This is a genomic window from Phaeacidiphilus oryzae TH49, assembly GCF_000744815.1.
Taxonomy (GTDB): Bacteria; Actinomycetota; Actinomycetes; order Streptomycetales; family Streptomycetaceae; genus Phaeacidiphilus; species Phaeacidiphilus oryzae.
Window position 1 is genome coordinate 899,875 of record NZ_JQMQ01000005.1, and the last position, 57,671, is coordinate 957,545.

Here is a 57,671-nt window from a genome sequence, read left to right on the forward strand (position 1 = left end):
CGCCGTCGATCCGATGCACCGCCGAGAAGGCGGACGCGGGTCGGCCGCTCAGCCGTTCAGCCGCGTGCCACGGCCTTCTTCAGCTCCTCCACCCGGTCGGTGCGCTCCCAGGTGAAGTCCGGCAGCTCACGGCCGAAGTGGCCGTACGCGGCGGTCTGCGAGTAGATCGGCCGCAGCAGGTCCAGGTCGCGGATGATGGCGGCCGGCCGGAGGTCGAAGACGTCGGTGACCGCCTTCTGGATGTCGGCGATCGGGGCGGTCTCGGTGCCGAAGCACTCCACGAACAGACCCACCGGCTCGGCCTTGCCGATCGCGTACGCGACCTGCACCTCGGCCCGCCGGGCCAGGCCCGCCGCCACGATGTTCTTGGCCACCCAGCGCATCGCGTACGCGGCCGAACGGTCCACCTTGGACGGGTCCTTGCCGGAGAAGGCGCCGCCGCCGTGCCGGGCCATGCCGCCGTAGGTGTCGATGATGATCTTCCGGCCGGTGAGGCCGGCGTCGCCCATCGGGCCACCGATCTCGAACCGCCCGGTCGGGTTGACCAGCAGCCGGTAGTCGTCGGTGCTGAGCGTGATGCCGTCCTCGGCCAGCGACTTCAGCTCCGGCTCCACGACGAACTCGCGGATGTCCGGGGCGAGGAGCGAGTCCAGGTCGATGTCGCTGGCGTGCTGCGAGGAGACCACGACGGTGTCCAGGCGGACCGCGTCGTCACCGTCGTACTCGATGGTGACCTGGGTCTTGCCGTCCGGGCGGAGGTACGGGATGGTCCCGTTCTTGCGCACCTCGGAGAGCCGCTTGGAGAGCCGGTGCGCCAGGTAGATCGGCAGCGGCATCAGCTCGCGGGTGTCGTCGCAGGCGTAGCCGAACATCAGGCCCTGGTCGCCCGCGCCCTGCTTGTCGAGCTCGTCCTCGTCACCCTCGACGCGGTTCTCGTAGGCCGCGTCCACACCCTGCGCGATGTCCGGCGACTGCGCGCCGATGGAGACCGAGACCCCGCAGGACGCGCCGTCGAAGCCCTTCTTCGACGAGTCGTAGCCGATCTCCAGGATCTTCTCCCGGACCAGCTGGGCGATCGGCGCGTAGGCCTTGGTGGTGACCTCACCGGCGACGTGCACCAGGCCGGTGGTGATCAGCGTCTCCACGGCCACCCGCGAGGTGGGGTCGTCCTTGAGGAGAGCGTCGAGAATGGTGTCGCTGATCTGGTCAGCGATCTTGTCGGGGTGGCCCTCGGTCACGGACTCCGAGGTGAACAGGCGGCGAGACACAGCGCTCCCATGGGTTGCAGCGGCTGCTGACTGAGCGCACCGACGGGGTTGCCGGCGCGCCCGGGTGATCATTCGATCGTCCGCGGCGAGCGGGCCCACCGGCCTGTGACCGGCTGCCCCCACCGCGCACTGCACGATATACCCACCGGAGTCTAGCCCCCTGACCAGCCCCGGGGACATCGCGTCTCAGGAATCGGGCGGCGCCCTCCGGTCGGCTCAGAACCGGGCCGCGACCAGGTCCCAGACGGTCTCGGCCAGCGCCGTCTTGGGACCGCGCGGGATCGGCGTCTCGCTGCCGTCGGCGCCGAGCACCACGGCCTCGTTCTCTTCACTGCCGAAGGTGAGGTCCACCCCCACCTGGTTGACGACAAGCAGGTCGCATCCCTTGCGGGCGAGCTTGGCCCGGCCGTTGGCCAGCACGTCGTCGGTCTCCGCGGCGAAGCCGACCACCAGCTGCCCGGGCCGCGGCCGGTCGGCGCTCAACTCGGCCAGGATGTCCGGGTTGCGGACCAGCGCCACCGGCGCCGGCTCCTCCCCCTCGACCTTCTTGATCTTCCCCTCGGCGTAGGCGGCGGGACGGAAGTCGGCCACCGCCGCGGCCATCACCACCGCGTCCGCGTCCGCCGCGCGGCCCCGCACCGCCTCCCGCAGTTCGAGGGCGGTGCCGACCCGGGCCAGGTCCACCCCGGCCGGGTCGGGCAGCGAGGTGTTGGCGGCCAGCAGCGTCACCTCGGCCCCGCGGGCGGCCGCCACCGAGGCGAGGGCGTAGCCCTGCCGGCCGGAGGAGCGGTTGCCGAGGAAGCGCACCGGGTCCAGCGGCTCCCGGGTGCCGCCGGCGGTGACCACCACATGACGACCGGTCAGGTCGGCCGAGGCGGCGGGGCCGCGGTCCAGCACCCGGCGGCAGTAGGCGAAGACCGCCTCGGGGTCGGGGAACCGGCCCTTGCCGGTGTCCTTGCCGGTGAGCCGGCCGACCGCGGGCTCGATGACCAGCGAGCCGCGCCGGCGGAGGGTGGCGACGTTCTCCCGGGTGGCCGGGTGCTCCCACATCTCGGTGTGCATGGCCGGGGCGAAGACCACCGGGCAGCGGGCGGTCAGCAGGGTGTTGGTGAGGAGGTCGTCGGCGAGCCCGTGGGCGGCCTTGGCGAGGATGTCGGCGGTCGCCGGGGCGACCACGACGAGGTCCGCGCCCTGCCCGATCCGGACGTGCGGCACCTCGTGGACGGACTCCCAGACCTCGGTGCTCACCGGGTTCCCGGAGAGGGCCGACCAGGTCGCCGCCCCGACGAAGTTCAGCGCGGAGGCGGTCGGCACGACCCGCACGCGATGCCCGGACTCGGTGAACCGGCGCAGCAGCTCGGCCGCCTTGTAGGCGGCGATCCCGCCGGACACCCCCAGGACGACGTCCATGTCACCCAACCTTCCACGCCAAGATCACGACTGCCCGCAGCCTACCGCCGGCCCGGCACAAGCGAGCGCGCCCCTCGGACGGCACCGCAGGTGGGCGCGAGGGGCGCGGGATCCGACGTCTGCAGCTCCGCCGGGTGGCCGGGCCCGGCCGTCAACGAAGCCGCACCCGGCAGCGGCGACCGGGTTGCCCCCGATCGCCGCTGCCGGGTGCGGCTTCGCCCCGGAAGGGCTCACTGCCCGGCGGGGCCCTCGATCGCCTCGGCGGTCAGCATCCCCGCGTTGATCTCACGAAGCGCGATCGACAGCGGCTTCTCGTGGACGTGGGTGTCCACGAGCGGGCCGACGTACTCCAGCAGGCCCTCGCCCAGCTGCGAGTAGTAGGCGTTGATCTGACGCGCGCGCTTGGCCGCGTAGATGACCAGGCTGTACTTCGAGTCGGTGGCCTCGAGCAGCTCGTCGATCGGCGGGTTGATGATGCCCTCGGGCGCGGTCATGGAAGAGGACACGCTAAAACCTTCCGAAAGGTGAAGAAAAGTCAGGCTACGTTCAGCAAGGCTAGCAGTTCGGCGGAGACGTCCTCGACAGAGGTGTTCACCAGCGTCGTGTCGAACTCCGGCTCGGCGGCCAGTTCGACCCTGGCCTGGCGCAGCCGGGCGTCGATGACGTCCTCCGGCTCGGTGCCGCGCCCGGTCAGCCGGCGGACCAGCTCCTCCCAGGAGGGCGGGGCGAGGAAGACCAGCTGGGCGTCCGGCATCGACTCGCGGACCTGCCGCGCGCCCTGGAGCTCGATCTCCAGCAGCACCGGCTGCCCCTGCTCCAGCCGCTCGACGACCGGCCGGCGGGGCGTCCCGTAGCGGTTGCCGGCGAACCGGGCCCACTCCAGGAAGTCGCCGTTCGCGACCATCTTGTCGAAGGTCTCGTCGTCGACGAAGAAGTACTGCACACCGTCCCGCTCCCCCGGCCGCGGCTTGCGGGTGGTCGCGGAGACCGAGTACCAGACCTCGGGGTGTGCCTTGCGCATATGGGCGAGAACCGTGCTCTTGCCGACCCCGGAGGGGCCGGAGAGCACGGTGAGCCGCGGACGTTCAGTCATGGACCGATTATCCCGAATCGGGAGGGGCGGTCGGACCGCCCCTCCCCTCGAGACGCACGGATCACTTGGCCGCGGTGCCGAACTCCCGCTCCAGCGAAGCGATCTGGTTGGTTCCCAGACCGCGGACGCGACGGGACTCGCTGATGCCGAGGCGCTCCATGATCTGCTTGGCGCGGACCTTGCCCACGCCCGGCAGGCTCTCCAGGAGAGCGCTGACCTTCATCTTGCCGATCACCTCGTTCTCCTGACCGGCCTTGATGACCTCGTGCAGTGACGCACCGCTGTGCTTAAGGCGGTTCTTCACCTCGGCGCGCTCCCGGCGAGCCTCAGCGGCCTTGGCGAGCGCAGCAGCGCGCTGTTCAGGGGTAAGGGGCGGAAGTGCCACGCCGTTCACCTCAGTGTTCGAACGAATGGAAACAAGCTTGTACGGATCTTTCATGGACCGACGAGGAACCTAGCCGCTCTGACCTGCAGGAGCAACGAGAAACGCGCCCCTCGTCCGACCTACCGCCGGAGACTACCCCCCTGAAAGCCCCGCGTCAGGGAAAGAGGCCGAAAAGTCCTGGTCAGACTTGGCCGACCGGGACTTTTCCGGACAAAGAACCGTCGGTCCCCACGCTCTGTGACCGCGCGACTCCCCTTCAGGCGCCCGCGAGGGCCGCCCGGACCTCCGCGGCCTGCTGCTCCGCGGCCTCCCGCAGCGCCGCCACGGCAGGCCCGCGGCTGAGCACCCCGCGGCTGACGCTCGGCACCACGAGCCGGGCCGCGGAACCGAACACCTTGGGGATGTCCCGCGCCGTCGCGCCCTGGGCGCCGATGCCGGGGGCGAGGAGCGGCCCGTTGATCGCGAGGTCGACCCCCGCGTCGCCGAGCGTCGCCCCGACCACCGCGCCGAACGAGCCCATCGGCTCGGCCCCGGCGTTCTCCGCGGCCAGCTCCCGGAGGATCTGCCCGGCCACCGTGGTCCGCCCGTCGGCGCCCACCGCCCGCTGCACCGAGGCGCCCTCCGGGTTGGAGGTGAGGGCCAGCACGAAGAGCCCCGAGCCGGCCGCCCGGGCCGCGTCCACGGCCGGCCTCAGCGAGCCGAAGCCGAGGTACGGGCTGACCGTGAGGGCGTCCGAGAAGAGCGGGGACGCCGGGTCCAGGAAGGCCTCGGCGTAGGCGGCCATGGTGGAGCCGATGTCGCCGCGCTTGGCGTCGGTGACCACCAGCGCCCCCGCCTCCCGGGCGGCCGCGATGGTCCGCTCCAGGACGGCCACCCCGCGGCTGCCGAACCGCTCGAAGAAGGCCGCCTGCGGCTTCAGCACCGCCACCCGGTCGGCCAGCGCCTCGACGCAGGTACGGGCGAAGGACTCCAGTCCGGAGACGTCGTCCGGCAGGCCCCAGGCGTCCAGCAGCGAGGCGTGCGGGTCGATCCCCACGCACAGCGGTCCGCGCTCCGCCATGGCCCGGCTGAGCCGCGCCCCGAACGGGTCCCGAGCGGTCATGCGGTCTTCTCCTTGTCAGCGGCGGCGCCCACCGCTTCGGCGAGGTTGCGGTACCCGGAGGCGCGCAGCAGGGCGAGCAGCTCGCGGTGGACCCGGCGGGCCCAGAACGGCCCCTCGTAGATGAACCCGGTGTAGCCCTGGACCAGGGTGGCCCCGGCCAGGATCCGCTGCCAGGCGTCCGCACCGGTCTCGATGCCGCCGACCGCGACCAGCACCAGGCGGTCCCCGGTCCGGGCCCGCAGCCGGCGCAGGACCTCCAGCGAGCGCTCCTTGACCGGCGCGCCGGAGAGGCCCCCGGCGCCGGCCGCCTCGACCGTCCGCCGCGGGGTGCGCAGCCCCTCGCGGCCGATGGTGGTGTTGGTCGCGATGATGCCGTCCAGGCCCAGTTCCAGGGCCAGGTCGGCGACCGCGTCCACGTCCTCGTCGGCCAGGTCGGGGGCGATCTTGACCAGCAGCGGGACGTGCTCGGCCGCGACCCTGTCGAGGGTCCCCCGGACCGCGCTGAGCAGCGGCCGCAGCTGGTCCACCGCCTGCAGGTCGCGGAGGCCCGGGGTGTTCGGCGAGGAGACGTTGACCACGAAGTAGTCGGCCTGCCGGGCCAGCCGCTCGGTCGAGGCGACGTAGTCGGCGACCGCCTCGGCCTCCGGGACCACCTTGGTCTTGCCGATGTTGACGCCGACCACGGTGTCGTCGTGCCGGCCGCGCTTGACGGCCAGCCGGCGGGCCAGCCGGTCCGCGACGGCGGCCGAGCCCTGGTTGTTGAAGCCCATCCGGTTGACCAGCGCGCGGTCCTCGACCAGCCGGAACATCCGCGGGGCCGGGTTGCCGGGCTGCGGTTCGGCGGTGACGGTGCCGATCTCGACGTAGTCGAAGCCCAGCATGGCCAGGCCGTCGATGCCGAAGGCGTTCTTGTCGAAGCCGGCGGCGAGGCCGAACGGGCCCGGCAGGTCCAGCCCCAGCGCGGTCATCCGCAGCTCGGGGAACTGCGGGGCGAGCACCCGGCGGATCGCGCCGCGCAGCCCGGGGATCCGGGCCGCGACCCGGATCCAGGTGAACGCCAGCTCATGCGCCCGCTCGGGGTCCATCCGACGGAAGAAGAGCCTGAAGAAGAGGTGGTACAAGGGAGTTGCCCTTCAGAGGGAAGCGATCAACGAGGGGCCGGACGGCCCCCTGGCGGCCCGCAGGGCCGTTCGGGGGCGCGGGGAACTGCGCGCCCAGCCGACCACGGACCCGCAACGTCCGCACGCACAGTTCCCCCCGCCTACCCGAACGGCGTCACCCCTCGCGGCTCGCAGCCAGCTTCGCCGCGTGCTCCTGCAGCGACCCCACCCCGACCTCGCCCCGGACCAGCGCGTCGATGCCCTGCACCGCCGCCCCCAGCGCCTGGGCGGTGGTCAGGCACGGCACTCCGCGGGAGACCGCCACGGTCCGGATCTCGTAGCCGTCCAGCCGCCCGCCGGTCCCGAACGGGGTGTTGATGATCAGGTCGACCTCCCCGTTGTCGATCAGCTGGACGATGGTCGGCTCGCCGTTCGGTCCCTCGCCCTCGCTGTGCTTCCGCACGACCTTCGCCTGGATCCCGTTCCGCCGCAGCACCTCGGCGGTGCCGTTGGTGGCCAGCAGTTCGAAGCCGTGCTCGACCAGCGCCCGGGCCGGGAAGACCAGGTTCCGCTTGTCCCGGTTGGCCAGCGAGATGAAGACCCGCCCCTTGGTCGGCAGCGCGCCGTAGGCGGCCGCCTGCGACTTGGCGTACGCCGTGCCGAAGACCTGGTCCAGGCCCATGACCTCGCCGGTGGAGCGCATCTCCGGGCCGAGGATGGTGTCCACCCCGCGCCCGTGGACGTCCCGGAAGCGGGACCACGGGAGGACCGCCTCCTTGACCGCGATCGGCGCGTCCAGCGGCAGCGTCCCGCCGTCGCCGCTGCCGGGCAGCAGGCCCTCGGCGCGCAGCTCGGCGATGGTGGCCCCGAGCGAGATCCGCGCCGCGGCCTTGGCCAGCGGGACCGCCGTCGCCTTGGAGGTGAACGGCACGGTGCGGGACGCCCGCGGGTTGGCCTCCAGGACGTAGAGGATGTCCCCGGAGAGGGCGAACTGGATGTTGATCAGGCCACGCACCCCGACACCGGCTGCGATCGCCTCGGTGGAGGCCCGCAGCCGCTTGATGTCGTAGCCTCCGAGGGTCATCGGGGGCAGCGCGCAGGCGCTGTCGCCGGAGTGGATCCCGGCCTCCTCGATGTGCTCCATCACGCCGCCGAGGTAGAGCTCCTCGCCGTCGTAGAGGGCGTCCACGTCGATCTCGATCGCGTCGTCCAGGAAGCGGTCGATCAGCACCGGATGCTCGGAGATCAGTCCGGCGTGCCGCTCCAGGTAGGCGGCCAGCGAGGGCTCGTCGTAGACGATCTCCATGCCGCGCCCGCCGAGGACGTAGGACGGCCGGACCATCACCGGGTAGCCGATCTCCGCGGCGATCTCCTTGGCCTCCTCGAAGGAGAAGGCGGTGCCGTACTTGGGCGCGGGCAGCCCGGCCTCGGTGAGGATGCGGCCGAAGGCGCCGCGCTCCTCGGCCAGGTCGATCGCCTCGGGCGAGGTGCCGACGATCGACACCCCGTTGTCCTTGAGCGCCTGCGCCAGGCCCAGCGGGGTCTGCCCGCCGAGCTGCACCAGGACGCCGGCCACCGGCCCGGCCTGCTGCTCGGCGTGGACGATCTCCAGCACGTCCTCCAGCGTCAGCGGCTCGAAGTAGAGCCGGTCGGAGGTGTCGTAGTCGGTGGAGACGGTCTCCGGGTTGCAGTTGACCATCACGGTCTCGTACCCGGCGTCCGCCAGCGCGAAGGAGGCGTGGACGCAGGAGTAGTCGAACTCGATGCCCTGCCCGATGCGGTTCGGCCCGGAGCCCAGGATGATCACCGCCGGCTTCTCGCGCGGGGCGACCTCGCTCTCCTCGTCGTAGGAGGAGTAGAAGTACGGGGTCTTGGCGGCGAACTCGGCGGCGCAGGTGTCCACGGTCTTGTAGACCGGGCGGATGCCCAGCGCGTGCCGCACCTCGCGGACCACGTCCGCGCCGAGCCCCCGGATCGCGCTGATCTGGGCGTCGGAGAAGCCGTGCCGCTTGGCGTGCCGCAGCAGCTCCGGCGAGAGCTCGGCCGCCCCGGCGAGCTCCTCGGCGATCTCGTGGATCAGGAAGAGCTGGTCGACGAACCAGGGGTCGATCTTCGTGGCCTCGAAGACCTCCTCCGGGGTCGCCCCGGCCCGGATCGCGTCCATCACGGTGTTGATCCGGCCGTCGGTCGGCACACCGGCCTTGACCAGCAGCTGGTCCTTGGCGCCCAGCTCCTCCACCGGGGTGGCGAAGTCGAACTGCGAGCCCTTCTTCTCCAGCGAGCGCAGCGCCTTCTGCAGCGCCTCGGGGAAGTTGCGCCCCAGCGCCATCGCCTCGCCCACCGACTTCATGGTGGTGGTCAGGGTGGCGTCGGCGGCCGGGAACTTCTCGAAGGCGAACCGCGGGACCTTGACCACCACGTAGTCGAGGGTCGGCTCGAAGGAGGCCGGGGTCTCGGCGGTGATGTCGTTGGGAATCTCGTCCAGGGTGTAGCCCACGGCCAGCTTGGCGGCGATCTTGGCGATCGGGAAGCCGGTGGCCTTGGACGCCAGCGCCGAGGAGCGGGAGACCCGCGGGTTCATCTCGATGACGACCACCCGGCCGTCCTCGGGGTTCACCGCGAACTGGATGTTGCAGCCCCCGGTGTCCACGCCGACCTCGCGGATCACGGCGATGCCGATGTCCCGCAGGATCTGGTACTCGCGGTCGGTGAGGGTCATCGAGGGCGCGACGGTGATCGAGTCGCCGGTGTGGACGCCCATCGGGTCGAGGTTCTCGATCGAGCAGACGACCACGACGTTGTCGTGCTTGTCGCGCATCAGCTCGAGCTCGTACTCCTTCCAGCCGAGGATGGACTCCTCCAGGAGCACCTCGGTGGTCGGGGAGAGGGTCAGGCCCTGGCCGGCGATCCGGCGCAGGTCCTCCTCGTCGTGGGCGAAGCCGGAGCCCGCGCCGCCCATGGTGAAGGAGGGGCGGACCACCACCGGGTAGCCGCCCAGCTCCTCGACGCCGGCGAGGACGTCCTCCATCGAGTGGCAGATCACCGAGCGGGCGGACTCGCCGTGCCCGATCTTCTGCTTGACCACGTCGACGACGCCCTTGAACCGCTCCCGGTCCTCGCCCTTCTCGATGGCCTCGACATTGGCGCCGATGAGCTCGACACCGTACTTGTCCAGCACCCCGGACTTGGCCAGCGAGATGGCGGTGTTGAGCGCGGTCTGCCCGCCCAGGGTGGGCAGCAGGGCGTCCGGGCGCTCCTTGGCGATGATCTTCTCGACGAACTCGGGGGTGATCGGCTCGACGTAGGTGGCGTCGGCCATCTCCGGGTCGGTCATGATCGTCGCCGGGTTGGAGTTCACCAGGATGACCCGCAGGCCCTCGGCCTTGAGGACCCGGCAGGCCTGGGTGCCGGAGTAGTCGAACTCGGCGGCCTGGCCGATCACGATCGGGCCCGAGCCGATGACCAGGACGGACTGGATATCGGTGCGCTTAGGCACGCGGGGCCTCCACGTTGTTGTGCATGAGCTGGGTGAAGCGGTCGAACAGGTACGCGGCGTCGTGCGGTCCGGCCGCCGCCTCCGGGTGGTACTGGACGCTGAACGCCGGGGTGTCCAGCGCCTGCAGGCCCTCCACCACGTCGTCGTTCAGGCAGACGTGGGAGACCTCGACGCGGCCGAACTCGGTCTCGGAGACCTCGTCCAGCGGGGCGTCCACGGCGAAGCCGTGGTTGTGCGCGGTGACCTCCACCTTGCCGGTGGTGCGGTCCTGCACCGGCTGGTTGATCCCGCGGTGGCCGTACTTGAGCTTGAAGGTGCCGAAGCCGAGGGCCCGGCCGAACAGCTGGTTGCCGAAGCAGATGCCGAAGAACGGGGTCTTCCGGCGCAGCACCTCGCGCAGCACCTCGACCTGGGCGTCGGCGGTGGCCGGGTCGCCGGGGCCGTTGGAGAAGAAGACGCCGTCCGGTTCGACCGCGTAGATGTCCTCGGCGGTCGCGGTCGCCGGCAGCACGTGCACCTCGATGCCGCGCTCGGCCATCCGGTGCGGGGTCATCCCCTTGATGCCGAGGTCGACGGCGGCGACGGTGAACTTCTTCTCGCCGATCGCCGGGACCGTGTAGGCCTCGCCGGTGGCCACCTCTCCGGCCAGGTCCGCGCCGGCCATCTCCGGCGAGTTGCGGACCAGCTCGACCATGTCGCCCTCGAAGGGCAGCGCGTCGCCGGAGAAGATCCCGGCGCGCATCGCGCCGCTCTCCCGCAGGTGCCTGGTCAGCGCGCGGGTGTCGATCCCGCTGATGCCGACGATGCCCTGGCGCGCCAGCTCCTCGTCCAGCGAGCGCCGGGAGCGCCAGTTGGAGGGCACCCGGGCGGGGTCGCGGACCACGTACCCGGCCACCCAGATCTGCTTCGACCGGGACTCGCTGTCTTCGTCGTTCCAGCCGGTGTTGCCGATCTGCGGGGCGGTCATCACCACGATCTGGCGGCGGTACGACGGGTCGGTCAGCGTCTCCTGGTAGCCGGTCATGCCGGTGTTGAAGACGGCCTCGCCGAAGGTCTCGCCCACGGCGCCGTACGCCTGGCCCCGGAAGACGCGGCCGTCCTCCAGGACCAGGACAGCGGGGATCTTCGTTCGGGGGGTCATTCTGCGCCTTCCTTCTCCACTGCGTGCGGTTCTTCCTTCTCGACCAGCCGGTTGATCGCCTCGACCCAGGCCGGGTGGACCGCCGACTCGCGCGACCGGAAGCCCGAGTCGATCAGCTTCCCGCCGTGCTCCCAGGTGACCACCAGGAGGCCGCCCTCGGGCAGCACCTTCCCGGCGATCCCCTGGTCGGTACGGGCCCCGCGGAGGGCCGCCCGGGGGATGAAGAAGCCGGTCGCGGACGGGCGGACGACCCGCAGCCCGTCCTCGGTCAGGGTGAGCTCCGCGAGGGAGCGGGTGCCGAGGTCGCGGGCGACGATCCGGTCCAGCCACTCCCCCGCGCTGGTCGAGCCGTGGTAGCGGCCGAGCAGCTCCTCCAGGATGGGCTGCCCCTCCTCCTTCGGCAGCTCGACCAGCGGCGGCAGACCGGACTGCATGGTGGCCCGCCACTTCCAGCCCTGCCGCATCAGCCAGTACAGGAGCGCGATGAAGAGCACCAGGCCGACCACCCAGCCGGTGAGGTCGCCCTTGTTCTCCATCGGCGCCGATCCGGCCAGCAGCACCAGCGGCCCGGTCACCTCTCCACCAGCTCTCCGTCGAGGACGGTCGGCTCGCCGCGCAGGAAGGTGGCGACCACCCGCCCGGGCAGCTCCCGTCCGCGGTACGGGGTGTTGCGGCTGCGGGTGGCGAACCGCTCCGGCGCCACCTCGGCGTTCCACGCCGGGTCCAGCAGCACCAGGTGGGCCGGCTCGCCGACCTCGATCGGGCGCCCCTGGTCGGTCACCCGGCCGATCCGGGCCGGCCGGGCCGACATCCGGTCCGCGACCTGGGTCCAGTCCATCAGGCCGGTGTCCACCATGGCGTGCTGGACGACGGAGAGCGCGGTCTCCAGGCCGACCATCCCCATGGCGGCGGCGGCCCACTCGCAGTCCTTGTCCTCCGCCGGGTGCGGGGCGTGGTCGGTGGCGACGGCGTCGATGGTGCCGTCGGCCAGCGCCTCGCGCAGCGCGGTGACGTCGGCCGCGGTCCGCAGCGGCGGGTTGACCTTGTAGACCGGGTCGTAGGAGCGGACGAGCTCGTCGGTGAGCAGCAGGTGGTGCGGGGTGACCTCGGCGGTGACGTCCCAGCCCTTGGCCTTGGCCCAGCGGATGATCTCCACCGAGCCGGCCGTCGAGACGTGGCAGACGTGCAGCCGGGAGCCGACGTGGGCGGCCAGCAGCACGTCCCGGGCGATGATCGCCTCCTCGGCGACGGCCGGCCAGCCGCGCAGCCCGAGCTCCCCGGAGACCTGGCCCTCGTTCATCTGGGCGCCCTCGGTCAGCCGCGGCTCCTGGGCGTGCTGGGCGACGACCCCGTCGAAGGCCTTCACGTACTCCAGCGCCCGGCGCATGATCACCGCGTCGTCGACGCACTTGCCGTCGTCCGAGAAGACCCGGACCCCGGCCGCCGAGTCGGCCATCGCGCCCAGCTCGGCGAGCTGCTTGCCCTCCAGGCCGACGGTGACCGCGCCCACCGGGTGGACGTCGCAGTAGCCGGACTCCCGGCCCAGCCGCCAGACCTGCTCGACCACGCCGGCGGTGTCGGCCACCGGGAAGGTGTTGGCCATCGCGTGGACGGCGGTGAAGCCGCCCTTGGCGGCGGCCCGGGTGCCGGTGAGGACGGTCTCGGCGTCCTCCCGGCCGGGCTCCCGCAGATGGGTGTGGAGGTCGACCAGGCCGGGGAGGGCGATCAGGCCGGCGGCGTCGATCTCCCGCTCGCCGTTCGCGGTCAGCCCGGCGCCGATCTCGGTGATCACGCCCTCGGCGATCCGCAGGTCGGCGGCCTCCCCGCCGAGGACCTTCGCGTTCTTGATCAGGTAGCCGCTCACTGGGCGTTCTCCTTGGTGGTGCTGGTGGCGGGGCTGGTGGCGGGTTCCGCTCCGCCGAGCAAGAGGTAGAGGACCGCCATCCGGACGCTGACCCCGTTGGCGACCTGCTCGACCGCGGTGCACCGGGGGGAGTCGGCCACCTCGGCGGTGATCTCCATCCCGCGGACCATCGGGCCCGGGTGGAGGACCACGGCGTGCTCGGGCAGCGCCGCCATCCGCAGGCCGTCCAGGCCGTAGCGGCGGGAGTACTCGCGCTCGGTCGGGAAGAAGGCCGCGTTCATCCGCTCCCGCTGGACCCGGAGCATCATCACCGCGTCGGACTTGGGCAGCACCGCGTCCAGGTCGTAGGAGACCGAGCAGGGCCAGTTCTCCACGCCGATCGGCAGCAGGGTCGGCGGGGAGACCAGGGTGACCTCGGCGCCGAGGGTGTGCAGCAGGTGGACGTTGGAGCGGGCCACCCGGCTGTGGAGGATGTCGCCGACCACGGCCACCCGGCGACCTGCCAGGTCGTTCCCGGCCCCGGCGTTGAGGTGGCGGCGCAGGGTGAAGGCGTCCAGCAGGGCCTGGGTGGGGTGCTCGTGGGTGCCGTCGCCGGCGTTGATCACGCTGCCGTGCAGCCAGTCGGACTCGGCCAGCCGCTGCGGGGCGCCGGAGGCGCTGTGCCGGATGACCACCGCGTCCGCGCCCATCGCCTGCAGGGTCAGCGCGGTGTCCTTGAGCGACTCGCCCTTGGAGACCGAGGAGCCCTTGGCGGAGAAGTTGATCACGTCCGCGGAGAGCCGCTTCTCGGCGACCTCGAAGGAGGTCCTGGTGCGGGTGGAGTCCTCGAAGAAGAGGTTGACCACGGTGCGGCCGCGCAGCGTCGGCAGCTTCTTGATCGGCCGGTCCGAGAGCGCCGCCATCTCCTCGGCGGTGTCCAGGATCAGCAGGGCGTCGTCGCGGCTGAGCTCCGCGGCCGAGACGAGGTTGCGGTTCACTGCGGGCCTCCCAGGATGACGGCGTCCCGGCCGTCGGTCTCGGCCAGCTGCACCCGGACGGTCTCGCGCAGCGAGGTGGGCAGGTTCTTGCCCACGTAGTCGGCGCGGATGGGGAGTTCGCGGTGGCCGCGGTCGACGAGGACGGCGAGCTGCACCGCGCGCGGGCGGCCGATGTCGTTCAGGGCGTCCAGGGCGGCGCGGACGGTGCGCCCGGAGAAGAGGACGTCGTCGACGAGGACGACGAGCCTCCCGTCGATGCCGCCGGGCGGCATCTCGGTGTGCTCCAGGGCGCGGGCGGGCTTCATCCGCAGGTCGTCCCGGTACATGGTGATGTCGAGGGTGCCGAGCGGGATCTCGCGTCCGGTGATCTCGACGAGCTTGGCCCGCAGCCGGCGGGCGAGGTGCACCCCGCGGGTGTGGATGCCGAGCAGCACGACGTCCTCCGCGCCCTTGGCGCGCTCGACGATCTCGTGCGCGATACGGGTGAGGACCCGGGCGATGTCGCCCTCGTCCAGTACCCGCGTCTTCTCTGATGGTGAAGAAGTCATGCCGAAGCGGACCTCCTTCCCCGCCTCACGGGACGGGCCTTAAAGGATGTCTGGGACAGCGCCCGATCGGTCCGTCCGGCGATATCCGGACCGGCGGCCAGGCACTTTCGGCCAGCCTACCAGGGCGTTCCGCGGCCTTCCGAGCGCACCCCCGGGGCCTGGATCAGGGCTGCTCGCACGGCTGACCCATTCGGCTTGACGGAAGCTTATTACGCTGCGTAACCTCACAGTCAGTTACGGCCGGGTTCTGCCAAGCGGCCGTTCGGTAGCGGTGGGTCGGCCGCGGTCAACAGCCCGGCGCGCAGCGCCTGTTGAGAAGACATCTCGTCCGGGGAGACAAATGTCCAGCGACTACGCGAAACAGCTCGGAGCCAAGCTGCGTGCCATCCGCACCCAGCAGGGGCTCTCCCTGCACGGCGTGGAGGAGAAGTCCCAAGGCCGCTGGAAGGCCGTGGTGGTCGGCTCTTACGAGCGCGGCGACCGTGCGGTGACCGTCCAGCGCCTCGCCGAGCTGGCGGAGTTCTACGGAGTGCCGGTGCAGGAGCTGCTTCCGGGCAGCACCCCCGGCGGCGCCGCGGAGCCCCCGCCCCGCCTGGTGCTGGACCTGGAGCGGCTCTCCCAGGTGCCGTCCGAGAAGGCGGGGCCGCTGCAGCGCTACGCGGCCACCATCCAGAGCCAGCGCGGCGACTACAACGGCAAGGTGCTCTCCATCCGCCAGGATGATCTGCGCACCCTGGCGGTCATCTACGACCAGTCGCCCTCCATCCTCACCGAGCAGCTGATCAGCTGGGGTGTCCTCAACCCGGACGCGCGGCGCGCGGTCCGCGAGGACGAGGCCGGCGGCGTCTGACCGCGCCCCTGGAGAAACGTCACGGCCGGACGCCCCGCGGGGGTGTCCGGCCGACGCGCATCCGGCGCCCGCCGCGCTACTCCACCAGCTTGGCGAGCTTTCCCAGGGACTCCTCCAGCGCCTTGCCGGTGGCCTCCTTGATCCTGGCGGCCATCATGTTCACCGCGGCGCCCTTGAACTCGCTGTCCACCGTCACCCTGGTGCCGCCGTCCTCGGCGGCGAAGCGGTAGTGCTGGGTGAGCGAGACCCCCATCGGGCCCTTGCCGGCCAGCAGCAGGGAGCTGCCCGGCTGGTTCTCCTTGACGGTCCAGCTCACGTCGGCGGGCATGCCCATCATCGTCAGCTTCTCCGCGAAGCCGGAGCCGACGTCGAGCGAGGCCGGGGCGCCCTGCGGGAAGGCGGTGTGGATGGTGTTCCACTCCTCGTACCGGCCGAAGTCGGTGACGGTGGACCAGACCTTGTCCACCGGAGCGGGTATCAGGGCGTTGACGGATACCTCAGGCATGTCGGCTGCTCCTCTCGGAATCTGACCAACCATCAATAACTGACGCGGCGTCAGATTTCCAGGGGTGCGGCGAGCTCTCCCAGCAGCCGGCCGGAGAGGCCGTAGAGGAGATCGGGCGCCGAACGCCGGTGGAGCTCGCTGCCGTCGAAGAACCAGCCGCGGACCGCGGCGAGGCCGTCCCCCGCCAGCAGCAGCCGCGCGCTGAGGCGAAGGGCGTGCGCGGTGCACATGGCCGCGGTCAGCGCGTCCAGATCCGCGTCGTCCATCCGCGGCCGCCCGCCCGGCCCGGTCTCCAGCTCCACGCAGAGCTCCACCGGCTCCGAGCCGTCGTCCGGGTGGAGCGCGCAGGCCAGCCGGTGCGGCCCGGGCGAGGCGCTGAGCAGCACCGTGTGCACGGCCCGGGAGGCCGCCCCGTACGCGGGGCGCAGCAGCTCGGCCGGGAAGGCGCCGGTGGGCGCGGCCTCGGCGGTCTCGACGAGCATCCGGTCCAGCCGCGCGTGCACCATGGCCCGGCGGCCGGCCCGCAGATGGGCGCGGTCCAGGGCGGCCAGGAAGACCGGCAGCGGCTGCCCGGTCCAGCGCACCCAGGCGGGCTCCCCCTCCGGGCTCTCCGTATACGCACCGTGACTGCCGGGGGCGTCCCGGTCGAGACCGTGCTGGGCGCAGAAGCGGTCCAGGTCCGCGAGATGGAAGCGGCGCCCGTAGACCGCCGGGTGGATCCGGCGGAGCCGGTCCAGCGCCTGGCCGAGTTCGGCCAGGTAGCTGCGGTAGTCCGGGTGCCGGACGGGGATCCGGCGGGCCAGGGCGGCGAAGTCGGCCGCAGTGGTCAGCACACCGAGGAGGACCGGGTCGCAACGGCGAGGCGCGGTCTCGCGCGGCGGCGTGTGCGCGGGGGCGTGGGCCGGGCCGTGCGAGCCGGCGGCGGAGCAGGTGCGGGCGTGACGGGCCATCGGGGCCTCCCGGTGATCAGGCGGTCTGCGGTGCGTTCGCTGATCAGGTCATCCCCGGCCCCGGTCGCCCCATGCGCACCTTCTGTCACAGAACGGCAACTAAGAGTGACCGGTCTCTCTTGCGCCGACCCCGGACATGCGAAGGCCCCGGCGGTGAGGGCCGGGGCCGTTCGCACGGGTTCGCCGCACTGCCGCGCTGCCGCGCCGCCGCGGGCGGTCAGTCGCGGGAGGCGCGCAGGGAGGGCTTGAGCTCCTGAAGGCGGGCGAGAAGGCCGTTGACGAAGCCGGGGGCCTCGTCCCCGGAGAACTCCTTGGCCAGCTGCACGACCTCGTCCAGCACCACGGCGTCCGGGACGGCGTCCTCCCAGATCAGCTCGAAGGCGCCGAGCCGGAGGAGGGTGCGGTCCACCATCGGCATCCGGTCCAGCGTCCAGCCGACCGCGTAGCTGGCGATCAGCTCGTCGATCCGGGCGGCGTGCTGCACGTAGCCCTCGACCAGCTCCATGGTGTACTCGCCGACCTGCGGCGTGCCCTCGTCCCGGGGCACCTGCTGGGCGCGGCGCACCCAGTTGGCGAGGACCTCCTGCGGGGAGACCCCGCGGTGGTCCGCCTCGAAGAGGATCTGGAAGGCGCGCGTGCGGGCCTTGTTGCGAGCTCCGGCCACGTTACGAGTTCACCCGGCCGAGGTAGTTGCCGTCGCGGGTGTCGACCTTGATCTTCTCGCCGGTGGTGATGAAGAGCGGGACGCCGATCTCGGCGCCGGTCTCCAGGGTCGCCGGCTTGGTGCCACCGGTGGAGCGGTCGCCCTGGACGCCCGGCTCGGTGTACTGGACGACCAGCTCGACCGAGGTCGGCAGCTCGACGTAGAGCGGGTCGCCGTCGTGGGTGGCGACGGTGGCGTTGTTGCCCTCAAGGAGGTAGTTGGCCGCGTCGCCGACGGTCTTCGCGTCGATGTACAGCTGCTCGAAGGTGTCGTTGTCCATGAAGACGAACGACTCGCCGTCCTTGTAGGAGTACTGCATCTCGCGCCGGTCGACGTTCGCGGTCTCCACCTTCACGCCGGCGTTGAAGGTCTTGTCGACGACCTTGCCGGAGAGCACATGCTTCAGCTTGGTGCGCACGAAGGCCGGGCCCTTGCCGGGCTTGACGTGCTGGAACTCGACGACGGACCACAGGCCGTTGTCGAGGTTGAGCACCATGCCGTTCTTCAGGTCGTTGGTGGATGCCACGGTCTCGGAATCTCCTGCGTGTGCTTGGCTTGGGGACCAGGGGCGTGCGCCCGCCGGCTGCATGGCATGCAGCTACAGGGCGAGCAGCTCCTTGGTCGTGATGGTGAGCAGCTCGGGCCCGCCCTCCTCGTCGGGGCGCACCACGAGTGTGTCCTCGATCCGGACGCCGCCCCGGCCCGGGAGATGGACCCCCTGACCGACGGTGACCGGCACACAGGCGACCAGTCTACTCATGTCGCCGGGACCCAGACGCGGGTCCTCCGCGATCTCCAGCCCGACCCCGTACCCGGCGGGCCGCAGCACGCCCCCGTCCCGGCCGGCGTCCCGCAGCACCTGACGGCCCGCCAGGTCGACGTCCTGGCACGGACGGCCCGGGACCAGGCTCTCCCTGGCCGCCCGCTGGGCCGAGAAGACCAGGGCGTGCAGCTCCTTCTGCCAGTCCTCGGGCGGGCCGCCGATGACGAAGGTGCGGGTGGCGGCGGTGCGGTAGCCCCGGTAGCAGGCGCCCAGCGAGACGGTGAGGAAGTCGCCCTCCTCCACCCGGCGGTCCCCCGGCAGGTGGCCGGCCACACCCGAGTGGTCGCCGGTGCCGACCCGGACCGGGAAGGCCGGGGTGTCCGCCCCGTGGTCGACCATCCGGCGCTCCAGCTCCATCGCCAGATGCCGCTCGGTGCGGCCGACCAGGATGGATTCCAGCAGCTCGCCGAGCGCCTGGTCGGCGATCTCGGCGGCGATCCGCTGGCAGGCCAGCTCCTCGTCGTCCTTCACCACCCGCAGCCGCTCCACCGCCCGGTCCAGGTCCGCGAGCCGGCCCGGGGAGAGGAAGCGGCCGGCCTCCCGGTGGCGGCTGACGGTGAGGGCGTGCTCCTCCACGCCCAGCACGCCGACCCCGGACGCGGCCGCCCGCTCGGCGGCCACCACCGCCGGGTCCGCGCCGAGCGGGACCTCGACCTCGCGCAGCCCGTCCGGATCGGCCGGGGCCTCGGCGGAGCCCTGAGCCCCGCCGCTGCCCGGCCAGTTCGGGGCCTCCCGCGCGGTCGGGGTGGCGGCCAGCAGCGCGAGCTCCCTGGTGAGCAGCAGGGCCGCTCCCTCCGCGGTGTCCGGAGAGCGTCCGGTCAGCCAGCGGATGTTGGCCGGCCGGGTGACCACGGCCGCGTCCAGGCCCGCGGCGCTGCAGCGCTCACGCAGGCGTTCACGGCGGGCCGCATGCAGTTCGGACATGCCGCGAGCCTAAGTCGGGGTGGGAGCTGACGGCCCGTCGGATTCACCAGCCCGGGGGACTCGCCACCACCTGGGCGATCGCCCGGTCGAGTGCCTGGGCGGTGCCGGGCACGTCCAGCTGGGAGTTGTCGATGATCGGCAGCCCGGAGCCGAACCAGCCGGCCATCCGGCCGTGGATGGCCGCGACCTGCTCGTCCGGCAGCCTGCGGTGGCCGTTGCGGACGGCGTTCCGCTGGAGCACCGTCTGCAGGCCGGGCAGCAGCACGACCGGCAGCAGGGCGGGGCCGACGTGCCGCTTCCAGCCGCCGAGGCCGACCGCGGGCCAGTCCGGGAAGACGGCGTCGTCGATGATGCAGGAGATGCCGTTGGCCAGGAAGTTGCGGGCGGCGAAGCCGCAGGTGCGGCGGGCCAGCCGGTACTGGCCCTCGGCCTGCTCGGTCCAGCCGGCCTGCGGGCTGGAGAAGCCGGAGCGCACCCATTCGCGCACATCGTCCAGGGAGATGTGGGCGGTGGGGGTCGCGCGGTTCTCCGCCCAGTGCCGGGCGACGGTGGTCTTGCCGGCCCCGGCCGGGCCGATCAGCAGCACCGCCACCGGGCCGGTGGCGGGCCCGGAGGCTCCGGCGGGCGCCTCGGGGAGCTGCCGGAGCTGCGCGGGGGGCGTGGCCATGGGGAAGTGACCGGTCGTCACCACTTGCTCCTCGCTCACGCCCTGAATACTGCCCCAGCCCGGCCCCTTCCCGAAACCGGCGCCCCGGCTAGCCCCGGCTGACCTCGGCGTACGCCGCGACCAGGAGGGAGGGGTCCGGCGCCTCGAGGATGCCCGGCTTGCCGAGGCCGTCCAGGACGACGAAGCGGAGCCGGTTGCCGCGGGACTTCTTGTCGACCTTCATGGCCTCCAGCAGTCGGGGCCAGGCGGCCGCGTCGTACTGCAGCGGAAGGCCGACCGAGGCCAGCACGGAGCGGTGGCGCTCCGCCGTCTCGTCGTCCAGCCGGCCCGCGAGCCGGCCGAGCTCCGCGGCGAAGGCCATTCCGACCGAGACCGCCGCGCCGTGCCGCCACTTGTAGCGCTCGTTGCGCTCGATGGCGTGGCCCAGCGTGTGGCCGTAGTTGAGGAACTCCCGGCGCCCGGTCTCCTTGAGGTCCTCCGAGACGACCTCGGCCTTGACCCGGATCGAGCGCTCGATCAGCTCGGCGGTGTGCGGCCCGTCCGGCCGCGTCGCGGCCTCCGGGTCCTCCTCGACCAGGTCCAGGATCCGCGGGTCGGCGATGAAGCCGGTCTTGATCACCTCGGCCATCCCGGAGACGTAGTCGTGCTTCGGCAGCGAGTCCAGGGCGGCCAGGTCGGCGAGGACGCCGGCCGGCGGGTGGAAGGCGCCGACCAGGTTCTTGCCCTCGGCGGTGTTGATCCCCGTCTTGCCGCCGACCGCGGCGTCCACCATGCCCAGCACGGTGGTCGGCACCGAGATCCAGCGCACCCCGCGCAGCCAGCTCGCGGCGACGAAGCCGGCCAGGTCGGTGGTGGCCCCGCCGCCGACCCCGACGACGACGTCGGAGCGGGTGAAGCCGGTCTGGCCGAGGACCGACCAGCAGTACGCGGCCACGTCCGCGGACTTGGCCTCCTCCGCGTTGGGCACCTGGAGGGCGATCGCCTCGTAGCCCTGCCCGGCCAGGTCCTCGCGGATCGCCTCGCCGGTGGCGGAGAGCGCCTCGGGGTGGACGACGGCCACCCGCTGCGCGTCCCGGCCGATCAGCCCGGGCAGCTCGCCCAGCAGATTGCGGCCGACCAGGACGGTGTACGGGGCGGTGCCGGCGCTCCCGGCGACCTCGATCCGGGTGGGGGCGTCTTCTTGACGATCCGTCATGAGTCCTTCAGCTCCAGGGCCTGCAGCACGTCCTCGACCACCTCGTAGGGCTGCCGGGCGTCGGTGTCGATCACCACGCGGGCGATCGAGGTGTAGATCGGCCGACGGGCCTCCATCAGCTCGCGCCACTTGCGGCGCGGGTTGCCCATCAGCAGCGGGCGGGACCGGTCCAGGTGGAGCCGGTGGACGGCCTCGTCCACGCCCATGGAGAGGAAGACCACCGGCTGGCCGGCCAGCCGCTGCCGGGTCTCCTCGCGGAGCACGGCGCCGCCGCCCAGGGCCAGCACCCCGTCGTGCTCGACCAGGGCGGCGGCCACCGCCCTGGCCTCCACCTCGCGGAAGTGGTCCTCGCCCTCGTCGATGAAGATCTCCGAGATCGGGCGGCCCTCGGCGGCCTCCACGTCGGCGTCGGTGTCCCGGTAGGCCACCCCGAGGCGCTCGGCGAGCAGCGTGCCGATGGTGGACTTCCCCACCCCCATCGGCCCGCAGAGGATCACCAGCGGGCCCGCCATCAGCGGACCGCCAGGTTCTCGAGGTAGGCCTGCGCGTTGCGCCTGGTCTCCGGGACGCTGTCGCCGCCGAACTTCTCCACCACGGCGTCGGCCAGCACCAGGGCGACCATCGCCTCGGCGACGATGCCCGCCGCCGGCACCGCGCAGACGTCGCTGCGCTGGTGGTGGGCCTGGGCGGCCTCGCCGGTGCGGACGTCGACGGTGGCCAGGGCGCGCGGGACGGTGGCGATCGGCTTCATGGCGGCCCGCACCCGGAGGGTCTCACCGGTGGAGAGGCCCCCTCGGTGCCGCCGGAGCGGCCGGACCTGCGGCGGATGCCGGCCGCGGTGGGCTCGATCTCGTCGTGCGCCTGCGAGCCGGGCACCCGGGCCAGGTCGAAGCCGTCGCCCAGCTCGACGCCCTTGATCGCCTGGATGCCCATCAGGGCGGAGGCCAGGCGGGCGTCCAGGCGGCGGTCCCAGTGGACGTGCGAGCCCAGGCCGACGGGGACGCCGTAGGCCAGCACCTCGACCACGCCGCCGAGGGTGTCGCCGTCCTTGTGCGCCTGGTCGATCTCCTCGACCATCGCCTTGGCGGCGTCCTCGTCCAGGCAGCGCACGGGGTCCGCGTCCAGGCGGGCCTCGTCCGCGGGGACCGGGACCACCCCGTAGGGCGCCTTGGCGGTGCCGAGCTCGACGACGTGCGAGACCAGCTCGACGCCGACGGTCTCCTTGAGGAAGGAGCGGGCGGCCGTGCCGAGGGCGACGCGGGCCGCGGTCTCCCGGGCGGAGGCGCGCTCCAGGATCGGCCGGGCCTCGTCGAAGCCGTACTTCTGCATGCCGGCCAGGTCGGCGTGGCCGGGGCGGGGGCGGGTCAGCGGGGCGTTGCGGGCCAGGCCGGCCAGGATCTCCGGGTCCACCGGGTCGGCCGCCATCACCTGCTCCCACTTGGGCCACTCGGTGTTGCCGACCATGATCGCCACAGGCGAGCCGAGGGTACGGCCGTGGCGGACGCCGCCGAGGAAGGTGACCTCGTCACGCTCGAACTTCATCCGGGCGCCGCGGCCATAGCCCAGCCGGCGGCGGGCGAGGGCGTCGGCCACCATGTCGGTGGTCAACGGGACGCCCGCGGGCAGCCCCTCCAGCGTCGCGACCAGTGCCGGGCCATGCGACTCACCTGCGGTGAGCCAGCGCAAGCGTCCCAACGGACTTACCTCCCATTAGCTGTGCGTCGGGCTCGATCCTCCCACGAGGGCGGGCCGCGCCCCGCACAAGGTCCACGGTTCGGGACGCGTCGCACCCTCTCGCCCCGGCACCGCGGAGGCGCGCGTCGAAACCGGGGGCGCGCGGCTTCGTCGCCGCGCTGGGGGCAGCCGAACTAGGAGGCCAGCTCGCGTTCGCCCGCCGCGCGCATCGCGGCGAGAGGCGCCGGCGTGACCCCGGTGAACTGTTCGACCTGCAGGACGGCCTGGTGGACCAGGAGGTCGAGGCCGTTGACGACCGCGCCGCCGCGCGCGGACCACGCCGCGGCGAGCCGCGTGGGCCACGGGTCGTAGAGGACGTCGAAGAGGACGCCCGGCGAGGCGGGGACGGAGTCCGCGAGGTCGTCCGTCGACCCCGCCGGCGTCGTCGCGATCGTCAGCTCCGCGTCGAAGGCGCGCGCCCGCTCCCGCCACGGCGCGGCGGTCACCGCCACCCCCAGCGAAGCCCCCAGCTCCCGCACCTCGCGGGCCCGCTGCTCGCCGCGGACGTACGCGACGACCTCGCCGCCAGGACACACCTCGGCCAGCGCCGCCAGCGCGGAGGAGGCCGTCGCCCCCGCGCCCAGCACGGACGCCCGGGAGACCTTCTCCACCCCGCGCTCCCGGAGCGCCGCGACCAGCCCCGGGATGTCGGTGTTGTCCCCGTACCTCGCGCCGTCCGCCTGGAACACCAGCGTGTTGACCGCCTCCACCGAGCGCGCGGTCGGGCTGATCTCGTCCAGCAGCGGAATCACCGCGCGCTTCAGCGGCATCGTCAGCGAGAGTCCGGCCCAGCCGTCGCCGGCCACGTCCAGCCCCTCGATGAAGCCCCGCAGCCCCGCCTCGTCCACCTGGTGGCGCTCGTACCGCCAGCCGCTCAGCCCCAGTTCACGGTAGGCCGCGAGGTGGAGCGCCGGCGAGAGGGAGTGGGCGATGGGCGAGCCGAGTACGGCCGCCCGGCGCGGGCCGCTGGTCGGGGTCATCAGTTGCCGTGCTCCTTCTGGTACGCGTTGAACGCCGCCACGTTCTGGAGGTGCTGGGCGTAGCTCGCGGTGAAGCGGGTGTCGCCGGGCTTCACGGTGACAAAGTACAGCCAGTCCCCCGTCGCCGGATGGAGCACCGCCTGGATGGCGTCCGCCCCCGGGTTGCCGATCGGCCCGGGCGGGAGCCCCTGGTGGAGGTAGGTGTTGTAGGGCGAGGGGGTCCGCTGGTCGGTCGAGGTGGTGGTCAGCGTGGAGCGGTTGAGCGCGTAGTTGATGGTGGAGTCCATCTCCAGCTTGCCGTTGGTGGCGGTGCTGTGGAGGCGGTTGTAGAGGACCCGGGAGATCTTGGCGAAGTCCGCCGAGTCCTGGCCCTCCGCCTGCACGATGCTGGCCTCGACGATCACGTCGTAGGCGTTGTGGAGCCCGGAGGCGGGCGCGCCGTTCTCGATGCCGAGGGCGCTGTACTGCTGCTCGGCCTCGGAGACCATCTGCTTGAGGAGGTCCAGCGGCTTGGTGCCGGCGCCGACGTTGTAGCGGGAGGGGAAGAGGAAGCCCTCGGGGTTGTCGTGGGCGTAGGCGGGGAGCCCGAGCCGGCCCGCGTCCTGCTTGGCGACCTTCGCCGTGGTGCCCTTGGCCAGGTGCAGCTTGTCGTCGATGCGGGTGTAGACCTGGGTGGCGCGCATCCCCTCGGAGACGATCACCGCCGGGCTGTTGGCGATGTTGGCCAGCAGGGCCACGGCGGAGTCGGCCGACATGTGGTGCTTGAGGGTGTAGAAGCCCGGTTGTATGTTCGCGCCCTTGGCGGTGGCGGACTTGACGAAGGCCCGCTCGCTCTTCACCACGTCGTCGGTGACCAGGGTGTCGCCCATCTGGGAGAGGCTGTCGCCCTGCTTGATCTCCACCTGGACGGAGCCGGTGCCGACGCTGTTCCAGTCCGGCGGCGGGCCGAACCGGGACTCCCAGTACTTGTAGCCGTACCAGCCGGCCCCGCCGACGCCGCCGAGCAGCACCGCCGCGACCACCAGGCAGGCGCAGCCGTTCCGCTTGCGTGACTTCTTGCCCTGCTTGTCGCGGCGGCGCTCGGCCTCCTCGCCGGTGTCCGCGTCGCCGAGGAAGCCGAGGCCGGTGTCCTCGCCCGCGTCCGGGTCGGCGACGGCCTCGGAGTCGCCCTGGCCGCGGCGGCCGCCGGGGCGGCGGGGCTCGGGGGCGGGCTCCTGTGGCCAGTCCTGCTCCGGCTCCTGCTCGTACGGCGCCGGCTCGGCCGGCGGGGCGGCCGGGGCCGGGGCCGGCTGGGCGAACTGCTGCGGATACGGGCCGGGGGCCTGCTGCTGCCAGCCGGACTGCTGAGGCGGGGTCTGCTGCGCGGGCCGGCCGTACGGGGGCTGTTCCTCCTGGTAGCCGGAGTAGCCGCCGGGCGCGGCCGGGTAGCCGGCGGCGTAACCCGCGGGGCCGGCGGGAGCGGCCTGGCCGGCGTACTCGTTGTACTCCGCGTACTGGCCCGCGTACTGGCCGTATCCCGAGGGGTCCGGATAGGCGGCCGGATCCTGGTAGCCGGAACCGCCGCCGTATCCGGCCGCGTCCGCATAACCGTCGGGGTCGGCGTAACCGCCGTAGCCGGGGGCGGGCTGCTGCTGCGGGTAGTGCCCCTGCGGGGCGGTCTGCTGCTGGGGGTAGGGCTGCTGGTAGCCCTGCCCGGGGTGCTGCGGCTGCTGCGCGGGGTCCCCGTACGGGTCCCCGTACAGCGGATCCGCACCCCATGGCTGCGATCCGTACTCACGGCCGTGGTCGGTCATGCATCCCCAGACGTCATACGGAGCCGGTGCGGACGCCCACACGGCCGCCCGCCCGGGCCGGGGTTCGATCCCGGCGATTCGGCGCGTCGCCACGCTGAGTGGCGGTCACGCCGTGCGCCGGAACATTACCGCAACCTCTGTGTGACCCGATGGTTAGCGCTGTCCCGAACGGGCCTTCGGCGACGAGAGACTTGTCACTCAGCGGGCGCGGCGAGCTCCCCAGGCGGCCGGCCGGTGGTCTTCTCGGTCTCCAGGGCGTTCTGCAGGAAGACCACGGCGGCCGCCTGGTCGACCACCTTCCGCCCCTTCCTCGACCGTACCCCGGAGGCCCGCAGGCCCTGGGTCGCGGTCACCGTGGACATCCGCTCGTCCACCAGACGGACCGTCACCGGCCTTACCAGGACGGCGAGTTGGGCCGCGAAGGCGCGGCACTTGGCGGCCGCGGGGCCCTCCCTGCCGTTGAGCGAGCGGGGCAGGCCGACGACGACCTCCAACGCCTCGTACTCGGCGGCCAGTTCGGCGATCCGGGCCTGCGCCGCCGGCCCGGCCGGGACGGTCTCCACCGGGGTGGCGAGCAGCCCGTCCGGGTCGCTGGAGGCGACGCCGATCCGGGCGTCGCCGACGTCCACCGCGAGGCGGCGGCCCCGGCGGAAGCCGGAACCGCCACCCTGCGTAACGAGTTGATCGTTCATCGACTCGGGCCGGTCAGACCGCGCGCTCGGCGACCAGCCGGCGGACGGCCCCGATCGCCTCGTCCACCGCGGCCGGGTTCTGCCCGCCGCCCTGGGCCACGTCGTCCTTGCCGCCGCCACCGCCGCCGAGGGTCTTGGCGGCGGTGCGCACCAGCTCACCGGCCTTGATCCCGCGCTCGCGGGCCGCCTCGCTGGTCGCGATGACGGTCAGCGGACGGCCGTTCGCCACCGAGAAGGCGGCGACCACGGAGGCCCGGGAGCCGAGCCGGCCGCGGACGTCCAGCACCAGCCGCCGCAGGTCGTCGGCCGCGGTGCCGTCCGGCACCCGGGCGGCGACCAGCGCCACGCCGTTGACCTCCTCCGGCGACCTGGCCAGCTCGCCCGCGGCGGCCAGCACCTTCTCGGCGCGGAACCGCTCGATCTCCTTCTCCGCGTCCTTGAGCTTGCCGAGCAGCCCGGAGATCCGCTCCGGCAGCTCCTCCGGGCGGCCCTTGACCAGCTCGGTGAGCTGGCTGACCACCACGTGCTCGCGGGCCAGGAAGCGGTAGGCGTCCGTGCCGACCAGCGCCTCGACCCGGCGGACGCCGGAGCCGATGGAGGACTCGCCGAGCAGCTTCACCAGGCCCAGCTGGGCGGTGTTGTGGACGTGGGTGCCGCCGCAGAGCTCCTTGGAGAAGTCGCCGATGGTCACCACCCGGACCTGGTCGCCGTACTTCTCGCCGAACTCGGCGATCGCGCCCTGCCGCTTGGCCTCGTCGATCGGCAGCACCTCGGCGGTGACGTCCAGGTCGCGGGCCAGCACCTCGTTGATCTTCTGCTCGACGTCGCCCAGGACCGCGGTCGGGACCGCGGTCGGCGAGCCGAAGTCGAAGCGGAAGCGGCCGGGCTGGTTCTCCGAGCCGGCCTGGGCGGCCGTCGGGCCCAGCGCGTCACGCAGCGCCTGGTGGGTGAGGTGGGTCGCGGAGTGGGCGCGCGCGATGGACTGACGGCGCGACACGTCGATCTGCGCGTGGCCGCGCGACCCCAGGGTGACCTCGCCGACCTGCACCGCGCCCTTGTGGACGAAGACACCGGGCACCGGCTTCTGCACGTCGCGGACCTCGACGACGGCGCCGTTGTCGAACCGGATCCGGCCGGTGTCGCCGATCTGGCCGCCGCCCTCGGCGTAGAACGGGGTGCGGTCGAGGACCACCTCGACCTCGTCGCCCTCCTGCGCGGCCGGCACGGAGACGCCCTCCACCAGCAGGCCGACGATCTCCGCCTCGGCGCTGTTGTCGGTGTAGCCGATGAAGTCGGTGGCGCCGGCCCGGTCCGCCACCTCGCGGTAGACCGAGAGGTCGGCGTGGCCGGTCTTCTTGGCCAGCGCGTCCGCCTTGGCGCGGTCCCGCTGCTCCTTCATGAGGCGGCGGAAGCCGTCCTCGTCCACGCTGAGGCCCTGCTCGGCCGCCATCTCCAGGGTGAGATCGAGCGGGAAGCCGTAGGTGTCGTGGAGCTGGAAGGCCTTGTCCCCGGACAGCACCCTCCCGCCCGCGGCCTTGGTCTCGGTGACCGCGGTGTCCAGGATGTTGGTGCCGGACCGGAGAGTCTTCAGGAAGGCGGCCTCCTCCGCGAGCGCGACGGTCTCGATGCGCCTGCGGTCGGTCTCCAGCTCCGGGTACTGCTGCGCCATGATCTTGATGACGGTGTCGACCAGGGCGGCGACGACCGGCTCGGTGGCGCCCAGCAGCCGCATGTTGCGGATCGCGCGGCGCAGGATGCGGCGCAGCACATAGCCGCGGCCCTCGTTGCCGGGGACCACGCCGTCGCCGATCAGCATCACGCTGGTGCGCATGTGGTCGGCGACCACCCGCAGCGAGACGTCCGACTCGTGCTTGGCGCCGTACCGCACCCCGGTCAGCTCGGTGGCCTTGTCGATGACCACCCGCAGGGTGTCCGTCTCGTACATGTTCTGGACGCCCTGGAGGATCATCGCCAGGCGCTCCAGGCCGAGCCCGGTGTCGATGTTCTTGGCGGGGAGCTCGCCGAGGATCTCGAAGTCCTCCTTGGAGGTCCCCGCGCCCCGCTCGTACTGCATGAAGACCAGGTTCCAGATCTCCACGTAGCGCTCGTCGTTGACGGCCGGGCCGCCCTCGACGCCGAACTCCGGACCCCGGTCGTAGTTGATCTCCGAGCAGGGGCCGCAGGGGCCCGGGACGCCCATCGACCAGTAGTTGTCCTTCTTGCCCAGACGCTGGATGCGCTCGGCCGGGACGCCGATCTTGTCCCGCCAGATCTGCTCGGCCTCGTCGTCGTCCTGGTAGACGGTGACCCACAGCCGCTCGGGGTCGAGGCCGAAGCCGCCCTCCTCCACCGAGCTGGTCAGCAGCTCCCAGGCGTAGGCGATCGCGCCTTCCTTGAAGTAGTCGCCGAAGGAGAAGTTGCCGCACATCTGGAAGAAGGTGCCGTGCCGGGTGGTCTTGCCGACCTCCTCGATGTCCGGCGTGCGCACGCACTTCTGCACGCTGGTGGCCCGCGACCACTTGGGCTTCACCTCGCCCAGGAAGTACGGCTTGAACGGCACCATGCCGGCCGGCACCAGGAGCAGCGTCGGGTCGTCGGCGATGAGCGACGCCGAGGGGACCACGGCGTGCCCGCGCTCCTCGAAGAAGCGCAGCCAGCGGCGGCGGATCTCTGCCGACTCCATCTAGTGACCCTCTTTCTGCTCGTACCGGGTCGACCGGTCCAGTTCATCGTGGTGGGTAAGGGGCGGGGGCTGCGGCGTCTCCAGCGCGAGCCGGGTGGCGCTGCCGCGCAGCACCGGCCGCTCCGGATCGCCGGGGGCGGCCAGGACGCTGCCGTCCAGCCCCAGTTGACGGTTCAGCTCGAGTTCGCGGCGGACCATTCCCTCGCGCACGTCGCCGGCGAAGGCGCGGACCGCGTCGCCCAGGCCGACCGCCCCGCGGGCCGCGTTGTCCGCGAGACCGCCCGGGGTGAGGTTGCGGGCCAGCTCGCTCGCCTTGTTCATCCCCCACACGGCGGCGCCTGCGCCCACGGCCATCCAGAACATCCTGCGCATCGGCTCAACCCCGCTTCTGCAGAAGGAGCTTGCGCAGCAGGCCCTTCCGCGGCCGGGTCTGCGCCTTGACCTCGGCCCGGACCAGGGCGGCCAGCGCGTCCCGCTCGGCCTGGTCCGGCACCAGGCGCTCCGGGCGGCCGGCGGCGCGCTGCTTGGCGACGGCCGTGCGCACCCCGTAGCTGAACGCGGAGAGCTTGACCAGGGGGCCGCCCAGGGTGGCCGCCATGGTCGAGGAGAGCGCGTGGGCGTCGGAGGCCGCGTCGGCCACGTCCGCGGTGATCTGGTCCACCCGGGCCAGCTGCTGGTTGGCGCCGCGCAGCGTCTCCGCCGCGTCGTCCAGCAGCGGTACCGCTCGCTCGGACACGTCGGCCACCAGGCGGCCGGCCTGCCGCAGGGCCTGCGACAGCCGTACCAGCACGATGGCCAGCAGAGCGACCAGGACCGCCCAGAACACGGCGACGATGAGGCCCGCGACCTCTCCACCGGACACGATGTCTGCGCTCCCTCGAAGACTTGCACGAACTCCCGGCGCGCGGCGGCACAGCGCGAAGACGCGGAACGCGGGGCACAAACCGGGTGGCAGCACCCTATCGCGCCCGGCGCCCGCTCCCCGACCGCATTACCGCCGTGGCCCCCGCGGCCGCGGGAACCCGCGGGAACGACCGGGCCCCGGCCGTCCGAGGACGGCCGGGGCCGGTTGTGCCGCGGTGGCCGGAAGCCACCACCCGCGCGTCAGCGCGAGTAGTACTCGACGACCAGCTGCTCGTCGCAGACGACCGGGACCTCGCGCCGCTGGGGCATCCGGTCCAGGCGGAAGGCCAGGGCTTTCAGGTTGACCTCGAGGTACTTCGCGGTCTGACCCTCGCCGGCGTTGCCGCCCTCACGGGCGACGGTGAACAGGTCCTTCTCCTTGGACCGCTCACGGACCAGCACCACGTAACCCGGCTTCACCTGGAACGACGGGCGGTTGACCTTCTCGCCGTTCACCTCGATGTGGCCGTGGACGACCATCTGGCGAGCCTGGTAGATGGTGCGGGCGATGCCGGAGCGCAGGACCAGCGAGTCCAGACGGGTCTCCAGCAGGTTGATCAGGGCCTCACCGGTCTTGCCCTCGACCTTGCGAGCACGGTCGAACGCGCGGGAGAGCTGCTTCTCGCTCAGGTCGTACTGGGCGCGAAGACGCTGCTTCTCCGTCAGACGGACCTTGTAGTCGCTGTTCTGCTTGCGACCACGGCCGTGCTGGCCGGGCGGGTACGGGCGGGCCTCGAAGTACTTGACGGACTTCGGGGTCAGCGGCACGCCAAGCGCGCGAGCGAGCTTGACCTTGGGGCGCTTCTGGTTCGCCACGAGGCAAATCCTTTTCTGTTTGTTGCTGGCTCACCACGGTTGAAGGAGGTCGCATCTCGCGGTCCGGGAAACCGGGCGGTGAAACCGCTCGGTCAGCCGCTCCCGATGGCCGGGCACAAAGTGCTTGTACGCTGCGCTTGCGCGCTAGTGGCACCCGAGGGTGCACGACGCTCCCGGAGACTCCTCCCCCTGGGGGAGGGGCTCCCTGAATGACGCCCCGGTGGTGATCCCGCGCGAGGCGGGCCGAGGTGTCTCGCTCGGGCGAGTTTACATGCTCGCGGCGCGAGGCTGCGCCGGGCGGCAACGTGATCACCATTGCCGGGTGCGGCGCCGGGGTGGGCTGGGCGCGCAGTTCCCCGCGCCCCTGATGTGCAGGCCCTTCGGGCCGCGAATCCGGGGCGCGCCCAGCCCGCAACGGCGCGCTACTTCTCGCCCCCCGTGAGTCGCTCCCGCGCCCACGCGACGATGTCCGCGTAGCGGGCCTCCGCGCCGCGCCGGGTAGGCGCGTAGTACTCCCGCCCGTGCACCGCGTCCGGCGCGTACTGCTGGGCCGCGATCCCCTCGGGGAGATCATGCGGGTAGACGTAGCCCTTGCCGTGCCCGAGCCGCTTCGCGCCCGAGTAGTGCGAGTCGCGCAGATGCGGCGGCACCGGCCCGGCCAGCCCCTTCCGCACGTCGCCAAGCGCGGCGTCGATCGCCGTCACCGCCGCGTTCGACTTCGGCGCCAGCGCCAGCGCGATCACCGCCTGGGAGAGGGTGATCCGGGCCTCGGGGAAGCCGATCATCGCCACCGCCTGCGCCGCCGCCACCGCGGTCTGCAGCGCGGTCGGATCGGCCATCCCGATGTCCTCACTGGCCGAGATCATCAGCCGGCGGGCGATGAACCGCGGGTCCTCACCCGCCTCGACCATCCGCGCCAGATAGTGCAGCGCCGCGTCCACGTCGCTGCCGCGGATGGACTTGATCAGCGCCGAGGCGACGTCGTAGTGCTGGTCGCCGTCCCGGTCATAGCGGACCGCCGCCTTGTCCACGGCCTGCTCGACGGTCTCCACGGTGATCTCGTCCGCGCTCTGCGCGATCGCCGAACCGGCCGCCGCCTCCAGCGAGGTCAGCGCGCGCCGGGCGTCCCCGCCGGCGATCCGTACCAGATGGTCCTCGGCGTCCTGGCGGAGCGCCAGCGAGCCGTTGAGGCCGCGCTCGTCGGCCACCGCCCGGCGGAGGAGCTCCCGAACGTCCTTGTCGTCCAGCGACTCCAGGGTCAGCAGCAGCGAGCGGGAGAGCAGCGGCGAGATCACCGAGAAGTGCGGGTTCTCGGTGGTCGCCGCGATCAGCGTGACCCAGCGGTTCTCCACCGCGGGCAGCAGCGAGTCCTGCTGGGCCTTGGAGAAGCGGTGGATCTCGTCCAGGAAGAGCACGGTCTCCCGGCCGCTGCCGCCCACCTCCCGGCGGGCGCCGTCGATGACCGCCCGCACCTCCTTCACCCCCGCGGTGATCGCGGACAGCTCGACGAACCGCCGGTCCGTGGCCTGGCTGATGACGTAGGCGAGGGTGGTCTTGCCGGTGCCGGGAGGGCCCCAGAGGATCACCGAGGAGGTCGCCGCCGGGCCGTCCTGCGCGGCGACCAGCCTGCGCAGCGGTGAGCCGGGGACCAGCAGCCGCCGCTGCCCCGCCACCTCGTCCAGCGTCCGCGGGCGCATCCGGACCGCGAGCGGCGCCCGCCCCGGCTCCCTGCTCTGCCGCTCCTCCGCCGCCGCCAAGAACAGATCCGCTTCCACCCTCCCGACCCTACGCCACGGGTACGACAGACCCGTCCGGCCCGCTCAGGAGGGGGACGGGCGGTAGCAGAGCTCCGGGCGGCCGACCGTGCCGTACTGCGGGGTGCGGACCGCCTGGCCGGTGCTGACCAGGTGTTCGAGGTAGCGCCGGGCGGTGATCCGGGAGACCCCGGTGGTCTCGGCGGCGGCGGCCGCGGTGAGTCCGCCGGCGGAGCCGCGCAGCGCCCGGGCCACCGCGCTGAGGGTGGCCTCGCTCAGCCCCTTGGGCAGGGCGGCCCGCTCGGGGGCCGGCCGGAGGGCGGCGAAGACCTGGTCCACCTCGTGCTGCCCGGCGGCCTCCCGGTCGCCGGCGAGCGACTCGCGGTAGCGGGCGTACCGGGCCAGCCTGTCGTGCAGCGCGGCGGCGCCGAAGGGCTTGAGGAGGTACTGCACCACGCCGAGCGCGGCGGCCTGGCGGACCGTGGCCAGATCGCGCGCGGAGGTGACCGCGAAGATGTCCGCCGCCGCGTCCGGCCGGGCGGCCCGCAGCGCCCGGCAGAGCTGCAGGCCGTGGCCGTCCGGCAGGTAGAGGTCGAGGAGGATCAGCGCGACCGGGCCGCGGTCCAGGAAGCGCCGGGCCTCGGCGAGCGAGTGGGCGATCCCGGCGGTGCGGAAGCCGGGGGCCCGGTCCACGTACTGGGCGTGCGCCTCGGCGGCCAGCGGGTCGTCCTCGACGACGAGCACCGGAAGCTCAAGGGACCCCGGGGGCCGGCCGCCGGTCATCCGCGCACCACCGCCTCGTACCCGGGCAGCGGCAGCGGCTCCGCCGACGTCTGCGTCTGCGTCTGTGGCCGCGACTGCGGCAGCGGCAGCGGCAGCCGGACGGTGACCACCGCGCCGGGAGTCGCCGGGGTCTCCCCCGTGCCGACCTCGACGCGGCCGCCGCCGCGCCGTACCGCCTGGGCGACCAGGGCCAGACCGAGGCCGTGCGCCCCGCCCTCCCCCGGGTCCTTGGTGGTCCAGCCGCGCCGGAAGACCTCCTCGGCGAGGTCGCCGGGGATGCCGGGGCCGCTGTCGGCGACCCGGACCAGCAGCTCGGCGCCGTCCACGCGCAGGGTGACCGTCACGGTGGGGATGCCGGGGTGCCGGCCGGCGCCGAGGATCGCCGCGTCGATGGCGTTGTCGACCAGGTTTCCGAGGATGGTGACCAGATCGCGCGGGTGGGAGTCGGCCGGCAGGCCGTCGTCGACCCGGCTGTCCGCGCTGAGCACCAGGTCCACCCCGCGCTCGGCGGCCTGCGCGGTCTTGCCGAGCAGCAGCGCGGCGAGCACCGGCTCGCGCACCGCGTCGACGACCCGGTCGGCCAGCAGCTGGGTGGCCTCCAGCTCGGCGGTGGCGAAGTCCACCGCCTCGGCGGGACGGCCGAGCTCGATCAGCGAGACGACGGCGTGCAGCCGGTTGGCGGCCTCGTGGGTCTGCGCGGCCAGCGCCTCGGCGAAGCCGCGCGCGGAGTCCAGCTCGCCGGTGAGCGCCTGCAGCTCGGTGTGGTCGCGCAGGGTCACCGCGGTGCCGAAGCCGCCCTCGATCGCCGAGGTGTTGACCAGCAGGACGCGGTCCTCGGTGAGATGCACCTCGTCCCGGACCTGGCGGCCCTCGGCGAGGGCGCGCAGGAGCTCGGGTGGCAGCCGCAGCCCGGCGAGCGGGCGGCCGGTCGGCTCCTCCTCCCGGCCGAGCTCCAGCAGTCCGCGCGCCGCGTCGTTGCAGAGCACCACCCGCTGCTCCCGGTCGAGGAGCAGCAGTCCCTCGCGTACCGAGTGGAGGGTCGCCCGGTGGTAGTCGTACAGATGGCTCAGCTGCCGGGAGTCCATCCCGTGGGTCTGCCGGCGCAGGCGGGCGGTGACCAGGTAGGTGGCCAGTCCGCCCAGCGCGAGGACGGTCAGCGCGGCCAGCACCAGCAGGGCCAGTGGGCTGCGCAGCTGCCGGCTGATCGAGTCCACCGCGATGCCCGCGCCGACCAGCGCGACCACCTGGCCGTGCGCCCCGCGCACCGGGACGACCACCCGGACCGAGGGGCCGAGGGTGCCGGTGTAGGTCTCCCGTACCACGCCGCCGGCCAGCGCGGCGGCCGTGTGGCCGCGGAAGTGCCGGCCGATCTGCGCGGGGTCGGGATGGGTCCAGCGGATGCCCTGCGGGCTCATCACCGTGATCCACTCGACCCGGGCGTCCCCGCGCAGCCGTTCCGTGTACGGCTGGAGCCGGGCGGACGGGTGGGCGGCGGCGGCCGCGGAGAGGACGTCGGGCGAGTCCGCGACCGACTCGGCGACCGACTGGGCGCGGTCCAGGGCGGAGTCCTCGGCCCGGTGCTCGGTGAAGGCGTACGCGAGCCCGGCGCCGAGCGCGACCAGGAGGGTCACGATCAGCACCTGGAGGACGAAGAGCCGGCCGGCGAGGCTGCGGGGGCGCCGGAGGACGGGCCGCCGGCCGGTGAGAGGGGGCACGCGCATGCGAGCCAGTGTGCCCGCCGGCGGGCCGAGAGCCGAAGCGGGCGGCCCGTGAACTCTATGAACAGAACGGTGACGGGCTCGGTCGCCGCCCGGATAGTGCTGTGCGGCCCGCCTCGGGCCTCCCACCCAGGCAGTACCCCGCAGTACCAGGCAAAGGAGCCGCCCGATGACGTCCGCGACGTCCGTTCCGCCGACCGCAGCGCCGAGACGCTCCGGTGGCCGCACCCACTACCTGTACCTGGCCGTCATCGTGGCCGTGGTGGCCGGCATCGTGGTCGGTCTGGCCGCGCCCGGGTTCGCGGTCGCTCTGAAGCCGTTGGGCACCGGGTTCGTCAATCTGATCAAGATGATGATCAGCCCGGTCATCTTCACCACCATCGTCCTCGGCGTGGGCTCGGTGACCAAGGCCGCGAAGGTCGGCAGGGTCGGCGGGCTGGCGCTGGTCTACTTCCTGGTGATGTCGACGGTGGCGCTGGCGATCGGCCTGGTGGTCGGCAATCTGATCGACCCGGGGCACGGACTCCACGTCACCGCCGAGGTCGCCAGGACCGGGCAGTCGCAGGTCGGCACGGAGGGTTCGGGAGCCTCGGACTTCCTCCTCGGGATCATCCCGACCAGCCTCTTCTCCGCGCTGACCGAGGGCCAGGTGCTGCAGACCCTGCTGGTGGCGCTGCTCACCGGGTTCGCGCTGCAGGCCATGGGCAAGACCGGGGAGCCGGTCCTGCGCGGCATCGGGCATCTGCAGAAGCTGGTCTTCCGGATCATGTCGATGATCATGTGGGTGGCTCCGATCGGCGCCTTCGGCGCGATGGCGGGGGTGGTCGGCGCGACCGGCGTCTCCGCCCTCAAGGGGCTCGCGATGGTGCTGGTCGGCTTCTACGTCACCTGCGCGATCTTCGTATTCGTGGTGCTGGGCGCGGTGCTGCGGCTGGTGGCGGGGGTCAACGTCTTCTCGCTGCTGCGGTACCTGGGACGGGAGTTCCTGCTGATCCTGTCGACCTCGTCCTCGGAGAGCGCGCTGCCGCGGCTGATCGCCAAGATGGAGCACCTGGGGGTGAGCCGCCCCGTCGTCGGCATCACGGTCCCGACCGGCTACTCCTTCAACCTGGACGGGACGGCGATCTATCTGACCATGGCCTCGCTCTTCATCGCCGAGGCGATGGGGCGGCCGATGTCGATCGGGCAGCAGATCTCGCTGCTGGTCTTCATGGTGATCGCCAGCAAGGGCGCGGCAGGGGTGACGGGCGCGGGGCTCGCGACGCTGGCGGGCGGCCTGCAGTCGCACCAGCCCGCGCTGGTGGACGGCGTCGGCCTGGTCGTCGGCATCGACCGGTTCATGTCGGAGGCGCGCGCCCTCACCAACTTCGCCGGCAACGCGATCGCGACGGTCGTCGTCGGCCACTGGACCGGCGAGTTCGACCGGTCGCGCGCCCGCGAGGTCCTCTCCGGCGGCCTCCCGTTCGACGAGACGGCGCTCTCCGCCGACGAGGCGACCCCGGAGCCCGAACGCACGCCGGTGCCGGCGCAGGCCTGAGCCCGAAGAACGAACAAGGGGCGCGGGGAACCGCGCGGCCCGCGCGAAACAGCGGGCCGCGCGGTTCCCCGCGCCCCTGAAGGGCCCTGCCGCTACGCCTCCGGCGTCTTCGGCTTGGCGTCGACGCCGGCCTCCTTGCGCTGCGCGGCGGTGATCGGCGTCGGCGCGCCGGTCAGCGGGTCGCCGCCGTTGGAGGTCTTGGGAAAGGCGATGACGTCCCTGATCGTTTCGAATCCGCCGATCGAGGTGACCAGGCGGTCGAGGCCCAGGGCGATGCCGCCGTGCGGCGGCGGGCCGAAGTCGAAGGCGTTGAGGAGGAAGCCGAACTGGTCCTGCGCCTGCTCCTCGCTCAGCCCGATCGCGTCGAAGGCCCGCTTCTGGACGTCCCGCTGGTGGATACGGATCGAGCCGCCGCCGATCTCCGAACCGTTGATGACCAGGTCGTAGGCGTTGGAGAGGGCCGAGCCCGGGTCGGTGTCGAAGGTGTCGAGGGACTCCGCCTTCGGAGCGGTGAACGGGTGGTGCATCGCGTGCCACCCGTTGAAGTTCCCCTTGTCGTCCTCCAGCGGCTCGAACATCGGGAAGTCGACGACCCAGAGGATGCCCCACTGGGACTCGTCGATCAGCCCGCAACGGGCGGCGATCTCCAGCCGGGCCGCGCCCAGCAGCTCCTGGGACGGGGTCTTCTTGCCGGCCGCGAAGAAGATCGCGTCGCCCGGCTCTGCGCCGGTCGCCTGGGCGAGGCCCTTGAGGTGCTCCTCGGAGAGGTTCTTGGCCACCGGGCCGCGCAGCTCCCCGCTCTCCGCGTCGATCAGCACGTAGGCGAGCCCGCGCGCGCCGCGCGCCTTCGCCCAGTCCTGCCAGGCGTCCAGCTGCTTGCGCGGCTGGGAGGCTCCGCCCGGCATCACCACGGCGCCCACGTACGGCGCCTGGAAGACCCGGAACTCGGTGCCGGAGAAGTACTCGGTGAGCTCGGTCAGCTCGTTGCCGAAGCGGATGTCCGGCTTGTCGGAGCCGTAGCGGTCCATCGCCTCGGCGTAGGTCAGGCGCGGCAGCGGCAGCTGGACCTGGTGGTCGAGGAGCTCGCCCCAGAGCCGGGCGACCAACTTCTCGCCCAGCGCCAGGATGTCCTCCTGGTCCACGAACGAGGCCTCGACGTCGAGCTGGGTGAACTCCGGCTGCCGGTCGGCGCGGAAGTCCTCGTCCCGGAAGCAGCGGGCGATCTGGTAGTACTTCTCCATCCCGGCCACCATCAGCAGCTGCTTGAAGAGCTGCGGCGACTGCGGAAGGGCGTACCAGGTGCCGGGCTGCAGACGGACCGGGACCAGGAAGTCGCGGGCGCCCTCGGGGGTGGAGCGGGTCAGGTAGGGGGTCTCGATGTCGAGGTAGCCCTCCTCCTCCATGACCGTGCGGATCACGTGCGAGACGCGGGAGCGCAGCCGCAGCGCCTTGGCCGGGCCCTCCCGGCGCAGGTCCAGGTACCGGTACTTGAGCCGGACCTCCTCGTTGACCGTGCCCGGCTCGTACTCCGCGACCTGGAACGGCAGCGGGGCGGCCTCGGAGAGGACGGTCAGCTCGTCGACCACGACCTCGACGGCGCCGGTCGGGATCTCCGGGTTCTCGTTGCCCTCGGGGCGGACCCGCACGTCGCCGGTGACCTTGACGCAGTACTCGGCGCGCAGGCCGTGCACGGAGTCGAGGTCGCGGACGACGATCTGCACGGTGCCGGAGGCGTCCCGCAGATCGATGAACGCCACACCGCCGTGGTCGCGGCGGCGGGCGACCCAGCCGGCCAGGGTGACGGTGCTGCCGGCGTGCTGCTCGCGCAGCGTGCCCGCGTCGTGCGTGCGGATCACTTGAGCTTCTCCTTCAGGGTGGTGACGAGAGCGTCCAGGGCGACCGGGGTCTGGTCACCGGATTGGAGGTCCTTCAACTGTGCGACGCCGTCGACGAGATCGCGGTCGCCGACGACCACCGCGTACCGGGCCCCCGAGCGGTCGGCCGCCTTCATGGCGCCCTTCACCCCGCGCCCGCCGAACGACAGGTCGGCGCTCAGCCCCTCCCGCCGCAGTGCGGTGACGGCCTCGAAGAGGACGCCTCGGGCCTGCTCGCCCATCGGCACGGCGTAGACGTCGACCCGGGCCGGGGCGGAGAGTTCCACGCCCTCGGCCTTGAGCGCGAGCACCGTGCGGTCCACGCCGAGCGCCCAGCCGACGGACGGCAGGGCCGGTCCGCCGATCATCTCGGAGAGGCCGTCGTACCGGCCGCCGCCGCCGACCGCGGACTGGGCGCCCAGGCCGTCGTAGACGAACTCGAAGGTGGTGCGGGTGTAGTAGTCCAGGCCGCGGACCAGCTTGGGGTCGTCGGTGAACTCCACGCCGGCCGCCGTGAGGAGGGTGCGCACCTGCTCGTGGTAGGCCTTGCAGTCCTCGCAGAGGTAGTCGGCCAGCATCGGCGCGCCGGTCAGCTGGGCCTGCACGGCCTCGCGCTTGTCGTCGAGCACCCGCAGCGGGTTGATGTCGATCCGGCGCCGGGTGTCCTCGTCCAGGTCCAGGCCGCGCAGGAACTCCTGGAGTGCGGTCCGGTAGACCGGGCGGCAGGTGCGGTCGCCGAGGGAGTTGAGCAGCACCCGGAAGTCGTTCAGGCCGAGCGAGCGGTAGGCGTCCGCGGCCAGGGTGATCAGCTCGGCGTCGAGCGCCGGGTCCTCGGCGCCGACCGCCTCCGCGCCGACCTGCCAGAACTGGCGGTAGCGGCCGGCCTGGGGGCGTTCGTAGCGGTACTGGGAGCCGCTGTACCAGACCTTGACCGGCAGGCTGCCCTGGCGGTGGAGGTTGGACTGGAGCACGGCCCGCAGCACCGAGGCGGTGGACTCGGGGCGGAGCGCCAGCTCGTCGCCGCCCTTGGTGGTGAGGGTGTACATCTCCTTGGAGACGATGTCGGTGGACTCGCCGACGCCCCGGGCGAAGAGCCGGACGTCCTCGAAGACCGGCGGCTCGATGTAGCCGTACCCGGCCCGGCGCAGCGGCGCGGCCAGCGCCTCGCGCACCGCGAGCACCGTCTCGGACTCCGGCGGGATCAGGTCGTAGGTGCCCTTCGGGGCGGTGAAGCTGTTGCTGCTCACGGGAGTTGGTCGCCTTCTGCTGCTGTGCTGGGCGTGCTGCTGGGGTACCTCACAGGCCGCGGCGCCGCCCACCGGCGGTGTCCGCGCCGGTGGTATCCGCGCCGGCGCCCGCGACCTGGAGGAGGTACGGGTTGCTGGCGCGCTCGCGGCCGATGGTGGTCTGCGGTCCGTGCCCGGAGAGGACCACGGTCTCGTCCTGGAGGGGCAGGCACACGCGGGCCAGCGAGTCCAGGAGGGCGCTGTGGTCGCCACCGGGCAGGTCGGTGCGTCCGACGGAGCCGGCGAAGAGGAGGTCGCCCGAGAAGAACACCGGGGGCACGTCCCCCGCGGCGGGCGTCCGGAACGTCACCGACCCCTTGGTATGGCCGGGCGCGTGGTCCACGGTCATCCGCAGTCCGGCCAGGGCCAGCTCGGCGCCGTCCTCCAGCAGCCGCAGGTCGTCCGGCTCCCCCACGGTGATCTCGCCCATCAGCTGCTGCCCGATGGCGCGGCCGAGGCCCTTTCCGGGATCGCTCAGCATGTACCGGTCGTCCGGGTGGATCCACGCCGGGACGCCGTGCGCTCCGGCGACCGGGACCACCGAGGCGGTGTGATCGATGTGGCCGTGGGTCAGGACGACCGCCACCGGCTTGAGGCGGTGCTCCCGCAGGGCCTCCTCGACTCCGGCGGCGGCCTGGTGGCCGGGGTCGACGATCACGCACTCCTCCCCGGCGGCCGGGGCGACCAGATAGCAGTTGGTGCCCCAGGCTCCGGCGGGGAACCCGGCGATGAACACGTGACTCCTCGGCTGTCTGATCGGGTGCTGGAGACGGTGAATCCACCGGGAAGCCTACCGGCGGCGCACAGGCGTAAGCGAACCGGTTGGCGCGTCAGCGCCCCCGGAGTCCCCGAAAGCACAGCGTTCGCCCTTACACTCTCGCGCAAAACCGTGATTCGGAATCCTGATCGACAGGGAGTAGGTCCGTGGCCAGCACCGAGAAGCGGCGGCGCGAACTCGCCCGCGCCAAGTATCTGCGCCAGCAGCAGCGCCGGGCGGAAGCCCGCCGCCGCGCCAAGCGCCGCACCGCGGTGATCTCCGGTGTGGCCGCGGTCGTGGTGATCGCCGGGGTCGGCGTATGGGCCGGGGTCAGCGGCGGCAGCAGCTCCTCCGCCTCGGCGGACACCGCCGGCGCCTCGGCGTCCGCCTCCGCCTCCGCCTCGCCGACCAGCGCGCATGTGGCGGGTTGCGGCACCCCGGCCGCCGGCAAGCCCAGCGGCAAGCAGTGGAAGGCCGAGCCGGCGATGTCCGTCGACACCTCGGCGAACTACACCGCCACGCTGAACACCAACTGCGGCGCCATCACCCTCAAGCTGGACGCGGCCAAGGCCCCGCACACCGTCAACTCCTTCGTCTTCCTCACCAAGCAGCACTTCTTCGACCACGTGAAGTGCCACCGGATGACCACCACCGGCATCTACGTGCTGCAGTGCGGCGACCCGACCGGCACCGGCACCGGCGGCCCGGGCTACAAGTTCAAGGACGAGAACCTCACCGCCTTCGGCAAGGCCGGCTCCTCCGGCTCGGTGACCTACCCGGCCGGCACCGTGGCGATGGCCAACTCCGGCGCCGACACCAACGGCAGCCAGTTCTTCCTGGTCTACAAGGACAGCCCGCTGCCGCCCAGCTACACCCCCTTCGGGACGATCACCGGCGGCCTGGACACCATCAAGAAGGTGGCCGCGGCCGGCACCAACAACGCCAACGGCTCGGGCGACGGCTCCCCCCTCCAGCAGGTGGTGATGAACTCGGTTACCACGGTGAAGAGCTGACGCCTCGTCAGTCGATCGCCGGGCGCGCCCCGACCCCGCTCCCGGGCGGTTGCGAAGGGGGCGCGCCGTGGAATTCAGCCGCCGCGGATACGGACAGCACCGGCCGCAGTCGCCTATGTTTGGCGTCGTGTAGGTTTCCATCCCCGGCCGCCGCAGGCCGGACGGCGGGGCGGCGTGGAGCCGGCCGGCCGCGAAGTCAAACGTGGACGGTGTCCAGGGCTCGCCGGTGCGGGCCCTCGGCGCCATGTGGAGGAGGCGCGCTGTGACCAGCGACCCGTGGGGCCGTGTCGACGACGAGGGGACCGTCTACGTCCGGACGGCCGAGGGCGAACGCGTCGTCGGCTCCTGGCAGGCGGGCTCTCCGGAGGAGGCGCTCACCTACTTCAAGCGCAAGTACGAGGGACTCGCCGTCGAGATCGACCTCCTCGACCGGCGGGTGCGCACCACCGACCTGGCCCCCAAGGACGCCCTCACCGCCATCGAGCACATCCGCGGACAGGTCGACGAGGGCCACGCCGTCGGCGACCTGGCCGCCCTGGCCAAGCGCCTGGACGCGCTGGTCGCCGAGGTCGAGCAGCGGCGGGAGCAGCGCAAGGCCGCCCGGGCGAAGGCCCAGGAGGAGGCCCGCGGCGCCAAGCACGAACTCGTCGAAGAGGCCGAGCGGCTGGCCGAGTCCACCCAGTGGCGGGAGGCCGGCGACCGGCTCCGCGCGCTGGTGGACGTCTGGAAGTCGCTGCCCCGGCTCGACCGGAAGACCGACGACGAGCTGTGGCACCGCTTCTCGCACGCCCGCTCGGCGTTCTCCAAGCGCCGCAAGGCGCACTTCGCCGGCCTCGACCAGCAGCGCGAGGAGGCCCGGCTCCGCAAGCTCAAGCTGGTCGAGGAGTCCGAGGCGCTCGCCGACTCCACCGACTGGGGCCCGACCGCCACCCGCTACCGGGAGCTGATGGCCGACTGGAAGGCCGCCGGCCGCGCGCAGCGCGAGGTCGAGGACGAGCTGTGGGCGCGGTTCCGCGGCGCGCAGGACGTCTTCTTCCAGGCGCGCTCGGCGGTCTTCGCCGAGCGGGACGCGGAGCAGCGGGAGAACCAGAAGGCCAAGGAGGAGCTCCTGGTCGAGGCCGAGGCGCTGCTGCCGATCCAGGACCTGAAGACGGCGAAGGCCGGCTACCGGGAGATCGGCGAGCGCTGGGAGGCCATCGGCCACGTCCCGCGGGACGCGCGGCCGAAGCTGGAGAGCCGGCTGCACGCGGTGGAGCGGGCGATCCGGGAGGCGGAGGAGGCCGAGTGGCAGCGGACCAACCCCGAGGCGCGGGCCCGCGCCGAGGGGATGACCGGTCTGCTGGTGGCGGCCGTCGAGAAGCTGGAGTCCCAGATCTCCGCGGCACGCGAGCGCGGCGACGACCGTCGCGTGGCGAAGCTGGAATCCGAGCTGGCGGGCCGCCAGGAGCTTCTTGCGCAGGCGCGCAAGGGGCTGGAGGAGTTCGGCGGCTAGTCGGCCCGAAGGGCCGCATGAGGGGCGCGGGGAACTGCGCGGCCCGCCGCGAACGGCGCCGCACTCGACGACGGAGTCTGGGTTGCAACCCAGTGGTCGTTGCCGGGTGCGGCGCCGTTTCGCGCGGGCCGCGCAGTTCCCCGCGCCCCTGAGTTGCTGCGCAACTCTCGGAGCGCGGAGCGCCCTAGCGCTGCCTTGCCGAGGTGACTCGGTAGACGTCGTAGACGCCCTCGACGCCGCGGACCGCCTTCAGGACGTGCCCCAGGTGCTTGGGGTCGCCCATCTCGAAGGTGAAGCGGGACATCGCGACCCGGTCGCGGGACGTCTGGACCGCCGCCGACAGGATGTTGACGTGCTGGTCCGAGAGCACCCGCGTGACGTCGGACAGCAGGCGCGACCGGTCCAGCGCCTCCACCTGGATCGCCACCAGGAAGACCGACGACTGCGTCGGCGCCCACTCGACGTCGATCATGCGTTCCGGCTGCTGCCGCAGGGAGTCGACGTTGACGCAGTCCTCGCGGTGCACCGAGACCCCGTTGCCGCGCGTCACGAAGCCCACGATCGGGTCGCCGGGGACCGGCGTGCAGCAGCGCGACAGCTTGACCCAGACGTCGTCGACGCCCTTGACCACCACGCCCGGGTCGCCCTTGGGCCGCTCGCGCCGCCCCCGCTGCGGGGACGGGGTGGTGATCTCGGCGATGTCCTCGGTCGCGCCCTCCTCGCCGCCGAGCGCCTGCACCAGCTTCTCGACGATGGTCTGCGCGGAGACGTGGTTCTCGCCGATGGCCGCGTAGAGCGAGGAGATGTCCGGGTAGCGCATCTCGTGCGCCAGGGTGACCAGCGAGTCGCCGGTCAGTATCCGCTGGATCGGCAGGCCCTGCTTGCGCATCGCCCGCGCGATGGCCTCCTTGCCCTGCTCGATCGCCTCCTCGCGGCGCTCCTTGGAGAACCAGGCGCGGATCTTGTTCCGCGCCCGCGGCGACTTGACGAAGCCCAGCCAGTCGCGGGACGGCCCGGCGTTCGGCGCCTTGGAGGTGAAGACCTCCACCAGGTCGCCGTTGTCGAGGGTCGACTCCAGCGGGACGAGGCGCCCGTTGACCCGGGCTCCTATCGTCCGGTGCCCGACCTCGGTGTGGACGGCGTAGGCGAAGTCCACCGGGGTGGCCCCCGCCGGAAGCGCTATCACGTCGCCCTTCGGCGTGAAGACGAAGACCTCGTTGTTGGAGAGGTCGAAGCGGAGCGACTCGAGGAACTCGCCCGGGTCCTCGGTCTCCTTCTGCCAGTCCAGCAGCTGCCGCAGCCAGGCCATCTCGTTGACGGTCTCGGACTTGGCGCCCTTGCCGGTCGGGGTGTCGGTGCGCACCTTGGAGGCGCCGGCCACCGCCTGCTGCTTGTACTTCCAGTGCGCGGCGATGCCGTACTCGGCCCGCCGGTGCATGTCGAAGGTACGGATCTGCAGTTCGACGGGCTTTCCGCCGGGCCCGATGACCGTCGTGTGCAGCGACTGGTACATGTTGAACTTGGGCATGGCGATGTAGTCCTTGAACCGCCCGGGCACGGGGTTCCATCGCGCGTGGATGGTGCCCAGCGCCGCGTAGCAGTCGCGGACGGAGTCGACCAGGACCCGGATGCCCACCAGATCGTAGATCTCGGCGAAGTCCCGGCCCCGCACGATCATCTTCTGGTAGACGGAGTAGTAGTGCTTCGGGCGGCCGGTGACGGTGGCCTTGATCCGGGCCCCGCGCAGGTCCTGCTGCACCTGGTCGGTGACGACGGCCAGGTACTCGTCCCGCTTGGGGGCGCGCTCGGCGACCAGGCGGACGATCTCGTCGTACATCTTGGGGTAGAGGATGGCGAAGGCCAGGTCCTCCAGCTCCCACTTGATGGTGTTCATCCCCAGCCGGTGCGCCAGCGGGGCGTAGATCTCCAGGGTCTCGCGGGCCTTCTTCTCCTGCTTCTCCCGCTTGAGGTAGCGCATGGTGCGCATGTTGTGCAGCCGGTCGGCCAGCTTGATGACCAGCACCCGGGGGTCCTTGGCCATCGCGATGACCATCTTGCGGACCGTCTCGGCCTGCGCGGCCTCGCCGAACTTGACCTTGTCCAGCTTGGTGACGCCGTCCACCAGCATCGCCACGGTGTCGCCGAAGTCCGAGCGCAGCGTGTCGAGCTGGTAGTCGGTGTCCTCGACGGTGTCGTGCAGCAGCCCGGCCTTGAGGGTGGGCTCGTCCATGCCCAGCTCGGCCAGGATGGTGGTGACCGCCAGCGGGTGGGTGATGTACGGGTCGCCGCTCTTCCGCTTCTGGCTGCGGTGCCAGTGGTCGGCCACCCGGTAGGCGCGCTCCAGGTCGCGGAGGTCGGCCTTGGGGTCGTTGCCCCGGACGATCCGGAAGAGCGGTTCGAGCACCGGGTTGAACGTGCTGGTGCGCTGCCCGCCCAGGCGGGCGAGGCGGGCGCGGACGCGGCTGGACTGGGGAGCCTGACGAGGCTGCGTGGCGGGAAGCGCTCCGTTGACCCGGGCACCGCCGTTGCCGCGCACAGCGGGCCGCGCCTCCGGCCCGTCCGCGGCCGGGGCGACGGCGGGGGGCTGGGGCGCGGGGCGCGCTCGGCCGGCGCCGTGCTGTGCGCGGTGGTCTCCCCGGCCGAAGGCTGGGGGCTGGCCTCGTCTGGCAAGGGCACTCCTCGGTGCGAACGGAACTTCCATGGTAGCGAGAGAGGTGGGCGCCGGTGTTCCGGCCACCCACCCCTCACAGCGTCCGCATGGCGAACATGATTCCCAGCCGCCGCCCCTCTCCAGGGGCTCCGGCCCCGGGATCAGGCGCTCAGACCTCCAGCAGCGTCTCCAGCGGGGCGCCCCGCAGGTCGTCCGAGATGCGGGACCGGCCGCCGAGGAAGCCCAGCTCCATAAGGACCACGACGCCGGCCACCTCGACCCCGCGGCACTTGCGCACCAGGTTGAGGGCGGCCCCGACGGTCCCGCCGGTGGCCAGCACGTCGTCGACGATCAGCACCCGGTCACCCGGGGTGAACGCCTCCTGCTGGACCTCCAGCACCGCCTCGCCGTACTCCAGGGCGTACGACTCGCCGTAGACCGGGCCGGGCAGCTTGCCGGCCTTGCGGACCGGGACGAAGCCGGCCCCGGCGGCGTAGGCGGCCGGAGCCGCCAGGATGAACCCTCGTGCCTCCAGACCGACCACCTTGGTCGCCCCCCAGGCCTGGGCGCGGCCCGCGAGCTCCTGGACGAGCGCGGAGAACGCGTTCGCGTCGTCCAGCAGCGGGGTGATGTCCTTGAACATCACGCCCGGCTTGGGGTAGTCCGGGACGTCCCGGATCTTCGCCGCGAGGAGGCTCGCGGTCTCGGCGGTGGTCACGGTGGTTCTCGGCTCTCTTCTCGGCGGACCCGGTCAGTGCCGCTTGCGGCTGGCCCGGTTGCGGTGGACGGGCTGCCGGCGCGGTCCTGCCACCGCCGGCACGGCGTCCTCGGGAGCACCGGCGACGCCGGACCCCTCCGGAACGGTACCCTCCCCGCGCTCGGCCGCCTCGGCGGCCTTCCTCGCGTCGGAGGCCCGGCGGGCGCGGACCCGCTTGGCGAGCGCCTTGAACTCCGGCTGGCGCTCCTTGAGGTCGGCCAGCAGCGGCGTCGCGATGAAGATCGACGAGTAGGTGCCGGCCAGGATGCCGACGAACAGCGCCAGCGCCAGGTCGTTCAGGTCGCTCGCGCCGAGCATGGCCTCGCCGACGAAGAGCATCGCGGCGATCGGCAGCAGGGCCACCAGCGAGGTGTTGATCGACCGGGCCAGGGTCTGGTTGACCGCCAGGTTGGCCGCCTCGCTGTAGGTGATCTTGTTGCCGCTCTCGATCTTCCGGGTGTTCTCCTTGACCTTGTCGAAGACCACGACGGTGTCGTAGAGCGAGTAGCCGAGGATGGTCAGCAGACCGGTGACGGTCGCCGGCGTGACCTGGAAGCCGACCAGGGCGTACACCCCGACCGTGATGACGATGTCGTGGAGCAGCGCGACCAGCGCCGCCACCGCCATCCGCCATTCGAAGGCGATGGCCATGTAGGCCACCACCAGCACCAGGAAGATGATCAGGCCCTCGACGGCCTTGTGGGTGATCTGCGAGCCCCAGCTCGGGCCGACCACCTGGGTGGCCACCGAGCTGACCGGCACGTTGAGGTCCGTGGCCAGCGCGTCCTGCACCTGGTGGGCCTTGGCCGAGTCCAGGCTGCCGACCTGGATCCGCAGGTCGCCGTTGCTCTGGGTCTGGACGATCGGGTCGCCGCCGGAGACCTTGGCCACGTCCGAGCGGACCTGCTCGGTCGAGATCGTGTGCGCGGGCTTCACGGTGAAGACCGCCCCGCCCTTGAACTCGATGCCGTAGTTGAGGCCGCGGAAGAGGAGACCGCAGCCCGCGAGCACGATGATCAGGACGGAGATCCCGTACCAGACCTTCTGCCGGCCGACGAAGTCGAAGGAGACTTCCCCGCGGTGCAGCCGGGCACCGAAATGGCCGAGCCTGGACATCAGGCCTCCTTGGCTTCGGTCGAGGTGGAACCCGCCGAGCCGCGGCCGGAGAGGCGGCGGCCGAGGGGCGAACGGGTCTTCTTTGCGCCCAGCCGCTGCGGGTCCACTCCGGACCACGGGTGGCCGCTGGTGAAGAACTTCCGCCGGGACGCCAGGGTGACCACCGGCTTGGTGAAGAGGAACACCACCATGACGTCGATGACCGTGGTCAGCCCGAGGGTGAAGGCGAAGCCCTTCACGTCGCCCACCGTGACCAGGTAGATCACCACGGCGGCGAGGAGGGTGACGAAGTCGGAGACCAGGATGGTGCGCCGGGCCCTGGTCCAGCCGTGCTGGACGGCCGGGCGGAGGCTTCTGCCCTCGCGCAGCTCGTCGCGGAGCCGCTCGAAGAAGACCACGAAGGAGTCCGCCGTGATACCGATCGCGATGATCGCACCGGCGATGCCCGGCAGGCTGAGGGTGAAGCCCATCAGCGGGCCGAGGAGCACCATCGCCTCGTAGTTGAGGACCGCGGTGAGCGCCAGGGAGCCGATCGCGATGACGCCCAGCATCCGGTAGTAGAGCAGCAGGTAGATCATCACCAGCACCAGGCCGACGCCGCCGGCGACCAGGCCCACCGTCAGCTGGTCGCCGCCGAGGCTGGCGGAGACGGTGTTCACCGAGGACTGCTGGAAGTCCAGCGGCAGCGCGCCGAAGCTCAGCACGTTGGCCAGGTTCTGCGCGTCCTGCTGGGTGAAGTTGCCGGTGATCTGCGCCTGCCCGCCGGTGATCGCCGAGGAGACGTACGGCGAGGAGACCACCTGTCCGTCCATCACGATGGCGAACTGGTTCTGCGGGGTCTGCTGGGTGGCCAGCTTGGCGGTGGTGTCCGAGAACTGCTTGGAGCCCTTGGACTTGAGGTTCAGGTTGACCTGCCAGCCGGTGCCGGTCGAGGTGTTGAGGGTGGCCGAGGCGCCGGAGATCTGGTCGCCGTTCACCGCGACCGGGCCGAGCGCGTACTTGTACCAGACACCGCTCTGGGCGTCCTGGGAGCAGGCGACGGCGTCGGCGGTGGTGGAGGTCTGGTAGTCGATCCGCGACTTGGGGTTGGAGCAGTCCAGCGCGGTGAACGCCTTGTCCAGGCCGTCCGGGACGGTGCCGGCCACGGAGGAGGTGGCCGGGGCGGAGGCGGCGGCCGCGGGCGGGCTCGACGCGGCGGCCTTGGCCGAGGATCCGGCGGTCGGCGTCGCGGCGGCCTTCTCCAGGCCGGAGCTGACCGCCTTCCCCTGCGGGCTGGCGGAGGCCTTCGCCGAGGGGCTGCCGGAGGGGTGGGCCTTGGCCGAGCTGGAGGCGCTCGGGCTGGAACCGGAGCTCGCGGCGCCGCTGGCGGCCTCGGCGAGCACCGGGCGGAAGTACAGCTTCGCCGTCTTGCCGACCTCGTCGGCGGCGCTCTGGTTGTTCTCACCCTTGGGGATGGACACCACGATGGTGTCGCTGCCCTGGGTCTGCACCGTCGCCTCGGACACACCGAAGGCGTTGACCCGCTCGTTGATGATGTTCGTGGCGATCGCCATATTGCTGGCGTTGACCGCCTTCGGGTCCTTCGACGTGGCGGTCAGCGTGACGCTGGTACCGCCCGCGAGGTCGATGCCGAGCCGCGGGGTCTTGTGGCCGGTGCCGAACATCACGGCCGCCAAGGCGACCGCGACGACCAGGATCAGGCCCAGCGCCCGTCCCGGCTTCCCGTCCCTTGGACGGGACTTGGGTGATGCCACCTTCTCGTCTCTCCCTGTCCGTGCCGCACCGCGCCTCACTCCCCGGGCGCGCGGCCGTCGCCGTGGACCGGAGGACCGGGATGGACGGGGACGGGGGACACGCAGGGAGCGGAAGCGCGGCGGGCGGAATTCTCCTGCCGTGGGCCCTGCCGCGGGGGCCGGGGATCGCGTTACTTGCTGACGGACTCCTGGTCCTTCTTCGCCTCGTCGGCGGGCTCCGCGACGGCCTTGTCCGCCTCGGCGACGACGACGGCGTCCTGCTCGTCCTTGGCCGCGGGGGCCTCGGCGGCGGGCTCGGCGGCCTCGTCGTCGGCCGCGGTCCCGTCGGCGGCCTCGGTCTCGGCCTCGACCTCGTCGGCGGCCGCGGGCGGCTCGACGCGGTTCACGATGCGCTCGTACTCGGCCGAGTCGAGGACCGCGGCGATGGCGTTCTTGGCGAAGTGGACGTGGACGTCCTCGTCGATCTCGAGCTCGACGGTCTCGTCGTGCACCTCGACGACGCGGCCGTAGAGGCCGCCGATGGTACGCACGCCGGCGCCGGGCTCCATGGTGTTCCGCATCTGCTGCTGCTGGCGCTGCTTGTTCTTCGCCGAGCGGGTCATGAGGAACATCACGCCGACGATCAGAATCAGCGGAATCAGGGTGGCAATACTCACGGCTTGACAGGGTCCTTTACAAGGCCGCTACTCGGCGACCGGTGTATGCGGTTGGCCGGCCTCGTTCGGGACGGCATCGGCGGAGTCTAGGGGCTCCGTCTTGGTCGGACAACGCCAAGCATGTCATCCAGGTTCCATGAATGGCGAGTCCCTGCACGGTGATGTCCGACCAATCGCTCGTCCGTGAAGCTACTCGGAGACCTCCGGAGAGCCGCTCGCCTGGTCGAACAGGGTGTCCTGCGGGCGCGGCGGCGACACGCCGAGATGCCGCCAGGCCGCCGCGGTGGCGACCCGGCCGCGGGGGGTGCGGGCCAGCAGGCCCTCCCGGACCAGGAAGGGCTCGGCGACCTCCTCGACCGTCTCGCTCTCCTCCCCCACCGCCACGGCCAGGGTGGAGAGGCCCACCGGGCCGCCGTTGAAGAGCCGCAACAGGGCGGCGAGCACGGCCCGGTCCAGGCGGTCCAGGCCGCGCTGGTCCACCTCGTAGACCTCCAGCGCGGCGGCCGCGATCTTCCGGGTGACCCGGCCGTCGTGCTTGACCTGGGCGTAGTCGCGGACCCTGCGCAGCAGGCGGTTGGCGATCCGGGGGGTGCCGCGGGAACGGCCGGCGATCTCGGCGGCGCCTTCGGCGTCGATCTCCACGTCGAGCAGGCTGGAGGAGCGGTGGATCACCCGTTCCAGCTCGGCGGGGGCGTAGAACTCCATATGGCCGGTGAAGCCGAAGCGGTCGCGCAGCGGCGGTGGCAGCAGGCCGGCCCGGGTGGTCGCGCCGACCAGGGTGAACGGCGGGAGCTCCAGCGGGATGGCGGTGGCGCCGGGGCCCTTGCCGACCACCACGTCGACCCGGAAGTCCTCCATCGCCATGTAGAGCATCTCCTCGGCGGGCCGGGACATCCGGTGGATCTCGTCGAGGAAGAGCACCTCGCCCTCGGTCAGCGAGGAGAGGATCGCGGCCAGGTCGCCGGCGTGCTGGATGGCCGGACCCGAGGTGATCCGGATCGGGGCGTTCATCTCCGCCGCGATGATCATCGAGAGGGTGGTCTTGCCGAGTCCGGGCGGGCCGGACAGCAGGACGTGGTCCGGGGTGGCGCCGCGCGCCCGGGCCGCCTGGAGCACCAGCGAGAGCTGCTCGCGGACCCGCTCCTGGCCGATGAACTCGTCCAGGTCGCGCGGGCGGAGCGCCGCCTCGACCGCGCGGTCCTCGCCGTCGGCGGCGGCGGCGACGAGTCGGTCGGCGTCCTCGAACGGGCTCATGCGGCGGAACTCCCAAGGGTGGTGACGGTGCGTCAGTCGGCGCCGGCGGTCAGCGGGTGCGGTTGAGGCTGCGGAGGGCCGAGCGGAGGAGGACGCCCACGTCCGGCTCGTCCGCCCCCTCGGCCTCGGGGGCCACCAGGCCGATCGCCGCCTCCGCCTCCTTGGGCTGGTAGCCCAGGCCGACCAGGGCCTGGTGGAGCTGCTCGTGCCACGGGGCCGGGCCGGCGGCGACGGCCGCCGAGCCGTTGGCGGCGACGCGGGAGGCGGGGACGGCACCGGTGCCGTGCGGGGCGCCGATCCGGTCCTTGAGCTCCAGGAGGAGCTTCTGGGCGCCCTTCTTGCCGATGCCGGGGACGGCGGTCAGCGCCTTCTCGTCCTGCTGGGCGACGGCCACCCGGAGGGCCTCGGGGCTGTGGACGGCGAGCATCGCCTGGGCGAGCCGGGGGCCGACGCCGCTGGCGGTCTGCAGCAGCTCGAAGGTCTGCCGCTCGTCGTCGTCGGCGAAGCCGTAGAGGGTGAGCGAGTCCTCGCGGACCACGAGGGAGGTGGCGAGGCGGGCGGGCTCGCCGACGCGGAGCCGGGCGATGGTGTCCGGAGTGCACTGGACGGCCATCCCGACGCCGCCGACCTCGATGACGGCGGTTCCGGGGCCGACCGCGGCGACCGGGCCGCTGACGAACGCGATCACTGGCGGGCCTCCCTGGCGGGGGTTCGGGTGGTTCCGGTGTAGCGGGGGATCTGGGGCGGCCGGCCCGACCGGTGCGCCTCCACGGCCTCGGCCAGGCGGTTGGTGGTGCCGCCGCGCCACAGATGGCAGATGGCGAGGGCGAGGGCGTCGGCGGCGTCGGCCGGCTTGGGCGGGGCGTCCAGTCGGAGCAGTCGGGTCACCATGGCCCCCACCTGCGCCTTCTCAGCGCGGCCCGAGCCGGTGACGGCGGCCTTGACCTCGCTCGGGGTGTGGAGGGCGACGGGGAGGCCGCGGCGGGCCGCGCAGAGCATGGCGGTGGCGCTGGCCTGGGCGGTGCCCATCACCGTGCGGACGTTGTGCTGGGCGAAGACCCGCTCGATGGCCACGGCGTCCGGGCGGTGCGCGTCCAGCCAGGCCTCCAGCTCGCGCTCGATGGCCAGCAGGCGGAGGGGGACCTCGTCGGCGGCGGGGGTGCGGATGACGCCGACGGCGACCATGGCGAGGCGGCGGGCGGGGCCGCCTTCGACGACGCCGATGCCGCAGCGGGTCAGGCCGGGATCCACGCCGAGTACTCGCATGTGGTGAGCGTAGCCGCTGGCACTGACAGCTTTGCAGGTGGCACGCGATTCCCCGGGGCCCTTCCCGCACCGGATCCGCGCGGCACGGGCGGCAGCTGACGGATCGTCGGCGGGTGCGGGTGGGTGGTCGGCCGGGCGCGCAGTACCCCGCGCCCCTGATCCGCTAGGCGGATCCGGGGCGCCCCGAACGCGGCGCCGGCGCCTACGCGTCCAGCTTCTCCATGATGTCGTCGGAGACGTCGAAGTTGGCGAAGACGTTCTGGACGTCGTCGGAGTCCTCGAGGGCGTCGATCAGCTTGAAGATCTTGCGGGCGCCGTCCTCGTCGAGGGGGACCTGCACCGAGGGGACGAAGTTGGCGTCCGCCGAGTCGTAGTCGATGCCGGCCGCCTGGAGGGCCGTCCGCACCGCGACCATGTCGGACGCCTCGGAGACCACCTCGAAGGAGTCGCCCAGGTCGTTGACCTCCTCGGCGCCCGCCTCCAGGACCGCGTCCAGCACCGCGTCCTCGCTCAGCTCGCCCTTGGGGACGATGATGATGCCCTTGCGGGTGAAGAGGTAGGAGACCGAACCCGGGTCGGCCATCGAGCCGCCGTTGCGGGTCATCGCGACGCGGACCTCGGAGGCCGCGCGGTTGCGGTTGTCGGTGAGGCACTCGATCAGCACCGCCACGCCGTTCGGGCCGTAGCCCTCGTACATGATGGTCTGGTACTCGGCGCCGCCGGCCTCCTCGCCCGAGCCGCGCTTGACGGCGCGGTTGATGTTGTCGTTCGGGACCGAGGACTTCTTGGCCTTCTGGATGGCGTCGTAGAGAGTCGGGTTGCCCTCCGGGTCGCCGCCGCCCATCCGGGCCGCGACCTCGATGTTCTTGATCAGCTTCGCGAAGAGCTTGCCTCGCTTGGCGTCGATCACGGCCTTCTTGTGCTTGGTGGTAGCCCACTTGGAGTGGCCGGACATCGACAGCTCCCTACAACGTCGTCAGTGTCAGCAGATTGAACAGGAGAGATCCTACCGGTGGCGGGGCCCCGCCCCGAACGACCGGCGAGGTCAGCGCGCCTGAGCCCGCACCAGATCGGCGAAGTAGGCGTGGACCCGCAGGTCACCGGTGAGTTCGGGATGGAACGAGGTGGCCAGCAGGGAGCCCTGCCGGACCGCCACGATCCGGCCCTTCGCCGGACCGCTCGCGACCGAGGCGAGCACCTCGACTCCCTCGCCGACGGTCTCGACCCAGGGAGCCCGGATGAACACCCCGTGCAGCGGGCCGCCGTCCAGGCCGCGGAAGTCTATCGGCGCCTCGAAGGACTCGTTCTGCCGGCCGAAGGCGTTCCGACGGACCGTCATGTCGATGCCGCCGACGGTCTGCTGGTCCTCGCGGCCGTCCAGGATCCGGTCGGCCAGCATGATCATACCGGCGCAGGAGCCGTAGACCGGCATGCCGTCCGCGACCCGCTTGCGCAGCGGCTCCATCAGGCCGAAGTTCAGGGCGAGCTTGGACATCGTGGTGGACTCGCCGCCCGGGATCACCAGGCCGTCGACCTCGGCCAGCTCATCCGGCCGGCGGACCGGCCGGGCCACCGCGTCGGCCTCGGCCAGGGCCGAGGCGTGTTCGCGGACGTCGCCCTGGAGGGCCAGGACTCCGATGACTGGGGTGGTCGTGCTCACGGATCATCACCTTGCAGAGGAGAACGGTTCGGTAGGGGCGGCGGCGGACGTGCGAGGCGGGGAACCGGAACCCGGTTCCCCGCCTGCGGCACGTCCGGTCGCGATTACCAGCCGCGGTTGGCGTAGCGCTCGGTCTCGGGCAGCTCGTCGCAGTTGATGCCGACCATGGCCTCGCCCAGGTTGCGGGACGCGTCCGCGATCACCTTCGGGTCGTCGTAGAAGGTGGTGGCCTTGACGATGGCCTCGGCGCGCTTGGCCGGGTCGCCGGACTTGAAGATGCCGGAGCCGACGAAGACGCCCTCGGCGCCCAGCTGACGCATCAGCGCCGCGTCCGCCGGGGTGGCCACGCCGCCCGCGGAGAACAGCACCACCGGCAGCTTGCCGAGCTCGGCGACCTCCTTGACCAGCTCGTACGGGGCGCGGAGCTCCTTGGCGGCGGCGTACAGCTCGTTGTTGTCCAGCGCGCGCAGGCGGCCGATCTCGCCCTTGATCTGGCGGAGGTGGCGGACCGCCTCGACGACGTTGCCGGTGCCGGCCTCGCCCTTGGAGCGGATCATGGCCGCGCCCTCGGCGATCCGGCGCAGGGCCTCGCCCAGGTTGGTGGCACCGCAGACGAAGGGGGTGGTGAAGGCGAACTTGTCGGAGTGGTTCACCTCGTCGGCCGGGGTCAGCACCTCGGACTCGTCGATGTAGTCCACGCCGAGCGCCTGCAGCACCTGGGCCTCGACGAAGTGGCCGATCCGGGACTTCGCCATGACCGGGATCGAGACGGCGTTGATGATGCCCTCGATCATGTCCGGGTCGGACATCCGGGCCACGCCGCCGTCCTTGCGGATGTCGGCGGGGACCCGCTCCAGCGCCATGACCGCGACGGCACCGGCGTCCTCGGCGATCTTGGCCTGCTCGGGGGTGACGACGTCCATGATCACGCCGCCCTTGAGCTGCTCGGCCATGCCGCGCTTGACGCGGGCGGTGCCGATCTCAGGCTGGTCGGAGCTGACGGAGGGGGTGGTGGACACGGAGGACCTCACTGGGAGACGTTGCGGTGCTTGCTCGATGGCCGGCGACCTGCCGTATGGGCATAGGGCCGTATGAGCCCATGGTAGGCCCGGCCCGACGATAACCCACCCGACGGAGTGTCCAGGTCAGCGGGTGTGGGCTGCCGGAGTGGAGGAAACCCGGGGCGGTGCGGCGGGGGCCGTCAGGCGTCCGGTTCGAGCCCCGCGGGGACCTCGTCGTCCATCTCGAAGGCCATCGGGGAGGGGGCGTGCCCGGCCAGCCGCAGGTAGCGGACCAGGCGGTGCCGGCGGACCTGGCGGGCGGCGCGGACCGCGTCGTTGTGGAAGCGGCGGGCCATCGCCACCCGGCGGACCGCGGAGGTGAGGTCGGTCAGCGCCTCCTGCCCGCCGGGCAGTTCCCGCAGCGCCTCGGCCTCGGCGCGGTCGTCGAAGACCGCGCGGAGCGCCTGGGAGAGCTCGCTCTCGGCGACCTCCCTGGTCTCCCGGTCCGCGGTGGCCTGGCGGGCGTGGTGGGCGGCCTGCTGGAGGACGAGCGAGGAGGCGGGGTCGAGCAACTGGGTGGTCGCCAGCTCCTGGGTGACGGCCGCCCGGCGGAGCAGCTGGGCGTCCAGGGCGGCGCGGGCGGCGTCGATCCGGGCGTGGAGGCGGTCCAGGCGCCCGGCCGTCCAGGAGAGGTAGAGGCCGAAGGCGACGATGACGACCGCGACCCAGATCCAGTTGCTCACGGCGGGGCAGCTTAGCTGATCGCGCGCGGCTCCCCCGCGCCCGCCGACACCGGGTCAGTCGCCGCCCGGCAGGCGTCCGCCGCGCTCGCCGCGCGGGTCCGGCGCCGCGTGGACCGCCGCCTCGCCCTCGGTGACCGTCTCGTACACGGAGAGGATGTCGGCGCCCACCGTCGACCAGTCGTAGCGGCGCACCCGGCGGGACTCCGCCTCGCGCAGCTCCGCGCGCCGGCCGGCGTCCCCCAGCAGCCGGATCGCCGACTCGGCCAGCGCCTCGGCGTCCTCGTTCGGGAACAGCTCGCCGGCCGCTCCGCCGTCCAGCACCTGGCTGAACGCCTCCAGATCGGAGGCGAGCACGGGGGCGCCCGCGGACATCGCCTCGACCAGGATGATGCCGAAGCTCTCCCCGCCGGTGTTCGGCGCCACGTAGACGTCGACGCTGCGCAGCAGCCGCGCCTTGTCCTCGTCGGTGACCATGCCCAGGAACTCGATCCGCTCGCGGACCCGCTCCGGCAGGCCGGCCACCGCCTCCTCGGCGTCGCCGCGGCCGGCCACGATCAGCCGGGCGTCCGGATGCGCCTCCAGGATCCGCGGCATCGCCTTCATCAGGACCGGAAGTCCCTTGCGCGGCTCGCCGATCCGGCCGACGAAGCCGAGGGTCCCGCCCTGCCAGCGCGGCTCCGGTGCGGCGGCGGAGAAGAAGCCGACGTCGACGCCGTTGGGGATGACCACCGCGTCCCCGCCGAGGTGCTCGACGAGGGTGCGGCGGGCGTACTCGCTGACCGCGATCCGCGCGCGGATCTTCTCCAGCTGCGGCTGGAGGATGGTGTACGCGGCGGCCATCGCCCGGGAGCGCGGGTTGCTGGTGTGGAAGGTGGCGACGATCGGCCCGGTGGCCGCGTTGCAGGCCAGCAGGGAGAGGCTGGGCGAGGCCGGCTCGTGGACGTGGAGGACGTCGAAGCGCTGCTCGCGCAGCCAGCGGCGGATCCGGGCGGCCGAGATGAAGCCGAAGGTCAGCCGGGCCACCGAGCCGTTGTACGGGACCGGTATGGCCCGCCCGGCGGAGACCACGTAGGGCGGCAGGGCCGCGCTGTCGTCGGCCGGCGCGAGCACCGAGACGTGGTGACCCTGGGCCATCAGGTACTCGGCCAGGTCGCGGACGTGGAACTGCACGCCTCCGGGGATCTCCCAGGAGTACGGGCAGACGATGCCGATCCTCATCCGCGCGGCTCCCGCCGTGGGTCGAGGTCGGCGAGCCAGTAGCGGGAGAGCATGTGCCAGTCCTGCGGGTGCTCCTTGATCGCCTCGGCCCAGACGTCCGCGAGGGACTGGGTCATCGCGGCGATCTTCTCCTTGCGGGTGCCGGTCCGCGGGACCTCGATCTCCTCGTGGACCATCCCCTGCATCACCGGGTTCTCCCCGTCGAACCAGAGGCTGACCGGCAGGAGGGCGGCGCCGGTGCCGACGGCGAGGGCGGCGGGCCCCGCGGGCATCCGGGTGGCCTCGTCCATGAAGCTCACCTCGATGCCGGACTCCGAGAGGTCCCGGTCGCCGACCAGGCAGACCAGGCCGCCCTTGCGGAGCCGGCGGGCGAGCAGCGCCATGGTGGCCGCGCCGCCGGTGAGCGGCAGCACCTCCATGCCGAGTCCCTCGCGGTAGGCGACGAACCTGTCGAAGAGCTTCTCCGGCTTCAGCCGCTCGGCGACGGTGGTGAACTCCAGGCCCCGGGCGACGACCCAGGCGCCGGCCAGGTCCCAGTTGGCCATGTGCGGCAGGGCGAAGACCACCCCGCGGCCGGCCTCTATGTTCTGGTCGAGGCGCTCGACGTGCTGCGGGGCGAAGGAGGTGCGGATCCGGTCCTTCGACCAGACCGGCAGCCGGAACGACTCCAGCCAGTACCGCATGTAGCTGCGCATGCCGAGCCGGACCAGCTCGGTCAGCTCGGCGTCGGTCGCCTTGGGGCGGACCCGGCGGAGGTTGGCCTCCAGACGCTGGACGCGC

General features: G+C 72.4%; 52 protein-coding genes and 1 pseudogene (1 of these 53 running past the window's edge). 4 read left to right on the forward strand and 49 right to left on the reverse strand.

The window, feature by feature from the left end:
- Positions 1–56 precede the first annotated feature (56 nt).
- From metK to pyrR, 13 genes are all read right to left on the reverse strand, one after another.
- A complete protein-coding gene (gene metK, locus BS73_RS08395) occupies positions 57–1,268 on the reverse strand; it encodes a methionine adenosyltransferase (RefSeq protein ID WP_037570749.1) in 1,212 nt (403 codons plus the stop codon).
- A 216-nt stretch (positions 1,269–1,484) separates the two neighbouring features.
- The gene (gene coaBC, locus BS73_RS08400; RefSeq protein WP_037570750.1) at positions 1,485–2,678 is read right to left on the reverse strand and encodes a bifunctional phosphopantothenoylcysteine decarboxylase/phosphopantothenate--cysteine ligase CoaBC; all 1,194 of its coding nucleotides are present in this window, start codon (positions 2,676–2,678) and stop codon (positions 1,485–1,487) included.
- Between the two features lie 230 nt (positions 2,679–2,908).
- Positions 2,909–3,184, reverse strand: a complete 276-nt coding sequence (gene rpoZ / locus BS73_RS08405; RefSeq protein ID WP_037570753.1) for a DNA-directed RNA polymerase subunit omega — start codon at positions 3,182–3,184, stop codon at positions 2,909–2,911.
- 29 nt (positions 3,185–3,213) lie between these two features.
- Positions 3,214–3,771 (reverse strand): guanylate kinase, encoded by a 558-nt coding sequence (gmk, locus tag BS73_RS08410; RefSeq protein WP_037570756.1) that lies wholly within the window; start codon positions 3,769–3,771, stop codon positions 3,214–3,216.
- 61 nt (positions 3,772–3,832) lie between these two features.
- Positions 3,833–4,156, reverse strand: coding sequence for an integration host factor (locus BS73_RS08415; protein ID WP_037570759.1), 324 nt, complete (start codon positions 4,154–4,156; stop codon positions 3,833–3,835).
- A 256-nt stretch (positions 4,157–4,412) separates the two neighbouring features.
- Positions 4,413–5,258, reverse strand: a complete 846-nt coding sequence (pyrF, locus tag BS73_RS08420; RefSeq protein WP_037570762.1) for an orotidine-5'-phosphate decarboxylase — start codon at positions 5,256–5,258, stop codon at positions 4,413–4,415.
- Complete coding sequence (locus BS73_RS08425; RefSeq protein WP_037570765.1) at positions 5,255–6,379, reverse strand: quinone-dependent dihydroorotate dehydrogenase; 1,125 nt, start codon at positions 6,377–6,379, stop codon at positions 5,255–5,257. The genes pyrF and BS73_RS08425 overlap by 4 nt, the downstream gene beginning before the upstream one ends.
- Before the next feature lie 154 nt (positions 6,380–6,533).
- A complete protein-coding gene (gene carB / locus BS73_RS08430; protein ID WP_037570768.1) occupies positions 6,534–9,854 on the reverse strand; it encodes a carbamoyl-phosphate synthase large subunit in 3,321 nt (1,106 codons plus the stop codon).
- Entirely contained in the window at positions 9,847–10,995 is a 1,149-nt protein-coding gene (gene carA, locus BS73_RS08435; protein WP_037570771.1) for a glutamine-hydrolyzing carbamoyl-phosphate synthase small subunit, read from the reverse strand. The genes carB and carA overlap by 8 nt, the downstream gene beginning before the upstream one ends.
- Entirely contained in the window at positions 10,992–11,531 is a 540-nt protein-coding gene (locus tag BS73_RS08440) for a PH-like domain-containing protein (protein WP_152617839.1), read from the reverse strand. The genes carA and BS73_RS08440 overlap by 4 nt, the downstream gene beginning before the upstream one ends.
- Before the next feature lie 35 nt (positions 11,532–11,566).
- Positions 11,567–12,859 (reverse strand): dihydroorotase, encoded by a 1,293-nt coding sequence (locus BS73_RS08445; RefSeq protein WP_037570774.1) that lies wholly within the window; start codon positions 12,857–12,859, stop codon positions 11,567–11,569.
- Positions 12,856–13,836 carry an aspartate carbamoyltransferase catalytic subunit gene (locus tag BS73_RS08450; protein WP_037570777.1) on the reverse strand — a complete coding sequence of 327 codons (981 nt, stop codon included), beginning with the start codon at positions 13,834–13,836 and terminating at the stop codon, positions 12,856–12,858. Before BS73_RS08450 ends, BS73_RS08445 begins: the two co-directional genes overlap by 4 nt.
- Entirely contained in the window at positions 13,833–14,384 is a 552-nt protein-coding gene (pyrR, locus tag BS73_RS08455) for a bifunctional pyr operon transcriptional regulator/uracil phosphoribosyltransferase PyrR (protein ID WP_037570779.1), read from the reverse strand. The genes BS73_RS08450 and pyrR overlap by 4 nt, the downstream gene beginning before the upstream one ends.
- 340 nt (positions 14,385–14,724) lie before the next feature.
- On the opposite strand from pyrR, the gene bldD reads away from it, so the two are divergent.
- A complete protein-coding gene (gene bldD, locus BS73_RS08460; protein WP_037570781.1) occupies positions 14,725–15,234 on the forward strand; it encodes a transcriptional regulator BldD in 510 nt (169 codons plus the stop codon).
- Positions 15,235–15,310: 76 nt separating this feature from the next.
- On the opposite strand, the gene BS73_RS08465 is transcribed toward bldD, so the two are convergent.
- From BS73_RS08465 to BS73_RS08555, 19 genes and pseudogenes are all read right to left on the reverse strand, one after another.
- Positions 15,311–15,739 carry a type II toxin-antitoxin system Rv0910 family toxin gene (locus BS73_RS08465; protein WP_037570784.1) on the reverse strand — a complete coding sequence of 143 codons (429 nt, stop codon included), beginning with the start codon at positions 15,737–15,739 and terminating at the stop codon, positions 15,311–15,313.
- A gap of 50 nt (positions 15,740–15,789) precedes the next feature.
- Positions 15,790–16,689, reverse strand: coding sequence for a hypothetical protein (locus tag BS73_RS08470; protein ID WP_037570786.1), 900 nt, complete (start codon positions 16,687–16,689; stop codon positions 15,790–15,792).
- Between the two features lie 217 nt (positions 16,690–16,906).
- Complete coding sequence (gene nusB, locus BS73_RS08475; RefSeq protein ID WP_037570788.1) at positions 16,907–17,353, reverse strand: transcription antitermination factor NusB; 447 nt, start codon at positions 17,351–17,353, stop codon at positions 16,907–16,909.
- A 1-nt stretch (position 17,354) separates the two neighbouring features.
- Complete coding sequence (gene efp, locus BS73_RS08480; RefSeq protein WP_037570791.1) at positions 17,355–17,918, reverse strand: elongation factor P; 564 nt, start codon at positions 17,916–17,918, stop codon at positions 17,355–17,357.
- A gap of 72 nt (positions 17,919–17,990) precedes the next feature.
- The gene (locus BS73_RS08485; protein ID WP_037570794.1) at positions 17,991–19,139 is read right to left on the reverse strand and encodes a M24 family metallopeptidase; all 1,149 of its coding nucleotides are present in this window, start codon (positions 19,137–19,139) and stop codon (positions 17,991–17,993) included.
- A 43-nt stretch (positions 19,140–19,182) separates the two neighbouring features.
- Complete coding sequence (locus tag BS73_RS08490; protein ID WP_235215352.1) at positions 19,183–19,845, reverse strand: AAA family ATPase; 663 nt, start codon at positions 19,843–19,845, stop codon at positions 19,183–19,185.
- Between the two features lie 49 nt (positions 19,846–19,894).
- Positions 19,895–21,001, reverse strand: coding sequence for a 3-dehydroquinate synthase (gene aroB / locus BS73_RS08495; protein WP_037570797.1), 1,107 nt, complete (start codon positions 20,999–21,001; stop codon positions 19,895–19,897).
- Positions 20,998–21,513 (reverse strand): shikimate kinase, encoded by a 516-nt coding sequence (locus tag BS73_RS08500; RefSeq protein WP_037570798.1) that lies wholly within the window; start codon positions 21,511–21,513, stop codon positions 20,998–21,000. Before BS73_RS08500 ends, aroB begins: the two co-directional genes overlap by 4 nt.
- Positions 21,513–22,696, reverse strand: a pseudogene (gene aroC / locus BS73_RS08505) (chorismate synthase). Before aroC ends, BS73_RS08500 begins: the two are co-directional and overlap by 1 nt.
- Positions 22,697–22,869: 173 nt before the next feature.
- Positions 22,870–23,715 (reverse strand): shikimate dehydrogenase, encoded by an 846-nt coding sequence (locus tag BS73_RS08510; RefSeq protein ID WP_037570800.1) that lies wholly within the window; start codon positions 23,713–23,715, stop codon positions 22,870–22,872.
- Positions 23,715–25,508: an endolytic transglycosylase MltG gene (mltG, locus tag BS73_RS08515; RefSeq protein WP_037570802.1), complete on the reverse strand. Its 1,794-nt coding sequence runs from the start codon at positions 25,506–25,508 to the stop codon at positions 23,715–23,717. Before mltG ends, BS73_RS08510 begins: the two co-directional genes overlap by 1 nt.
- 194 nt (positions 25,509–25,702) lie before the next feature.
- Positions 25,703–26,200 (reverse strand): Holliday junction resolvase RuvX, encoded by a 498-nt coding sequence (ruvX, locus tag BS73_RS08520; protein ID WP_051939706.1) that lies wholly within the window; start codon positions 26,198–26,200, stop codon positions 25,703–25,705.
- A gap of 13 nt (positions 26,201–26,213) precedes the next feature.
- Positions 26,214–28,883: an alanine--tRNA ligase gene (gene alaS, locus BS73_RS08525; RefSeq protein ID WP_037570807.1), complete on the reverse strand. Its 2,670-nt coding sequence runs from the start codon at positions 28,881–28,883 to the stop codon at positions 26,214–26,216.
- Entirely contained in the window at positions 28,884–29,255 is a 372-nt protein-coding gene (locus BS73_RS34500; protein WP_322987246.1) for a DUF6167 family protein, read from the reverse strand.
- A 4-nt stretch (positions 29,256–29,259) separates the two neighbouring features.
- A complete protein-coding gene (locus BS73_RS08535) occupies positions 29,260–29,745 on the reverse strand; it encodes a DUF948 domain-containing protein (RefSeq protein WP_051939708.1) in 486 nt (161 codons plus the stop codon).
- Between the two features lie 242 nt (positions 29,746–29,987).
- Positions 29,988–30,602, reverse strand: coding sequence for a 30S ribosomal protein S4 (gene rpsD / locus BS73_RS08540; RefSeq protein ID WP_037570809.1), 615 nt, complete (start codon positions 30,600–30,602; stop codon positions 29,988–29,990).
- A 422-nt stretch (positions 30,603–31,024) separates the two neighbouring features.
- Positions 31,025–32,377 (reverse strand): replication-associated recombination protein A, encoded by a 1,353-nt coding sequence (locus tag BS73_RS08545; RefSeq protein WP_037570812.1) that lies wholly within the window; start codon positions 32,375–32,377, stop codon positions 31,025–31,027.
- Between the two features lie 45 nt (positions 32,378–32,422).
- Entirely contained in the window at positions 32,423–33,139 is a 717-nt protein-coding gene (locus BS73_RS08550) for a response regulator (protein ID WP_037570813.1), read from the reverse strand.
- Positions 33,136–34,860 carry a sensor histidine kinase gene (locus BS73_RS08555; protein WP_063836941.1) on the reverse strand — a complete coding sequence of 575 codons (1,725 nt, stop codon included), beginning with the start codon at positions 34,858–34,860 and terminating at the stop codon, positions 33,136–33,138. Before BS73_RS08555 ends, BS73_RS08550 begins: the two co-directional genes overlap by 4 nt.
- Positions 34,861–35,026: 166 nt before the next feature.
- Here BS73_RS08555 and BS73_RS08560 point away from each other — a divergent pair, with 166 nt between their 5' ends.
- On the forward strand, positions 35,027–36,394 hold the full coding sequence (locus BS73_RS08560) for a cation:dicarboxylate symporter family transporter (protein ID WP_037570817.1): 1,368 nt from the start codon (positions 35,027–35,029) through the stop codon (positions 36,392–36,394).
- 92 nt (positions 36,395–36,486) lie between these two features.
- Here BS73_RS08560 and aspS read toward each other — a convergent pair whose 3' ends face one another.
- The 3 genes from aspS to BS73_RS08575 are packed head-to-tail and all read right to left on the reverse strand — an operon-like array spanning position 36,487 to position 40,290.
- Complete coding sequence (aspS, locus tag BS73_RS08565; RefSeq protein ID WP_037570819.1) at positions 36,487–38,250, reverse strand: aspartate--tRNA ligase; 1,764 nt, start codon at positions 38,248–38,250, stop codon at positions 36,487–36,489.
- Positions 38,247–39,515, reverse strand: coding sequence for a histidine--tRNA ligase (gene hisS / locus BS73_RS08570; protein ID WP_037570821.1), 1,269 nt, complete (start codon positions 39,513–39,515; stop codon positions 38,247–38,249). Before hisS ends, aspS begins: the two co-directional genes overlap by 4 nt.
- A 49-nt stretch (positions 39,516–39,564) precedes the next feature.
- Positions 39,565–40,290: an MBL fold metallo-hydrolase gene (locus BS73_RS08575; RefSeq protein WP_037570823.1), complete on the reverse strand. Its 726-nt coding sequence runs from the start codon at positions 40,288–40,290 to the stop codon at positions 39,565–39,567.
- Between the two features lie 188 nt (positions 40,291–40,478).
- Between BS73_RS08575 and BS73_RS08580 the strand changes: the two genes are divergently transcribed.
- A complete protein-coding gene (locus BS73_RS08580; RefSeq protein ID WP_037570825.1) occupies positions 40,479–41,324 on the forward strand; it encodes a peptidylprolyl isomerase in 846 nt (281 codons plus the stop codon).
- 262 nt (positions 41,325–41,586) lie between these two features.
- Positions 41,587–42,816 carry a DUF349 domain-containing protein gene (locus BS73_RS08585; RefSeq protein WP_037570827.1) on the forward strand — a complete coding sequence of 410 codons (1,230 nt, stop codon included), beginning with the start codon at positions 41,587–41,589 and terminating at the stop codon, positions 42,814–42,816.
- A 184-nt stretch (positions 42,817–43,000) separates the two neighbouring features.
- On the opposite strand, the gene BS73_RS08590 is transcribed toward BS73_RS08585, so the two are convergent.
- From BS73_RS08590 to BS73_RS08655, 14 genes are all read right to left on the reverse strand, one after another.
- Positions 43,001–45,517: a RelA/SpoT family protein gene (locus tag BS73_RS08590; RefSeq protein WP_235215353.1), complete on the reverse strand. Its 2,517-nt coding sequence runs from the start codon at positions 45,515–45,517 to the stop codon at positions 43,001–43,003.
- A 118-nt stretch (positions 45,518–45,635) separates the two neighbouring features.
- Positions 45,636–46,184, reverse strand: a complete 549-nt coding sequence (locus tag BS73_RS08595; protein WP_037570836.1) for an adenine phosphoribosyltransferase — start codon at positions 46,182–46,184, stop codon at positions 45,636–45,638.
- Between the two features lie 33 nt (positions 46,185–46,217).
- Positions 46,218–47,339 (reverse strand): protein translocase subunit SecF, encoded by a 1,122-nt coding sequence (gene secF, locus BS73_RS08600; RefSeq protein WP_037570837.1) that lies wholly within the window; start codon positions 47,337–47,339, stop codon positions 46,218–46,220.
- A complete protein-coding gene (gene secD / locus BS73_RS08605) occupies positions 47,339–49,093 on the reverse strand; it encodes a protein translocase subunit SecD (protein ID WP_037570839.1) in 1,755 nt (584 codons plus the stop codon). Before secD ends, secF begins: the two co-directional genes overlap by 1 nt.
- A gap of 170 nt (positions 49,094–49,263) precedes the next feature.
- The gene (gene yajC / locus BS73_RS08610) at positions 49,264–49,749 is read right to left on the reverse strand and encodes a preprotein translocase subunit YajC (protein WP_051939709.1); all 486 of its coding nucleotides are present in this window, start codon (positions 49,747–49,749) and stop codon (positions 49,264–49,266) included.
- A gap of 189 nt (positions 49,750–49,938) precedes the next feature.
- On the reverse strand, positions 49,939–51,003 hold the full coding sequence (gene ruvB, locus BS73_RS08615) for a Holliday junction branch migration DNA helicase RuvB (protein ID WP_051939710.1): 1,065 nt from the start codon (positions 51,001–51,003) through the stop codon (positions 49,939–49,941).
- Between the two features lie 49 nt (positions 51,004–51,052).
- The gene (gene ruvA / locus BS73_RS08620; protein ID WP_037570842.1) at positions 51,053–51,691 is read right to left on the reverse strand and encodes a Holliday junction branch migration protein RuvA; all 639 of its coding nucleotides are present in this window, start codon (positions 51,689–51,691) and stop codon (positions 51,053–51,055) included.
- Positions 51,688–52,269, reverse strand: a complete 582-nt coding sequence (gene ruvC, locus BS73_RS08625) for a crossover junction endodeoxyribonuclease RuvC (RefSeq protein WP_051939711.1) — start codon at positions 52,267–52,269, stop codon at positions 51,688–51,690. The genes ruvA and ruvC overlap by 4 nt, the downstream gene beginning before the upstream one ends.
- 202 nt (positions 52,270–52,471) lie before the next feature.
- A complete protein-coding gene (locus tag BS73_RS08630) occupies positions 52,472–53,224 on the reverse strand; it encodes a YebC/PmpR family DNA-binding transcriptional regulator (RefSeq protein ID WP_037570844.1) in 753 nt (250 codons plus the stop codon).
- Between the two features lie 90 nt (positions 53,225–53,314).
- Positions 53,315–53,929 carry a pyridoxal 5'-phosphate synthase glutaminase subunit PdxT gene (gene pdxT, locus BS73_RS08635; protein WP_037570847.1) on the reverse strand — a complete coding sequence of 205 codons (615 nt, stop codon included), beginning with the start codon at positions 53,927–53,929 and terminating at the stop codon, positions 53,315–53,317.
- A 104-nt stretch (positions 53,930–54,033) separates the two neighbouring features.
- Positions 54,034–54,948, reverse strand: a complete 915-nt coding sequence (gene pdxS, locus BS73_RS08640) for a pyridoxal 5'-phosphate synthase lyase subunit PdxS (RefSeq protein WP_037570849.1) — start codon at positions 54,946–54,948, stop codon at positions 54,034–54,036.
- A gap of 182 nt (positions 54,949–55,130) precedes the next feature.
- Entirely contained in the window at positions 55,131–55,673 is a 543-nt protein-coding gene (locus BS73_RS08645) for a LemA family protein (RefSeq protein WP_037570852.1), read from the reverse strand.
- A 54-nt stretch (positions 55,674–55,727) separates the two neighbouring features.
- A complete protein-coding gene (locus tag BS73_RS08650) occupies positions 55,728–56,891 on the reverse strand; it encodes a glycosyltransferase family 4 protein (RefSeq protein ID WP_037570855.1) in 1,164 nt (387 codons plus the stop codon).
- Positions 56,888–57,671, reverse strand: partial view of a phosphatidylinositol mannoside acyltransferase gene (locus tag BS73_RS08655; protein WP_200886776.1) — the 3' portion only. It continues 137 nt past the right edge of the window; only the last 784 of its 921 coding nucleotides appear in the window; the start codon falls outside the window, past its right edge; it ends in the stop codon at positions 56,888–56,890. Before BS73_RS08655 ends, BS73_RS08650 begins: the two co-directional genes overlap by 4 nt.

Excerpts from the sequence above, each read along its gene's own strand:
- BS73_RS08510 (WP_037570800.1), bottom strand. The coding sequence starts at position 23,715 with ATGACCCCGACCAGCGGCCCGCGCCGGGCGGCCGTACTCGGCTCGCCC.
- BS73_RS08650 (WP_037570855.1), bottom strand. The coding sequence starts at position 56,891 with ATGAGGATCGGCATCGTCTGCCCGTACTCCTGGGAGATCCCCGGAGGC.
- pyrR (WP_037570779.1), bottom strand. The coding sequence starts at position 14,384 with ATGACTTCTTCACCATCAGAGAAGACGCGGGTACTGGACGAGGGCGAC.
- aroB (WP_037570797.1), bottom strand. The coding sequence starts at position 21,001 with ATGACGGATCGTCAAGAAGACGCCCCCACCCGGATCGAGGTCGCCGGG.
- coaBC (WP_037570750.1), bottom strand. The coding sequence starts at position 2,678 with ATGGACGTCGTCCTGGGGGTGTCCGGCGGGATCGCCGCCTACAAGGCG.
- gmk (WP_037570756.1), bottom strand. The coding sequence starts at position 3,771 with ATGACTGAACGTCCGCGGCTCACCGTGCTCTCCGGCCCCTCCGGGGTC.
- BS73_RS08440 (WP_152617839.1), bottom strand. The coding sequence starts at position 11,531 with ATGGAGAACAAGGGCGACCTCACCGGCTGGGTGGTCGGCCTGGTGCTC.
- ruvB (WP_051939710.1), bottom strand. The coding sequence starts at position 51,003 with ATGAGCCCGTTCGAGGACGCCGACCGACTCGTCGCCGCCGCCGCCGAC.
- BS73_RS08590 (WP_235215353.1), bottom strand. The coding sequence starts at position 45,517 with ATGGAAGTTCCGTTCGCACCGAGGAGTGCCCTTGCCAGACGAGGCCAG.
- BS73_RS08560 (WP_037570817.1), top strand. The coding sequence starts at position 35,027 with ATGACGTCCGCGACGTCCGTTCCGCCGACCGCAGCGCCGAGACGCTCC.
- BS73_RS08555 (WP_063836941.1), bottom strand. The coding sequence starts at position 34,860 with ATGCGCGTGCCCCCTCTCACCGGCCGGCGGCCCGTCCTCCGGCGCCCC.
- BS73_RS08470 (WP_037570786.1), bottom strand. The coding sequence starts at position 16,689 with ATGGCCCGTCACGCCCGCACCTGCTCCGCCGCCGGCTCGCACGGCCCG.
- ruvC (WP_051939711.1), bottom strand. The coding sequence starts at position 52,269 with ATGCGAGTACTCGGCGTGGATCCCGGCCTGACCCGCTGCGGCATCGGC.
- BS73_RS08485 (WP_037570794.1), bottom strand. The coding sequence starts at position 19,139 with ATGTCCGAACTGCATGCGGCCCGCCGTGAACGCCTGCGTGAGCGCTGC.
- ruvX (WP_051939706.1), bottom strand. The coding sequence starts at position 26,200 with ATGAACGATCAACTCGTTACGCAGGGTGGCGGTTCCGGCTTCCGCCGG.
- BS73_RS34500 (WP_322987246.1), bottom strand. The coding sequence starts at position 29,255 with ATGCGCAGGATGTTCTGGATGGCCGTGGGCGCAGGCGCCGCCGTGTGG.
- mltG (WP_037570802.1), bottom strand. The coding sequence starts at position 25,508 with ATGACCGACCACGGCCGTGAGTACGGATCGCAGCCATGGGGTGCGGAT.
- bldD (WP_037570781.1), top strand. The coding sequence starts at position 14,725 with ATGTCCAGCGACTACGCGAAACAGCTCGGAGCCAAGCTGCGTGCCATC.
- BS73_RS08500 (WP_037570798.1), bottom strand. The coding sequence starts at position 21,513 with ATGGCGGGCCCGCTGGTGATCCTCTGCGGGCCGATGGGGGTGGGGAAG.
- alaS (WP_037570807.1), bottom strand. The coding sequence starts at position 28,883 with ATGGAGTCGGCAGAGATCCGCCGCCGCTGGCTGCGCTTCTTCGAGGAG.
- BS73_RS08550 (WP_037570813.1), bottom strand. The coding sequence starts at position 33,139 with ATGACCGGCGGCCGGCCCCCGGGGTCCCTTGAGCTTCCGGTGCTCGTC.
- pyrF (WP_037570762.1), bottom strand. The coding sequence starts at position 5,258 with ATGACCGCTCGGGACCCGTTCGGGGCGCGGCTCAGCCGGGCCATGGCG.
- BS73_RS08630 (WP_037570844.1), bottom strand. The coding sequence starts at position 53,224 with ATGTCCGGCCACTCCAAGTGGGCTACCACCAAGCACAAGAAGGCCGTG.
- BS73_RS08465 (WP_037570784.1), bottom strand. The coding sequence starts at position 15,739 with ATGCCTGAGGTATCCGTCAACGCCCTGATACCCGCTCCGGTGGACAAG.
- secF (WP_037570837.1), bottom strand. The coding sequence starts at position 47,339 with ATGTCCAGGCTCGGCCATTTCGGTGCCCGGCTGCACCGCGGGGAAGTC.
- carA (WP_037570771.1), bottom strand. The coding sequence starts at position 10,995 with ATGACCCCCCGAACGAAGATCCCCGCTGTCCTGGTCCTGGAGGACGGC.